The sequence below is a fragment of the Pseudomonas sp. JC1203 genome (genome assembly GCF_056175065.1).
Genome location: NZ_JBWCAM010000010.1, coordinates 1 through 56,439, shown reverse-complemented (window position 1 = coordinate 56,439; position 56,439 = coordinate 1). Strand labels below are relative to the sequence as shown.

The 56,439-nt window shown below is 64.0% G+C and carries 50 protein-coding genes, 2 tRNA genes and 1 pseudogene (1 of these 53 only partly in view); 31 read left to right on the top strand and 22 right to left on the bottom strand.

What is annotated here, in order from left to right:
- The 6 genes and pseudogenes from hflK to AC0SZ7_RS16320 all read left to right on the top strand — a co-directional run.
- Positions 1-467, top strand: the final stretch of a protein-coding gene (gene hflK, locus AC0SZ7_RS16345; RefSeq protein WP_475505348.1) for an FtsH protease activity modulator HflK. Its footprint begins 709 nt before the window's first position; only the last 467 of its 1,176 coding nucleotides appear in the window; its start codon lies off the left edge, out of view; it ends in the stop codon at positions 465-467.
- Complete coding sequence (hflC, locus tag AC0SZ7_RS16340; protein ID WP_475505347.1) at positions 467-1,336, top strand: protease modulator HflC; 870 nt, start codon at positions 467-469, stop codon at positions 1,334-1,336. Before hflK ends, hflC begins: the two co-directional genes overlap by 1 nt.
- Before the next feature lie 302 nt (positions 1,337-1,638).
- Positions 1,639-2,826, top strand: a complete 1,188-nt coding sequence (locus AC0SZ7_RS16335; RefSeq protein WP_416422160.1) for an ATP phosphoribosyltransferase regulatory subunit — start codon at positions 1,639-1,641, stop codon at positions 2,824-2,826.
- A gap of 54 nt (positions 2,827-2,880) precedes the next feature.
- Positions 2,881-4,173 carry an adenylosuccinate synthase gene (locus AC0SZ7_RS16330; protein ID WP_455924679.1) on the top strand — a complete coding sequence of 431 codons (1,293 nt, stop codon included), beginning with the start codon at positions 2,881-2,883 and terminating at the stop codon, positions 4,171-4,173.
- 475 nt (positions 4,174-4,648) lie between these two features.
- A pseudogene (locus tag AC0SZ7_RS16325) lies at positions 4,649-5,341 on the top strand (methyl-accepting chemotaxis protein); the annotation flags it as partial.
- A gap of 21 nt (positions 5,342-5,362) precedes the next feature.
- Positions 5,363-6,247, top strand: a complete 885-nt coding sequence (locus AC0SZ7_RS16320) for a methyl-accepting chemotaxis protein (protein WP_475505483.1) — start codon at positions 5,363-5,365, stop codon at positions 6,245-6,247.
- Positions 6,248-6,376: 129 nt separating this feature from the next.
- Here AC0SZ7_RS16320 and AC0SZ7_RS16315 read toward each other — a convergent pair.
- Positions 6,377-6,463, bottom strand: a tRNA-Leu gene (locus AC0SZ7_RS16315).
- A gap of 185 nt (positions 6,464-6,648) precedes the next feature.
- A tRNA-Leu gene (locus AC0SZ7_RS16310) sits at positions 6,649-6,735 on the bottom strand.
- 226 nt (positions 6,736-6,961) lie between these two features.
- On the opposite strand from AC0SZ7_RS16310, the gene rnr reads away from it, so the two are divergent.
- The 8 genes from rnr (at position 6,962) to AC0SZ7_RS16270 (ending at position 16,732) form a co-directional block, all read left to right on the top strand.
- The gene (rnr, locus tag AC0SZ7_RS16305; RefSeq protein WP_475505346.1) at positions 6,962-9,601 is read left to right on the top strand and encodes a ribonuclease R; all 2,640 of its coding nucleotides are present in this window, start codon (positions 6,962-6,964) and stop codon (positions 9,599-9,601) included.
- Positions 9,598-10,356 carry a 23S rRNA (guanosine(2251)-2'-O)-methyltransferase RlmB gene (rlmB, locus tag AC0SZ7_RS16300; protein ID WP_475505345.1) on the top strand — a complete coding sequence of 253 codons (759 nt, stop codon included), beginning with the start codon at positions 9,598-9,600 and terminating at the stop codon, positions 10,354-10,356. Before rnr ends, rlmB begins: the two co-directional genes overlap by 4 nt.
- A gap of 261 nt (positions 10,357-10,617) precedes the next feature.
- Positions 10,618-11,043 carry a 30S ribosomal protein S6 gene (gene rpsF, locus AC0SZ7_RS16295; RefSeq protein WP_027979704.1) on the top strand — a complete coding sequence of 142 codons (426 nt, stop codon included), beginning with the start codon at positions 10,618-10,620 and terminating at the stop codon, positions 11,041-11,043.
- Positions 11,044-11,071: 28 nt separating this feature from the next.
- The gene (rpsR, locus tag AC0SZ7_RS16290) at positions 11,072-11,302 is read left to right on the top strand and encodes a 30S ribosomal protein S18 (protein ID WP_008368574.1); all 231 of its coding nucleotides are present in this window, start codon (positions 11,072-11,074) and stop codon (positions 11,300-11,302) included.
- A 36-nt stretch (positions 11,303-11,338) separates the two neighbouring features.
- Positions 11,339-12,238, top strand: coding sequence for a hypothetical protein (locus tag AC0SZ7_RS16285; protein ID WP_475505344.1), 900 nt, complete (start codon positions 11,339-11,341; stop codon positions 12,236-12,238).
- Between the two features lie 18 nt (positions 12,239-12,256).
- Positions 12,257-12,703, top strand: a complete 447-nt coding sequence (gene rplI / locus AC0SZ7_RS16280) for a 50S ribosomal protein L9 (protein ID WP_008368578.1) — start codon at positions 12,257-12,259, stop codon at positions 12,701-12,703.
- A gap of 109 nt (positions 12,704-12,812) precedes the next feature.
- Positions 12,813-14,210 (top strand): replicative DNA helicase, encoded by a 1,398-nt coding sequence (gene dnaB, locus AC0SZ7_RS16275; RefSeq protein WP_475505343.1) that lies wholly within the window; start codon positions 12,813-12,815, stop codon positions 14,208-14,210.
- 218 nt (positions 14,211-14,428) lie between these two features.
- A complete protein-coding gene (locus AC0SZ7_RS16270) occupies positions 14,429-16,732 on the top strand; it encodes a YgiQ family radical SAM protein (protein ID WP_475505342.1) in 2,304 nt (767 codons plus the stop codon).
- An 87-nt stretch (positions 16,733-16,819) separates the two neighbouring features.
- On the opposite strand, the gene AC0SZ7_RS16265 is transcribed toward AC0SZ7_RS16270, so the two are convergent.
- Complete coding sequence (locus AC0SZ7_RS16265; RefSeq protein ID WP_475505341.1) at positions 16,820-20,296, bottom strand: hypothetical protein; 3,477 nt, start codon at positions 20,294-20,296, stop codon at positions 16,820-16,822.
- A 123-nt stretch (positions 20,297-20,419) separates the two neighbouring features.
- Between AC0SZ7_RS16265 and AC0SZ7_RS16260 the strand changes: the two genes are divergently transcribed.
- From AC0SZ7_RS16260 to AC0SZ7_RS16245, 4 genes are all read left to right on the top strand, one after another.
- Positions 20,420-20,866, top strand: coding sequence for a hypothetical protein (locus AC0SZ7_RS16260; protein WP_475505340.1), 447 nt, complete (start codon positions 20,420-20,422; stop codon positions 20,864-20,866).
- A 424-nt stretch (positions 20,867-21,290) separates the two neighbouring features.
- Positions 21,291-24,569, top strand: coding sequence for a transglutaminase family protein (locus AC0SZ7_RS16255; protein ID WP_475505339.1), 3,279 nt, complete (start codon positions 21,291-21,293; stop codon positions 24,567-24,569).
- A 65-nt stretch (positions 24,570-24,634) separates the two neighbouring features.
- On the top strand, positions 24,635-27,118 hold the full coding sequence (locus AC0SZ7_RS16250) for a circularly permuted type 2 ATP-grasp protein (RefSeq protein ID WP_475505338.1): 2,484 nt from the start codon (positions 24,635-24,637) through the stop codon (positions 27,116-27,118).
- Positions 27,115-28,017 carry a transglutaminase family protein gene (locus tag AC0SZ7_RS16245; RefSeq protein ID WP_475505337.1) on the top strand — a complete coding sequence of 301 codons (903 nt, stop codon included), beginning with the start codon at positions 27,115-27,117 and terminating at the stop codon, positions 28,015-28,017. The genes AC0SZ7_RS16250 and AC0SZ7_RS16245 overlap by 4 nt, the downstream gene beginning before the upstream one ends.
- Here AC0SZ7_RS16245 and AC0SZ7_RS16240 read toward each other — a convergent pair whose 3' ends face one another.
- Both AC0SZ7_RS16240 and AC0SZ7_RS16235 read right to left on the bottom strand, forming a co-directional pair.
- Positions 28,018-28,605: an LOG family protein gene (locus tag AC0SZ7_RS16240; protein WP_475505336.1), complete on the bottom strand. Its 588-nt coding sequence runs from the start codon at positions 28,603-28,605 to the stop codon at positions 28,018-28,020.
- A gap of 66 nt (positions 28,606-28,671) precedes the next feature.
- Positions 28,672-28,827, bottom strand: coding sequence for a hypothetical protein (locus AC0SZ7_RS16235; RefSeq protein WP_475505335.1), 156 nt, complete (start codon positions 28,825-28,827; stop codon positions 28,672-28,674).
- A gap of 39 nt (positions 28,828-28,866) precedes the next feature.
- On the opposite strand from AC0SZ7_RS16235, the gene azu reads away from it, so the two are divergent.
- Positions 28,867-29,316 (top strand): azurin, encoded by a 450-nt coding sequence (gene azu / locus AC0SZ7_RS16230; RefSeq protein WP_475505334.1) that lies wholly within the window; start codon positions 28,867-28,869, stop codon positions 29,314-29,316.
- A gap of 132 nt (positions 29,317-29,448) precedes the next feature.
- Here the strand turns inward: azu and pncB are convergent, their stop codons facing one another.
- Entirely contained in the window at positions 29,449-30,648 is a 1,200-nt protein-coding gene (gene pncB / locus AC0SZ7_RS16225; RefSeq protein ID WP_475505333.1) for a nicotinate phosphoribosyltransferase, read from the bottom strand.
- A 502-nt stretch (positions 30,649-31,150) separates the two neighbouring features.
- On the opposite strand from pncB, the gene AC0SZ7_RS16220 reads away from it, so the two are divergent.
- The 6 genes from AC0SZ7_RS16220 (at position 31,151) to AC0SZ7_RS16195 (ending at position 37,764) form a co-directional block, all read left to right on the top strand.
- The gene (locus AC0SZ7_RS16220; RefSeq protein WP_475505332.1) at positions 31,151-32,290 is read left to right on the top strand and encodes an ABC transporter substrate-binding protein; all 1,140 of its coding nucleotides are present in this window, start codon (positions 31,151-31,153) and stop codon (positions 32,288-32,290) included.
- Between the two features lie 164 nt (positions 32,291-32,454).
- Complete coding sequence (locus AC0SZ7_RS16215) at positions 32,455-33,369, top strand: ABC transporter permease subunit (protein WP_475505482.1); 915 nt, start codon at positions 32,455-32,457, stop codon at positions 33,367-33,369.
- 3 nt (positions 33,370-33,372) lie between these two features.
- Positions 33,373-34,656, top strand: a complete 1,284-nt coding sequence (gene livM / locus AC0SZ7_RS16210; protein WP_475505331.1) for a high-affinity branched-chain amino acid ABC transporter permease LivM — start codon at positions 33,373-33,375, stop codon at positions 34,654-34,656.
- Positions 34,653-35,525, top strand: a complete 873-nt coding sequence (locus tag AC0SZ7_RS16205; protein WP_475505330.1) for an ABC transporter ATP-binding protein — start codon at positions 34,653-34,655, stop codon at positions 35,523-35,525. The genes livM and AC0SZ7_RS16205 overlap by 4 nt, the downstream gene beginning before the upstream one ends.
- Positions 35,522-36,238 (top strand): ABC transporter ATP-binding protein, encoded by a 717-nt coding sequence (locus tag AC0SZ7_RS16200; protein WP_475505329.1) that lies wholly within the window; start codon positions 35,522-35,524, stop codon positions 36,236-36,238. Before AC0SZ7_RS16205 ends, AC0SZ7_RS16200 begins: the two co-directional genes overlap by 4 nt.
- A 758-nt stretch (positions 36,239-36,996) precedes the next feature.
- Positions 36,997-37,764, top strand: coding sequence for an SDR family oxidoreductase (locus tag AC0SZ7_RS16195; protein ID WP_475505328.1), 768 nt, complete (start codon positions 36,997-36,999; stop codon positions 37,762-37,764).
- Positions 37,765-37,847: 83 nt separating this feature from the next.
- Here AC0SZ7_RS16195 and AC0SZ7_RS16190 read toward each other — a convergent pair whose 3' ends face one another.
- The 7 genes from AC0SZ7_RS16190 to AC0SZ7_RS16160 form a co-directional block, all read right to left on the bottom strand.
- Positions 37,848-38,933, bottom strand: a complete 1,086-nt coding sequence (locus tag AC0SZ7_RS16190; protein WP_475505327.1) for an AGE family epimerase/isomerase — start codon at positions 38,931-38,933, stop codon at positions 37,848-37,850.
- A gap of 151 nt (positions 38,934-39,084) precedes the next feature.
- Positions 39,085-39,657, bottom strand: coding sequence for a HupE/UreJ family protein (locus AC0SZ7_RS16185; protein WP_475505326.1), 573 nt, complete (start codon positions 39,655-39,657; stop codon positions 39,085-39,087).
- Between the two features lie 26 nt (positions 39,658-39,683).
- The gene (gene ureG / locus AC0SZ7_RS16180) at positions 39,684-40,298 is read right to left on the bottom strand and encodes an urease accessory protein UreG (protein ID WP_416422182.1); all 615 of its coding nucleotides are present in this window, start codon (positions 40,296-40,298) and stop codon (positions 39,684-39,686) included.
- 12 nt (positions 40,299-40,310) lie between these two features.
- Positions 40,311-40,985 carry an urease accessory protein UreF gene (locus AC0SZ7_RS16175; protein ID WP_475505325.1) on the bottom strand — a complete coding sequence of 225 codons (675 nt, stop codon included), beginning with the start codon at positions 40,983-40,985 and terminating at the stop codon, positions 40,311-40,313.
- On the bottom strand, positions 40,982-41,482 hold the full coding sequence (gene ureE / locus AC0SZ7_RS16170; protein WP_475505324.1) for an urease accessory protein UreE: 501 nt from the start codon (positions 41,480-41,482) through the stop codon (positions 40,982-40,984). The genes AC0SZ7_RS16175 and ureE overlap by 4 nt, the downstream gene beginning before the upstream one ends.
- 148 nt (positions 41,483-41,630) lie before the next feature.
- Positions 41,631-42,266, bottom strand: coding sequence for a TetR family transcriptional regulator (locus AC0SZ7_RS16165; protein WP_475505323.1), 636 nt, complete (start codon positions 42,264-42,266; stop codon positions 41,631-41,633).
- Positions 42,267-42,366: 100 nt separating this feature from the next.
- Positions 42,367-42,915, bottom strand: coding sequence for a phage infection protein (locus tag AC0SZ7_RS16160; RefSeq protein WP_475505322.1), 549 nt, complete (start codon positions 42,913-42,915; stop codon positions 42,367-42,369).
- Positions 42,916-43,247: 332 nt separating this feature from the next.
- On the opposite strand from AC0SZ7_RS16160, the gene AC0SZ7_RS16155 reads away from it, so the two are divergent.
- Entirely contained in the window at positions 43,248-45,323 is a 2,076-nt protein-coding gene (locus AC0SZ7_RS16155) for an AsmA family protein (RefSeq protein ID WP_475505321.1), read from the top strand.
- 51 nt (positions 45,324-45,374) lie between these two features.
- Here AC0SZ7_RS16155 and AC0SZ7_RS16150 read toward each other — a convergent pair whose 3' ends face one another.
- The gene (locus AC0SZ7_RS16150; protein ID WP_475505320.1) at positions 45,375-45,902 is read right to left on the bottom strand and encodes a ferritin-like domain-containing protein; all 528 of its coding nucleotides are present in this window, start codon (positions 45,900-45,902) and stop codon (positions 45,375-45,377) included.
- Between the two features lie 129 nt (positions 45,903-46,031).
- A complete protein-coding gene (gene osmE / locus AC0SZ7_RS16145) occupies positions 46,032-46,379 on the bottom strand; it encodes an osmotically-inducible lipoprotein OsmE (RefSeq protein WP_475505319.1) in 348 nt (115 codons plus the stop codon).
- 117 nt (positions 46,380-46,496) lie between these two features.
- On the opposite strand from osmE, the gene AC0SZ7_RS16140 reads away from it, so the two are divergent.
- Positions 46,497-47,387 carry an esterase/lipase family protein gene (locus tag AC0SZ7_RS16140; RefSeq protein WP_475505318.1) on the top strand — a complete coding sequence of 297 codons (891 nt, stop codon included), beginning with the start codon at positions 46,497-46,499 and terminating at the stop codon, positions 47,385-47,387.
- Here the strand turns inward: AC0SZ7_RS16140 and AC0SZ7_RS16135 are convergent.
- On the bottom strand, positions 47,384-48,271 hold the full coding sequence (locus AC0SZ7_RS16135) for a DMT family transporter (RefSeq protein WP_475505317.1): 888 nt from the start codon (positions 48,269-48,271) through the stop codon (positions 47,384-47,386). The two genes, AC0SZ7_RS16140 and AC0SZ7_RS16135, sit on opposite strands and share 4 nt — an antisense overlap.
- A gap of 179 nt (positions 48,272-48,450) precedes the next feature.
- Here AC0SZ7_RS16135 and AC0SZ7_RS16130 point away from each other — a divergent pair, with 179 nt between their 5' ends.
- The gene (locus AC0SZ7_RS16130; protein WP_475505316.1) at positions 48,451-48,753 is read left to right on the top strand and encodes a PsiF family protein; all 303 of its coding nucleotides are present in this window, start codon (positions 48,451-48,453) and stop codon (positions 48,751-48,753) included.
- Between the two features lie 159 nt (positions 48,754-48,912).
- Positions 48,913-49,923, top strand: a complete 1,011-nt coding sequence (locus tag AC0SZ7_RS16125; RefSeq protein ID WP_475505315.1) for an AI-2E family transporter — start codon at positions 48,913-48,915, stop codon at positions 49,921-49,923.
- A 90-nt stretch (positions 49,924-50,013) separates the two neighbouring features.
- Here AC0SZ7_RS16125 and AC0SZ7_RS16120 read toward each other — a convergent pair whose 3' ends face one another.
- Positions 50,014-51,279, bottom strand: a complete 1,266-nt coding sequence (locus tag AC0SZ7_RS16120) for an Hsp70 family protein (protein ID WP_475505314.1) — start codon at positions 51,277-51,279, stop codon at positions 50,014-50,016.
- 263 nt (positions 51,280-51,542) lie between these two features.
- On the opposite strand from AC0SZ7_RS16120, the gene cbpA reads away from it, so the two are divergent.
- Both cbpA and AC0SZ7_RS16110 read left to right on the top strand, forming a co-directional pair.
- A complete protein-coding gene (gene cbpA / locus AC0SZ7_RS16115; RefSeq protein ID WP_475505313.1) occupies positions 51,543-52,508 on the top strand; it encodes a curved DNA-binding protein in 966 nt (321 codons plus the stop codon).
- Positions 52,509-52,510: 2 nt separating this feature from the next.
- A complete protein-coding gene (locus AC0SZ7_RS16110; RefSeq protein WP_475505312.1) occupies positions 52,511-52,816 on the top strand; it encodes a chaperone modulator CbpM in 306 nt (101 codons plus the stop codon).
- Between the two features lie 95 nt (positions 52,817-52,911).
- On the opposite strand, the gene ureC is transcribed toward AC0SZ7_RS16110, so the two are convergent.
- From ureC to ureA, 5 genes are read right to left on the bottom strand one after another with little or no spacing between them, the layout of a single operon-like run.
- The gene (ureC, locus tag AC0SZ7_RS16105; protein WP_475505311.1) at positions 52,912-54,612 is read right to left on the bottom strand and encodes an urease subunit alpha; all 1,701 of its coding nucleotides are present in this window, start codon (positions 54,610-54,612) and stop codon (positions 52,912-52,914) included.
- A 41-nt stretch (positions 54,613-54,653) separates the two neighbouring features.
- Complete coding sequence (locus AC0SZ7_RS16100) at positions 54,654-54,959, bottom strand: urease subunit beta (protein ID WP_475505310.1); 306 nt, start codon at positions 54,957-54,959, stop codon at positions 54,654-54,656.
- 11 nt (positions 54,960-54,970) lie between these two features.
- Positions 54,971-55,492: a GNAT family N-acetyltransferase gene (locus AC0SZ7_RS16095; RefSeq protein ID WP_475505309.1), complete on the bottom strand. Its 522-nt coding sequence runs from the start codon at positions 55,490-55,492 to the stop codon at positions 54,971-54,973.
- Positions 55,493-55,498: 6 nt separating this feature from the next.
- The gene (locus AC0SZ7_RS16090; protein WP_475505308.1) at positions 55,499-56,032 is read right to left on the bottom strand and encodes an N-acetyltransferase family protein; all 534 of its coding nucleotides are present in this window, start codon (positions 56,030-56,032) and stop codon (positions 55,499-55,501) included.
- 8 nt (positions 56,033-56,040) lie between these two features.
- Positions 56,041-56,343 (bottom strand): urease subunit gamma, encoded by a 303-nt coding sequence (gene ureA / locus AC0SZ7_RS16085; RefSeq protein WP_475505307.1) that lies wholly within the window; start codon positions 56,341-56,343, stop codon positions 56,041-56,043.
- Positions 56,344-56,439 lie beyond the last annotated feature (96 nt).

Sequence of the window (56,439 nt, the reverse complement as noted above, 5' to 3'; positions counted from 1 at the left end):
CCTTCGACGACGTGATCCGTGCCCGTGAAGATGAGCAGCGTTCGCGCAACCAGGCCGAGACCTACGCCAACGGCGTGGTGCCCGAGGCCCGTGGCCAGGCGCAGCGCATCATCGAGGACGCCAACGGCTACCGCGATGAAGTGGTGTCGCGCGCCAAGGGTGAGGCCGACCGCTTCACCAAGCTGGTGACCGAGTACCGCAAGGCACCGGAAGTCACCCGTCAGCGCCTGTACCTGGAAACCATGCAGGACGTCTACAGCAACACCAGCAAGGTGCTGGTGAGCAGCGAGAAAGGGGGTAACAACCTGATCTACCTGCCGCTGGACAAGATGGTCAATGCCAGCCATGGCCCAGCGCCAGTGGCGTCGGGCAGCGTGATGCCGTCGGTGACCGACGCGGCAGGTGCGCGTGCGGCGGCCGATCTGCAACAGCAACAACGTGAACTGCGTTCCAGGGAGAGTCGCTGATGGGCAATAAATCACTGATCGCCCTGATCGTTGGCGTGGTACTGGCCATCGTGGCGTGGAACAGCTTCTACATCGTGTCCCAGACCGAGCGTGCGGTGCTGCTGCGCTTCGGCCGCGTGGTACAGGCCGATGTAGCCCCCGGCCTGCACGTGAAAGTGCCGTACGTGAACCAGGTGCGCAAGTTCGACGCACGCCTGATGACCCTCGACGCCCCTACCCAGCGGTTCCTGACCCTGGAGAAGAAGGCGGTGATGGTCGACGCGTACGCCAAGTGGCGCGTGAAGGACGCCGAGCGCTTCTACACCGCTACCTCGGGTCTCAAGCAGATCGCCGACGACCGCCTGTCCCGCCGCCTGGAATCGGGCCTGCGTGACCAGTTCGGCAAGCGCACCCTGCACGAAGTGGTGTCGGGCCAGCGTGACGAGTTGATGGCCGGCATTACCGAGTCGCTGAACAAGATGGCCAACGACGAGTTGGGCATCGAAGTCATCGACGTGCGGGTGAAGGCCATCGACCTGCCGAAGGAAGTGAACAAGAGCGTCTTCGACCGCATGAGCACCGAGCGCGAGCGTGAAGCCCGCGAGCACCGCGCGAAGGGTAACGAGCTGGCTGAAGGCATCCGCGCCGACGCCGACCGTCAACGCCGCGTGTTGCTGGCCGAAGCCTATCGCGAGTCCGAGGAAGCGCGCGGTGACGGCGATGCCCAGGCGGCCGCCATCTACGCCAAGGCCTACGGTCAGGACCAGGAGTTCTACTCCTTCTACCGCAGCCTGCAGGCCTACCGCCAGAGCTTCTCGAACAAGAGCGATGTGCTGGTGCTGGACCCAAGCAGCGACTTCTTCCGTTACATGGAGAAGTACAAGCCTTGACCCAGGCCTGCTAGGAAAAGGGCACCCGCCGGGCAGTCAAATCGCCCGGCGGGGTGACCAAATCCGAAAACGTGTTATGATGCGGCAGCCGGGAAATTCCCGGCTTTTTTGCGTCTGCAAGATCGATTGGCCCTTCGTGCCAGTCTTTTGCAAAGTGTTTCAGACTGTTTTCCAACGTAATCGAGGGCAATGGCTCAAGCAGGCAGGGCGGTATAGAAACCGCTGCACGTTGCCTCGCCGTTGCCTGCTTCACTCAAGGCTCGCAAGAACGCGTGCCGCCCGGATCATAGGGGAAAGGCGTAATGGCAACGGTAGACCGCTGGCTGCTGCCAGATGGCATCGAAGAAGTACTGCCGCCGGAAGCGGCGCGCATCGAAGTAGCGCGTCGCCAGGTGTTGGATCTGTTCCAGAGCTGGGGCTACGAGTTCGTCGTCACCCCGCATATCGAGTACCTGGAGTCGCTGCTGACCGGCGCGGGCCAGGACCTGGATCTGCGCACCTTCAAGGTTGTCGACCCGCAATCCGGGCGTCAGATGGGCTTCCGTGCCGACATCACCCCGCAGGTTGCGCGCATCGACGCCCACACCCTGCGCCGTGAAGGCCCGAGCCGCCTGTGCTACGCCGGCAGCGTGCTGCACGCCCAGCCGCGGGCCCTGTCGTCGTCGCGCAGCCCCATCCAGCTGGGTGCCGAGCTGTACGGCGATGCAAGCCCGAGCAGCGATGTCGAAGTAATCAGCCTGATGCTGGCTATGCTTCAACTGGCGGACGTGCCGGATGTGCACATGGACCTCGGTCACGTGGGCATCTACCGTGGCCTGGCGCGCGCCGCCGGCCTGTCGGGCAGCGTCGAGCAACAGCTGTTCGATGCCCTGCAGCGCAAGGCCATCGACGAAGTCATCGCCCTGACCGAAGGGCTGCCGGCGGACCTGGCGGCCATGCTGCGCGCCCTGGTCGAGCTGTGCGGCGGTTCGGAAGTGTTCGCCGAGGCGCGCGTGCGCCTGGCCAACGCCCCGGCCCCGGTGATCGCGGCCCTGGATGACCTGCAAGCCATCGCCGAGCGCCTGGCTGCGCGTTTCCCCGAGCTGCCCCTGTATTTCGACCTGGGCGAGCTGCGCGGCTACCACTACCACACCGGTGTGGTATTCGCGGTGTTCGTCCCGGGTGTCGGCCAGTCGATCGCCCAGGGCGGTCGCTATGACGATATCGGCGCCGACTTCGGTCGTGCGCGTCCGGCAACGGGGTTCTCCACCGACCTCAAGACCCTGGTTACCCTGGGTCGCGCCGAAGTGGAACTGCCCAGCGGTGGCATCTGGATGCCAGACAGCACCGATGCGGCACTCTGGCAGCAGGTCTGCCAGCTGCGTCGTGAAGGCCAGCGTGTGGTCCAGGCGCTGCCTGGGCAGGCGTTGAGCGCGGCCGTCGAGGCCGATTGCGACCGCCAATTGATTCAGCAGAACGGGCTGTGGCAAGTACTGCCGCTGGCTTCTTGAGTTTTCCTGCCGGCCAACGCCGGCACCAAGTTTGCGCGAATGAGGACAAGTGTCATGGGTAAGAATGTCGTAGTCCTGGGCACCCAGTGGGGTGATGAGGGCAAAGGCAAGATCGTTGATCTGCTGACCGAACATGCAGCCGCCGTAGTGCGCTACCAAGGTGGCCACAACGCTGGCCACACCCTGGTGATCGACGGTGAGAAAACCGTCCTGCACCTGATTCCGTCGGGCGTGCTGCGCGAAGGCGTGCAGTGCCTGATCGGCAACGGCGTGGTGGTAGCACCCGACGCCCTGCTGCGTGAAATCGTCAAGCTGGAAGAGAAGGGCGTACCGGTGCGCGAGCGCCTGCGCATCAGCCCATCCTGCCCGCTGATCCTGTCCTACCACGTGGCCCTGGACCAGGCTCGCGAGAAGGCCCGTGGCGAGCTGAAGATCGGTACTACCGGTCGCGGCATCGGCCCGGCCTACGAAGACAAGGTTGCACGCCGCGGCCTGCGCATCGGTGACCTGTTCCACCGCGAGCGTTTCGCCGCCAAGCTGGGCGAGTTGCTGGACTACCACAACTTCGTCCTGGTGAATTACTACAAAGAGCCGGCCATCGACTTCCAGAAGACCCTGGACGAGTGCATGGAATACGCCGAGCTGCTGAAGCCGATGATGCTCGACGTCACCGCCGAACTGCACGCCCTGCGCCGCGCCGGCAAGGACATCATGTTCGAAGGTGCCCAGGGTTCGCTGCTGGACATCGACCACGGTACCTACCCGTACGTCACCAGCTCCAACACCACGGCTGGCGGCATCGCTACCGGTTCGGGCGTTGGTCCGATGTACCTGGACTACATCCTGGGCATCACCAAGGCCTACACCACTCGCGTTGGCTCGGGCCCGTTCCCTACCGAACTGTTCGATGACGTGGGTGCCTTCCTGGCCAAGCGCGGCCACGAGTTCGGCGCCACCACCGGCCGTGCCCGTCGTTGCGGCTGGTTCGACGCCGTCATCCTGCGCCGTGCCATCGACGTCAACAGCATCTCGGGCATCTGCCTGACCAAGCTGGACGTGCTGGACGGCCTGGAAACCATCAACATCTGCGTGGGCTACAAGAACGCCGACGGCGCCGTCATCGACGCCCCGACCGACGCCGACAGCTACATCGGCCTGGAGCCGGTGTACGAGCAGATGCCAGGCTGGAGCGAATCGACCCTGGGCGCCAAGTCCCTGGAAGAGCTGCCTGAAGCTGCCCGTGCGTACATCAAGCGCATCGAAGAGCTGGTCGGCGCGCCGATCGACATCGTTTCCACCGGCCCGGACCGCAACGAGACCATCGTGCTGCGTCACCCGTTCGCCTAAGAAGCGTTGAGGTAATACACAAAGGGCCCTTATGGGGCCCTTTGTCGTTTCTGCCTGCTGTGCGGCATGGCGATTGCTGTGATGATTTCCTGTCGGTGCCATCATTTTGATAGCTACCCGAAAACAAGAGGAATCACCCGTGTCGGCCGTACTTTCTCTTTTGCGCAGTCGTTTGCTGCGGCCCGTGTTCATCACCCTGGGCGTTGCCCTTTTGGTGCAGGTGCTGGTAGCCGTTGCGCTGACCCGGAGCACCGTGGGCGCGCTGGAAACCGATTTGGGCCTGCGCCTGCAGGCCGATACCCATCAACTTACCGACCAGCTCGACCAGGCAGGCAAGGAAGTCAGCGCAGGCCTGGACGGCCTCTCGGCCAGCACCCGCCAGCGCCTGAGCGCCGGCCTGTCCTCGCGGCTTGAAGAAGAGCAGGGGCAGATCCGCACTACCCTGGAGCAGGACCTCAAGGACTCGGCTAACGCCATGGCCCAACTGCTGGCCTCGGTAGCGCCGCGGGCCATCTGGGACAATGACGTGCCCACCCTGTCGGAGTTCGCCCGCCAGGCCCAGCGCAACCCCAACGTGCTGTTCGTGATTTACGACGATGCCCAGGGCGAGCACCTGACCCGCTACCTGAACCGCGAAAACCCTATCAACCAGGCCCTTTTGGCCAAGGGCGCCGGTGAGCGGCCGCTGGACAAGGTGCTGGATGCCGCGAAGAACGACCCGTTGGTGTATTACGTGGAAGCGTCCATCAACCCCAATGGTGTGGAAATCGGCAAGGTGCGCATGGGTGTTTCCACCGCCAATGTCGAGGCCGAGTTGGGTGCGCTGGACAAGCGTTTCGCCGCCCTGATCGCCAGCGGCGACCAATTGGTGGGTGACAGCCTGCTGGGCGCCTCGGCAGACAGCTCCAAGGCGCTGAGGGCGCGCCTGGAGGCGGCGCAGGGCAGTGCCGCGGCCATGCAGGGCAACGCTGCCCATAGCGTGCAGGAAGCGGCGGCCACCCTGCGCTGGCGCATCGGCATGGCCTTGGCGCTGGTGGGCCTGGGCCTGTTGCTGCTAGTGGCGGTGGTGCTCGGCCGACGGGTGGTCAGCAAGTTGCGCCTGCTGATTGCCGCGCTCAATGACCTGGCCGCGGGGGAGGGCGACCTGACCCGTCGCGTGCAGCTCAACAGCAATGACGAAATTGGCGACATGGCGGCCGCGGTGAACCGCTTCGTCGACAAGCTGCAACCCATCGTTCGCGAAGCCGGCGACGTGGCCCAGCGTACCGGGCAGGAGATCGACGTGATGGCGCGCCGCAACGCTGGCGCCGATGCCGCCGCCCAGCTGCAAAGCGATGAAGTGGCCGCCAGCCTGCATGCCCTCTCGGCCATGGCTGACGAGGCGCAGGCTGAAAGCCGTGCCATGCAGTCGGCGCTGCAGCAGGTAGCGGAGATTCGCAGCGCCACCGATGCCAATACCCAGGCCTCGGCACAAGTGGGTGGCCTGATCGAAGCGCTGGCCGGGCAGGTGCAGAGCGGCTCCCGGGTGATCGAACGGCTGGCCGATCAGAGCCAGCAGATCGAAGTGGTGCTCAGCGTGATCCAGAGCATTGCCGAGCAAACCAACCTGCTGGCGTTGAATGCGGCCATCGAGGCGGCGCGGGCGGGCGAGACCGGCCGCGGTTTTGCCGTGGTGGCCGATGAGGTGCGGGCGCTGGCCAGCAAGACGCAAAGCTCTACCGGGGATATTCAGGCACACATTGCCGCGCTGCAGTCGGGTGCGCGTGAAGCGGTGGCGGCCATCAGCCAGGCCGGGCGCCAGGCCAGCGAAGGGTTGCTGGTGCTGCGTGACAGCGCGCGGTTGCAGCAAAGCGTGCAGGCGTCGGTGGAACAGGTGCATACCGCTATCGACCTGGCCACGCGTGCGGCAGGGCAGCAGGCCGATGGGGCGCAGGCGGTGAAGGGCAGGGTGGAGAATATTCACGCCCAGGCCCAGCGCGCGGCGAAGGTGGTGGCCGACACCACGGCCAGCAGCAAAGTGCTGGATGGCTTGGCTGCGCAGTTGCGTGCCAGCATCGGCCAATTCAAGGCCTGACACCAATCCCCCGTAGCAGCGGCCGCAGGCCGCGTCCGGGGGATTGGTTTTTTGGAGGGCAGAAACGCAAAAACCCGCTTTCGCGGGTTTTTGAGATGATTCAAAGATCGTTGATCTGTGAATCTGAATTGGTGCCCAGAAGAAGACTCGAACTTCCACGACCGTAAGGTCACCAGCACCTGAAGCTGGCGTGTCTACCAATTTCACCATCTGGGCAGCTACTTCGACGTTGTCCGTCGTTGTGGTGCGCACTATACGGAGGGTTCCAATACCTGTAAACCCCCAGGAACACTTTTTTTCAAAAATTTCTCAAAGAATCTTTTCAGACCCCAGAAACGCAAAAACCCGCTTTCGCGGGTTCTTGTGAGTGGCTCAAGATGTTGTAATCTCAAGCCAGAAATTGGTGCCCAGAAGAAGACTCGAACTTCCACGACCGTAAGGTCACCAGCACCTGAAGCTGGCGTGTCTACCAATTTCACCATCTGGGCATCATCTTCAGCGCAGTTGCGTTGTCGATGGCGCGCACTATACGGGCAGTCTTTTGATCTGTAAACCCCTGTTGTGAAAAAAGTTTAGGTTTTTTCCAGGTTTCTTCCACACGGTGCTTTTTTTACTGGAAGATGCGGCAATGCGGGGCTGTCAAACCGTGAAATTTCCCGTTTCAATACGCGTATGCCAAACTAACCCTTATATAGACAAGGTGAAATTTCTCTAATGGCCGATTGGCAGTCCCTCGATCCCGAGGCCGCTCGTGAAGCGGAAAAATACGAAAACCCTATTCCCAGCCGTGAGCTGATCCTCCAGCACCTCGACGAGCGCGGCTCACCCGCCAGCCGCGAGCAGCTGGTGGAGGAGTTCGGTCTGACCACCGAGGACCAGCTCGAGGCCCTGCGCCGCCGCCTGCGCGCCATGGAGCGCGATGCGCAACTGATCTACACCCGCCGCGGCACCTATGCCCCTGTGGATAAACTGGACCTGATCGCCGGTCGCATCAGCGGCCACCGCGACGGTTTCGGTTTCCTGATCCCCGATGACGGCTCCGACGACCTGTTCATGAGCCCGGCGCAAATGCGCCTTGTGTTCGATGGCGACCGCGCCCTGGCCCGTGTTTCCGGCCTGGACCGTCGCGGCCGTCGCGAAGGCGTCATCGTCGAAGTGGTGTCCCGTGGTCACGAGACCATCGTGGGGCGCTACTTCGAAGAAGGCGGCATCGGCTTCGTGACCCCGGACAACCCCAAGGTCAATCAGGAAGTGCTGATTACCCCGGGCCGCAACGCCGGCGCCAAGATTGGCCAGTTCGTCGAGGTGAAAATCACCCACTGGCCAACCCCGCGCTTCCAGCCCCAGGGCGATGTGATCGAAGTGGTCGGCAACTACATGGCGCCGGGCATGGAAATCGACGTCGCGCTGCGCACCTACGACATCCCGCACGTGTGGCCACAGGCCGTGCTGAAGGAAGCGGCAAAGCTGAAGCCGGAAGTCGAGGAAAAGGACAAGCAGAACCGCGTTGACCTGCGCCACCTGCCGTTCGTCACCATCGACGGCGAAGACGCCCGCGACTTCGACGACGCCGTTTATTGCGAAGCCAAGAGCAAGCTGCGCCTGTTCAACGGTGGCTGGAAGCTGTACGTGGCCATCGCCGACGTGTCCAGCTACGTCAAGCTGGGCTCGGCCCTGGACGAAGAAGCCCAGGTGCGCGGCAACTCGGTGTACTTCCCAGAGCGCGTGATCCCGATGCTGCCCGAGGAACTGTCCAACGGCCTGTGCTCGCTGAACCCGCACGTCGACCGCCTGGCCATGGTCTGCGAGATGACCATCTCCAAGACTGGCGAGATGACCGACTATCAGTTCTACGAAGCGGTTATCCACTCCCATGCGCGCCTGACCTACAACAAGGTCAGCACCATGCTCGAGCACTCGCGCACCAGCGAGGCCAAGGCCCTGCGCGGCGAGTACGGCGATGTGCTGCCGCACCTCAAGCAGCTGTACGCCATGTACAAGGTGTTGCTGGGTGCCCGCCATGCCCGTGGCGCCATCGACTTCGAGACCCAGGAAACCCGCATCGTCTTCGGTTCCGAGCGCAAGATCGCCGAAATCAAGCCGACCGTGCGCAACGACGCCCACAAGCTGATCGAAGAGTGCATGCTGGCCGCCAACGTGGCCACCGCCGAGTTCCTGCAGAAGCATGAAATTCCGGCCCTGTACCGCGTTCACGACGGTCCGCCGCCAGAGCGTCTGGAAAAGCTGCGCGCCTTCCTCGGCGAACTGGGCCTGTCGATCAACAAAGGCAAGGATGGTCCGTCGCCGAAGGACTACCGCGCGCTGCTGGAAAAAATCCAGGACCGCCCGGACTTCCACGTGATCCAGACCGTGATGCTGCGCTCCCTGAGCCAGGCGGTGTACAGCGCCGAGAACAACGGCCACTTCGGCCTGAATTACGAGGCGTACACCCACTTCACCTCGCCAATCCGTCGCTACCCGGACCTGCTCACCCACCGCGCCATCCGCAGTGTGATCCGCTCGAAGATGGACACCCCGCACGTCAAGCGTGCCGGTGCCATGACCATTCCGAAAGCGCGCATCTACCCGTACGACGAGCCGGCCCTGGAGCAGTTGGGCGAGCAGTGCTCGATGAGCGAGCGCCGTGCCGACGAGGCCACCCGCGACGTGGTGAACTGGCTCAAGTGCGAGTTCATGAAAGACCGCGTGGGCGAGACCTTCCCGGGCGTGATCACCGCCGTGACCGGCTTCGGCCTGTTCGTGGAGCTGACCGACATCTTCGTCGAAGGCTTGGTGCACGTCACCGCGCTGCCGGGCGACTATTACCACTTCGACCCTGTGCACCACCGCCTGGCGGGCGAGCGCACGGGCCGCAGCTTCCGCCTGGGCGACACGGTGGAAGTGCAGGTGATGCGCGTCGACCTCGACGAGCGCAAGATCGACTTCGGCATGTCGGAAAAAACCACCAATGCACCGGTGGGTCGCAAGAATCGCCAGGCCGAGAAGCCTGAAGCGAAGAAGGCGCCCGAGCGCAAGTCGGCTGACAAGAAGCCGGCCGCCAAATCCTACGACAAGCCCGCTTACGAAAAACCGGCCCCGGCAGCGCCGCTGTCGAAGCCGTCGAAGCGCCCGGCCAAGTCGTCGGAGTCGGCTGGCGCCTACCGTGCGTCGGATGCTGCGGCCAACAACGCCGATGTGCGCAAAAGCCGTGAAATGAAAAAAGCGCTGCTGGCCGAGGCCAAGGGCGGCGCGGGCAAGCCTGCGCGTTCGGACAAGTCCGGCGCCAGCAAGCCCACCACGCACCGCAAGGGCCCGTCGAAGACGGGTGCCCGTAAACCGAAGGCGAAACCATGAGTCAGTTGGAAAAAATCTACGGCGTGCACGCCGTGGAAGCCCTGTTGCGTCACCACCCCAAGCGGGTCAAGCAGATCTGGTTGGCGGAAAGCCGCAACGACCCGCGCGTGCAGCCGCTGATTGCCCTGGCCGCGGAAAACCGTGTGTCGGTGGGCCAGGCCGAGCGCCGCGAGATGGACGCCTGGGTTGAAGGCGTGCACCAGGGCGTGGTGGCTGAAGTCAGCCCAAGCCAGGTGTGGGGCGAGGCCATGCTCGACGAGCTGCTGGACCGTACCGAAGGCGCGCCGCTGCTGTTGGTGCTGGACGGCGTGACCGACCCGCACAACCTCGGCGCCTGCCTGCGCACCGCCGACGCCGCTGGCGTGCTGGCCGTGATCGTGCCGAAGGACAAGTCGGCCACCCTGACCCCTGCAGTGCGTAAAGTCGCCTGCGGTGCGGCCGAAGTGATCCCGCTGGTGGCCGTCACCAACCTGGCGCGCACTCTGGAAAAACTCCAGCAGCGCGGCCTGTGGGTAGTGGGCACTGCCGGCGAAGCCGAGCAGGAGTTGTACCAGCACGACATGACCGGCCCCACCATCCTGGTGATGGGCGCCGAAGGCAAGGGCATGCGCCGCCTCACCCGCGAGCATTGCGACTACCTGGTGAAACTGCCGATGCACGGCAGCGTCAGCAGCCTGAACGTGTCGGTGGCAACGGGCGTGTGCCTGTTCGAAGCCGTCCGTCAGCGCAACACGAAGGCTGCTTCGAAAAAATGATGTAACCCCATGTGGGAGCTGGCTTGCCAGCGAGCTTTTGAGGCCCTGAAAAGCTCGCTGGCAAGCCAGCTCCCACAGCTGTTCAAATATTCGCCAATTCCCTTGCTTGTCCCCACTCCCTTCTCTACAATTGCGCCCCTTGCCTCGACGGCAGGTGCGGGCAGTTCATCGCCATCACCTTTTCCGCGAGCAAGACATACAGTGTCATTCACTCCTTGTCTGACCGCCCTGGCGGCAGGCTACAACCCGTAAGGAGCATTCATGCGTCATTACGAAATCATCTTTCTGGTCCACCCTGACCAGAGCGAGCAAGTCGGCGGCATGGTTGAGCGTTACACCAAGCTGATCGAAGAAGACGGCGGCAAAATCCACCGTCTGGAAGATTGGGGCCGTCGTCAACTGGCCTACGCAATCAACAATGTTCACAAGGCTCACTACGTGATGCTGAACGTTGAGTGCACTGGCAAGGCCCTGGCCGAGCTGGAAGACAACTTCCGTTACAACGATGCCGTGATCCGTAACCTGGTCATCCGTCGCGACGAAGCCGTAACTGGTCAGTCCGAGATGCTCAAGGCCGAAGAAAACCGCAGCGAGCGCCGTGAGCGTCGTGACCGTCCTGAGCATGCTGACAGCGCCGATGGCGATGACAGCGACAACAGCGACGCCAGCGATAACGCTGACGAGTAATCCACGGACCTTTTGAGGAGCCAATTACATGGCACGTTTCTTCCGTCGTCGTAAATTCTGCCGCTTCACCGCTGAAGACGTGAAAGAGATCGATTACAAAGATCTCAACACTCTGAAAGCCTACGTATCCGAAACCGGCAAAATCGTTCCAAGCCGTATCACCGGTACCAAAGCTCGTTATCAGCGTCAGCTGGCCGTCGCTATCAAGCGCGCCCGCTTCCTGGCCCTGCTGGCCTACACCGACAGCCACGGCCGCTGAGACCGGGTCGTCGACAAGTAGCAAGGGATTGAATGCATGCGCGCCATAGCTGATTTCATCATGCGCGGACGCATGCAGGCCACCCTGGTGGTGGCCATATCGGCAGTCATGCCGCTGTTGTTCTGGTTGGGTGCTGCCGCGGGAAGCCTGGTGCTTCTGCGGCGCGGATTTCAGGATGCCAAAAGTGTCCTCGCCCTCGGCCTGCTGCCCGCTCTGGCGTGGTGGCTACTGGGAAGCGACCACGACCCCCGCGCACTTCTGGTGCTGCTGGGCTCGGCGACCCTCGCGCAGGTTCTGCGCTCGAGTGAGTCCTGGATCCGTGTGCTGCTGGTCAGCATAGCCCTGGGGTTGGTGTATGCAGTGGTGCTGGGCGCGGTTTTCCGCCCTCACATCGAAGGCATGGCGCAGGAACTGTCAAAGGTCCTGCCCATGGCCCTCGGTGATCTCTACCAGCAATTGTCGGTAGAAGAGCGAGCGCGCCTGAGCGCACTGCTGCCACCGGTCCTGACCGGCCTGATAGCGGCCATGTTGCAGATTGTCAGCGTGCTGTGCCTGATGTTGGGCCGGTACTGGCAAGCGTTGTTGTACAACCCGGGTGGGTTCGGTCGCGAATTTCGCGCCGTGCGTATCCCGCGGGGGCCGGCATTATTGCTGCTGGCGTGCATGCTGGTGGGGCCGAATTTCGGCACTCAACTGGCCATGCTCACGCCGCTGTGCAGTGTGCCGCTGCTGTTCGCAGGCCTGGCCCTGATCCACGCCCTGGTCGCTGCAAAGCGCCTGGCGCGGTTCTGGCTGGTGGGGTTGTACGTGACGCTGCTGGTGTTCATGCAGCTGATCTATCCGTTGCTCGTGGTGTTGGCCATTGTCGACAGCCTGATTGATTTTCGCGGACGTCTGGCGTCGAAAGACGCTGGCAATGCGAACGGTGAAGGTTAAAAGTTAGAGGATTTCCACATGCAACTGATCCTTCTGGAAAAAGTCGCCAACCTGGGCAACCTGGGCGACAAAGTAAACGTTAAGGCTGGTTACGGCCGTAACTACCTGCTGCCTTACGGTAAAGCTACCGCTGCGACCGCTGCCAACCTGGCTGCGTTCGAAGAGCGTCGTGCTGAGCTGGAAAAACTGGCTGCAGACAAGAAAGCTTCGGCTGAAACTCGCGCTGCCCAACTGGCTGAGCTGGAAGTGACCATCACTGCCACCGCCGGTGACGAAGGCAAGCTGTTCGGTTCGATCGGCACCCACGACATCGCTGACGCACTGACCGCCTCGGGCGTTGAAGTTGCCAAGGCTGAAGTTCGTCTGCCGAACGGCACCATCCGTAACGTTGGCGAATACGACGTTGCCGTGCACCTGCACAGCGACGTAGAAGCTACCGTACGCGTTGTTGTTGTAGCTGCTTAAGTAACACCGATCGGCTGGCACCCTCGGGTGGCAGCCGGTAACATTGGGCACGATCCTGTCTTACAGGTCGTGCCCTTTGTCTTTCTGTATCCCCTGATTTCAAGTGGCCATGAACGAGATATCCGCACCCGAGCAATACGATCTGCAAACCGCTGCCCTCAAGGTGCCGCCGCATTCCATCGAGGCCGAACAGGCTGTGCTCGGTGGCCTGATGCTGGACAACAACGCCTGGGAACGCGTGCTCGATCAAGTTTCGGATGGCGACTTCTACCGTCATGACCACCGCCTGATCTTCCGTGCCATCGCCAAGCTGGCTGACCAGAACACACCGTTCGACGTGGTCACCCTGCACGAGCAACTGGACAAGGAAGGGCAGAGCACCCAGGTCGGTGGCCTGGGTTACCTGGGCGAGCTGGCGAAGAACACGCCGTCGGTCGCCAACATCAAGGCCTATGCCCAGATCGTCCGCGAGCGCGCCACCCTGCGCCAGCTGATCAGCATCAGCACCGATATCGCCGACAGCGCTTTCAACCCCCAGGGCCGCAACGCTGCCGAGATTCTCGACGAGGCCGAACGGCAGATCTTCCAGATCGCCGAGGCGCGGCCGAAAACCGGCGGCCCGGTCAGCGTCAACGACCTGCTGACCAAGGCCATCGACCGCATCGACACGCTGTTCAACACCGACGAGGCCATTACCGGCCTGTCCACCGGCTACACCGACCTTGACGAGAAGACCAGCGGCCTGCAGCCGGCCGACCTGATCATCGTCGCCGGCCGTCCGTCGATGGGCAAGACCACCTTCGCCATGAACCTGGTGGAGAACGCGGTGCTGCGCAGCGAGAAGGTCGTGCTGGTCTACTCGCTGGAGATGCCAGGTGATTCGCTGGTGATGCGTATGCTCTCCTCGCTGGGCCGCATCGACCAGACCAAGGTGCGTTCCGGCCGCCTGGACGACGACGATTGGCCACGCCTGACGTCGGCGGTGAACCTGCTCAACGACCGCAAGCTGTTCATCGACGATACCGCCGGCATCAGCCCGTCGGAAATGCGTGCGCGTACGCGCCGCCTGGTCCGTGAGCATGGCGACATCGGCCTGATCATGATCGACTACCTGCAGCTGATGCAGATTCCGGGTTCCAGCGGCGACAACCGTACCAACGAGATTTCGGAGATTTCCCGCTCGTTGAAGGCCCTGGCGAAAGAATTCAACTGCCCGGTGGTGGCGCTGTCGCAGCTCAACCGCTCCCTGGAACAACGCCCCAACAAGCGCCCGGTGAACTCCGACTTGCGGGAATCGGGAGCCATCGAGCAGGACGCCGACGTAATCATGTTCGTGTACCGCGACGAGGTGTACCACCCCGAAACCGAGCACAAGGGCATTGCCGAGATCATCATCGGCAAGCAGCGTAACGGCCCCATCGGCTTCATCCGCCTGGCCTTCATCGGCAAATACACGCGCTTCGAGAACCTGGCGCCAGGCAGTTACAACTTCGACGACGACGAATAACCCCGGTCTTGTGGGAGCTGGCTTGCCAGCGAGCTTTTATGGCCCCAACAGCTCGCTGGCAAGCCAGCTCCCACAGGATGTAGCAGCCGCCTTCGGCAGCTGCTACGGGGGTTTTTATCGAGCGGGCTGAATTCCGACAGTGGTCGTCGGAATTGGTCAAAATTTGTGCTATATTCCGCGCCCGCGTTTTTTCAACATGTAGCCACACGGTCATCGACATGCAAGCAGCCAAGCCGTTATTCGACTATCCAAAGTACTGGGCCGAGTGTTTCGGGCCAGCGCCATTCCTGCCCATGAGCAGGGAGGAGATGGATCAGCTTGGCTGGGATTCCTGCGACATCATCATTGTCACCGGTGATGCCTATGTCGACCACCCGTCGTTCGGCATGGCCATCATCGGCCGCCTGCTGGAAGCCCAGGGCTTCCGCGTGGGCATCATTGCCCAGCCGGACTGGACGTCGAAAGACGACTTCATGAAACTGGGCGAGCCGAACCTGTTCTTCGGCGTCGCGGCCGGCAACATGGACTCCATGATCAACCGCTACACCGCGGACAAGAAAATCCGTTCGGACGACGCCTACACCCCTGGCGGCATGGCGGGCAAGCGCCCCGACCGCGCCAGCCTGGTGTACAGCCAGCGCTGCAAGGAAGCCTACAAGCACGTGCCGATCGTGCTGGGAGGCATCGAGGCCTCGCTGCGCCGCATCGCCCACTATGACTACTGGCAGGACCGCGTCCGCCATTCGATCCTGATCGACGCCTGCGCCGACATCCTGCTGTACGGCAACGCCGAACGCGCGATCGTCGAAGTGGCCCAGCGCCTGTCGTACGGCCAGAAGATCGAAGACATCACCGACATCCGTGGCACCGCCTTCGTACGCCGTGACACGCCGCAGGGCTGGTACGAGGTGGACTCCACCCGTATCGACCGTCCGGGCAAGATCGACAAGATCATCAACCCGTACGTGAATACCCAGGACACCCAGGCCTGCGCCATCGAGCAGGAAAAGGGCGAGGTCGAAGACCCGAACGAAGCCAAGGTCGTGCAGATCCTGGCCAGCCCGCGCATGACCCGCGACAAGACCGTCATCCGCCTGCCGTCGTACGAGAAAGTGCGCGGCGACGCCGTGCTCTACGCCCACGCCAACCGCGTGCTGCACCTGGAAACCAACCCGGGCAACGCCCGCGCGCTGGTGCAGAAGCATGGCGAAGTGGACGTGTGGTTCAACCCACCGCCCATTCCCATGACCACCGAGGAAATGGACTACGTGTTCGGCATGCCGTACGCACGTATTCCGCACCCGGCGTACGGCAAGGAGAAAATCCCGGCCTACGACATGATTCGCTTCTCGGTGAACATCATGCGTGGCTGCTTCGGTGGCTGCACCTTCTGCTCCATCACCGAGCACGAAGGCCGCATCATCCAGAACCGCTCGGAAGAGTCGATCATTCGTGAAATCGAAGAGATCCGCGACAAGGTGCCCGGCTTCACCGGCGTCATCTCCGACCTGGGTGGCCCTACCGCGAACATGTACCGCATCGCCTGCAAGACGCCGGAGATCGAATCCGCGTGCCGCAAGCCGTCGTGCGTGTTCCCGGGCATCTGCCCGAACCTGAACACCGACCACTCCTCGCTGATCCAGCTGTACCGCAGCGCCCGTGCCTTGCCGGGGGTGAAGAAGATCCTCATCGCCTCGGGCCTGCGCTACGACCTGGCGGTGGAATCGCCGGAGTACGTGAAAGAGCTGGTGACCCACCACGTGGGCGGCTACCTGAAGATTGCGCCGGAGCACACCGAAGAAGGCCCGCTGAACCAGATGATGAAGCCGGGTATCGGCTCGTACGACAAGTTCAAGCGCATGTTCGAGAAGTACTCCAAGGAAGCCGGGAAAGAGCAGTACCTGATTCCGTACTTCATCGCCGCGCACCCGGGTACCACCGACGAAGACATGATGAACCTGGCCCTGTGGCTGAAAGGCAACGGTTTCCGCGCCGACCAGGTGCAGGCGTTCTACCCCTCGCCAATGGCGTCGGCGACCGCCATGTACCACTCGGGCAAGAACCCGCTGCGCAAGGTCACCTACAAGAGCGACCCGGTCACCATCGTCAAGAGCGAAGAGCAGCGCCGCTTGCACAAGGCCTTCCTGCGCTACCACGATCCGAAGGGTTGGCCGATGCTGCGTGAAGCGCTGGAACGCATGGGCCGCGCCGACTTGATCGGCCCGGGCAAGCACCAGCTGATCCCGCTGCACCAGCCGGCCACCGATACCTACCAGAGTGCCCGTCGCAAGAACTCGACCCCGGCCGGTAGCCACAAGGTGGCCAAGGAAACCCGCATCCTTACCCAGCACACCGGCCTGCCGCCGCGTGGCAGCGACGGCTCCAAGCCGTGGGACAAGCGCGAACAGGCCAAGGCCGCCGCCGAAGCCCGCGCCAAGGAAGCCGCCAAGGCCCGCCACGACGCAGCCAAGGGCGGCAAGGGCAAGAAAAAGCCTTCGCGCCAGCCCGTCCTGCCGCGCTGATGTGAAGCAGGGTGTAGCCGAGGCGCCTCGGTTACACCCGTAGCAGCGGCCGCCAGGCCGCGTCATTCGCGCCGCCTCCTTGCCTGATCAATTCCGGCGGCCGGCCGGCAAGCCCTCATGCAGCACAAATTTGCCTGGCCCCAGCTCCCTGCCAAAGGCTGTCAGCCCTACCGTGCATGACTGGCAGGTAGGCAGCACGGTATATACCTCCATTGTGTCCACCAGTTCGGCGGTGATGCCATCATCCTTGATGCGTACCATTATCCCGCGCTCGGTGTCGAGCAAGCGTGGGTTGCCTGGAGGGCTGATGCTCAGGGGCGCCAGGTCGGGCAGGAAGAGCATGTTGCCGCTGCCTTGCCCCCGAATAGGTTGGCTGTTGATGTAACGGATACCGTCCGGCGCCTGCGCGATGTCAGCTTCGACTTTCCAGCCCGCCTTGCGCAGCTCTTGGGCGCCTTTGCTTGCGGGGTGTGTGACCAGTTCGCTCAGTGGCAGGTAGCTTGCGGGGTTACGGTAGCCCGATAGCCCAAAATAGACGGCCGGCGGCCGGGTTTTGTCCTTGAAGGTCAAATGGGCGTAGGCCAGATTCCTGGGCGCGAGGGTGCTTGCCTTGAGCAAGGCGTGATCCAGGAGATTGTCGGCATCGAAGGTATTGCTGCATAACAGCCTGTTCAGCGTGTCGGCGATTCGCTGCCTGGCTTCCACCGGTGTGTTCTGGTCGAGCGGCCGCCATGGCAGGCCGGCGTTACGCGCTTTGATCACCACCTGGTTCTGGGTGTATTTGCAGAACAGCACCGCTTCCTCCTTCGTCGTTCCAAGGTCGAACGGGCCGCCAAGGAGGCGGCTGACGTCATGGTGCTTGCCGGCGGCGATTTCCTCGTTGATCAACTTCAGGTCCGCGACCAGCGTCTGCTTCGGCACCTTGTGCAAGTAGGCGTTGGCATCCCAGCTGCCGAGGTAGATCAGGGCCAGGTATTCGTCTTCGCTGGGAATGCGCGGTGGCAGGTCCCTGAGGTTTACCCGCATGCGTTGCAGTGTGAGCGTTGCCTTGCCTGGCGCGTAGTCGCTGCGGTAATAGGCATTGTCATCCAGCCGGGTCACCAGCACCGTTGCTTCGCTGTTCCTGCGCCGCGCAACGACGGCTCCCAGGGTGCGTGAGTCATCGAAGCCTGGGTAGATCCCGCCGTCGACACGAATCTGTTTGAACAGGTCGTTGCCGCCCAGCACGTTTGCCTCGACAGTCTGCCTGTACTGTTTGGCCGGAGAAGAGCTGTTGGTGGCTGTCACCAGCTTGCCGTTGCTGAGTTTCCAGGCGCGCTGGTTGTGAAAAAGCTGATCGGTGGCGGGGTCCAGGGTGATCGTCAGGTCGGTGAACCAGGGCACTACCTGTCGGCCGGCTTCATGGCTAGCAGGGGCTTTGCCGGAAAATTGCTCGGTCACGGCGCGCCTGGGGTTACACCCCTGGATAACCAGCCCGCGGCGGGTCCGGCAAGTGGGCAAGTGCAAGGTTGCCAGCCGGTCATGGCGGGGCGCTTGGGGATCGCGGCGCAGCACCACACGGCCATCAGGCAGGGTCAGCTTGCGATAGTAGGCGTCGTCGACTTGCAGGTAGACGTCATCGCCCTGGTATATCCAGCGTTTGCTCAGGTCCGGTGTGTCATCGGCGAAGTGCCAGCCACCAGTGACGGCTTGCCCGTGGATGTCGGCATCGCCTTGCCATTTCAGGTCCCCGGCGTCATTGCGGCGTGGCAATTTCGGGCCGAACGCCCGGCGGCCCGCTGGCTCGAGCAGGAAATGCGCAGCAAGGTGGTCGGGCGCTCGGCGCTTGCTGGTCACCAGCACGTGGCGGTCATGGCCGATATTGCGCAATTGCTCGCCCGGGGCCCGGCCAGCGCGGCCCTCGCGGTGCCAGACGCTGGCGCTGGCGGCATCCAGGGTCAGCAAGCCGCGCTCAAACACTTGAGTCTTGCCCAGGCTGGCCCGTCCGCGCTTGACCAGCAATCGCAGCCCCTCCACCCCCGCGCCGGTCAAATATCTGGCCAGGCGCGCGGCATCCGGCAGCAGCGTAACCTGTTCCAACGCGCTACTGCCCACGATCCTGGCTGCAGCGGCGAGCCGCTGCAGGCCGGTCCGGGCGCCGGTCCGGGCGACAGCGCTGCCCACTTTCGTCAGCCGAGCTACCCGTGCCGCCGGGACCAGCACGGTGAACGCATCAAAGAGCACGCCCAGCGCGGCCAGGAGAATGTTGACCGCGGATTTGCCCTGGATGGCCTTGTCCAGCTCTTCGCTGGAACCCCAGAATGGAATGATTGCCTTTAGCTGGGCGAGCAGTGGGTCGGGCCGCTCCAGCACGGTCTGCCCCTTGGCCTGGGCGTGCAGGACCTTGTCGGGCTGGTAAAGGAAATCGTGGGCTACCCAGTAGGCCAGGTGCTGGATACGCAGCGGCGGCGCAACGGACTCCATCGCTTTGGACATGTCGATTGGCTGCAGTACCAACTCCATGTGCACACCTGCGCGGGGCAGGCTACCCGAGTAGAACGCGGTAAAATCCAGGGGCAGCTGCTGCGCCCTCCGATACTTCATGGCGTGTTCGGGGATGCGCTGGCGGTTCACCTCGGGGTAATTGCCAATGTCATTGCGGTAGCTGGGGTCGTAGCTGTCGACAATCAGCCCATCGGGGGTGAAGGCGAACCCTGGCAACCTGGCAATATGCTGGACCGCCGGGATGATCTGGTAGTGCCAGACGTGTGTCTTCCAGGTGACCTGCGCTATGAATCCCTCCCGCCCAATGACGGCGTCGCTGGGCTGGGTATAGCTGTAGCGTTCCCAGCGGCCATGGGGCAGGTGGCCCACCGAAAACAAACGAACGGTGCCTTGCTCGAACGCCACGCGGTCGGCTGATGGCAACTGCGCAATCAGCATGCGCACAAGTAGGGCGTAGCCACCCTTGAAGCGCTTGATCCACACCCCATGGGCTGTGTCGAACAAGGCCAGCACATCGGGGCTGCGCCCGTAGTCTCCAGGCAGCCATGGCTGTTGAAGGTGGCCGCCATGATCAATCACCAGGGCTGGCGTCCAGGCGGGGTCCCGGCCCAGATAGCCCATGGCCGCCAGCTCCCTGGCTGCCACCCGGCGACCTTTGCCGTTGTACTGGAAGTCGGTGTAGGGAGGCACCCGGATGGCTTCCAGTTCGGCGTCGGCCATTTCCAGGCGCTGGGGCATCGGCGCCGCCAGCGCTGCCAAGGCATCGACCAGGCTGTCTTCTTCCTGATTGAAAGCCCTGATCGCCGCCTGGAGCTGTTCCTGGCTCAGGCTGTCGGCGCTCGGGACCGAGCCCTTCGCCACAACCCATGACAGCAAGGGGAGCAGCAGGGTACCGGCCAGCAAGGTACTGCTGGCTTCGCCCATGGCCTTGGCGACCTGGTCCGGGTAGTCCAGCAACTGTGCAAAGGTCATGCGCTGGGCGTCGCCAGGCCTGATCAGCTCGGCCAAACCGACGGCTTGCTTGAATTTCACCCAGTAAACGCTGTTGCGATACCCCAGTTCCGGCGGCACGTCCAGCACGCTGAAGTCTGCTGGCAGGTAGCGCCTGAGCAGGAATGCCCCCAGCGCCGCACTTTGCTCATGGGCGACTGCCCCTGACCGCAGCAGGTGGGTTTCCAGCGCCTGATGGAGGCTGGCGTAGCTGTGCCCAACCCACTTGGGCTCATCAAGGTCGAAGCCGGCGAGATGTTGCCGCAGGTGTTTGCACAGCACCAGGGCAATCAGCTTGGCCCGCGCCAGGGGGCTGTCTTGCTCACCGGGGAGGGCGCCATACCAGTTCAGCGCCTTGAGCGTGGCACGGCCAAGGTCCTGGGCGGGGGCTATCGCCAGTATCCGTGCCAGCACGGTCATGGGGAACTGGCGCACCTCTTCAGTGGAGGGCATTGTCGTCAGGGCCCCCAGCCACTCATCGAGCAAACCGGTGCTACGCCCCAGTACCTGTGCCCTGATGACCTCTTTCACGGTGTCGTGATCCACCGTGTCCAGGTAGCGATGCGGGGCCACGGAGTCGCGGAAAGCCTTGCGCAGCAGGATCTCCTGGGCGAGCTGCACGGCGCGCAGTTGTTCATCGCCGTTGGGTTGGCCAGCTAGATCGAAGTGCTTCAGCAGCGGCCTGATATCAACCTGCAGGTGGCCCTCCAGCACTGCTTTCATCACGCTCAGATGGGCCAGGGCGGGAGAAGCCCAATCACTGAAAAGATCCAGGGTGTTGCCCTGTGCCTCGGACAGGACCGGCAGAGGCGGCAAAGAGGGCGCGGCCATTGGGCGGCTCCTTGGGTGAAAGAATGAGCCGTTATTACAAAGGGCCGCTCCTGGCCCGGGGTGGTGAATAGTTAGCCGCCACCAGCTTCGGCATTACGCACGCCACATTTGTGTGCGACGCTCCCAAGCCAAATGAGGCATGGCACGATCTTGGTGCTGTGCTTGAATGAGCAGGCGCTCTAGTGCTTGGCTTTGCCACGTGGCATAAGTCTTGCGCGGTGCGCTTACCGTCCAGGCTCGCAGGAGGCACGCCGTGTCGATCCATGTCGCATTGCACCATGTCACGCATTACCGCTACGACCGTGCGGTTGAACTTGGCCCGCAGATCGTCCGCCTTCGCCCCGCGCCCCATAGCCGCACGCGCGTGCTGTCGTATGCGCTGAAGGTTTTGCCCGAACAGCACTTCATCAACTGGCAGCAGGACCCCCAGGGCAATTACCTGGCGCGCCTGGTGTTCCCGGAGAAAACCGACGAGTTTCGCGTCGAGGTGGATCTGGTCGCCGAAATGGCGGTGTTCAACCCTTTCGACTTCTTCCTTGAGCCCTACGCCGAAAATATCCCTTTCGCCTACGCCAAGGACGAAAAGCACGAGCTGGCGCCGTACCTGGAAAAACTGCCGCTGTCGCCGCGGTTCGAGGCCTACCTTGCGGGCATCGACCGCACGCCGATTCCTGCGGTGGACTTCCTCGTGGGCCTCAACCAGCGCTTGAGCCAGGACATCGGCTACCTGATCCGCATGGAGCCAGGCGTGCAGACGCCGGAAGAAACCCTGGAAAACGCCTCGGGCTCCTGCCGTGACTCAGCCTGGTTGCTGGTGCAGCTGCTGCGCCACCTCGGCCTGGCCGCGCGCTTCGTGTCCGGCTACCTGATTCAACTGGCGGCGGATGTGAAGGCGCTGGACGGCCCGTCCGGCACCGAGGTGGATTTCACCGACTTGCACGCCTGGTGCGAAGTGTACCTGCCGGGTGCCGGCTGGATAGGCCTGGACGCTACCTCCGGGCTGTTTGCCGGTGAAGGGCATATCCCATTGGCCTGTAGTCCCGATCCGTCCTCTGCGGCGCCCATCAGCGGCCTGGTGGAGCCTTGCGAATGCGAGTTCAGCCACGAGATGGCGGTGGAGCGAATCTGGGAGGCGCCGCGCGTTACCCGCCCTTACAGCGAACAGCAGTGGCAGGAGATTCAGGCACTGGGCCGGCAGATCGACGCCGACCTGGTAGAGGGCGACGTGCGCCTGACCATGGGCGGCGAGCCGACCTTCGTCTCCATCGACGACCCCGATGGCGCCGAGTGGAACACCGCGGCGCTGGGCGACGCCAAGCGCAAGCTCTCGGCCGAGCTGTACCAGCGCCTGCGCGCCCGCTATGCGCCCAAGGGCCTGGTGCACTTTGGCCAGGGCAAGTGGTACCCCGGTGAACAGCTGCCGCGCTGGTCGCTGAACGCTTACTGGCGGGTGGACGGCGAGCCCATCTGGCACAACGACGCGCTGGTTGCCGACGAGACCCGCGATTATGGCGCCACCGGCGAACTGGCCGGGCGCTTCCTGGCCAGCGTTGCCGAGCGCCTGAAACTGCCGCCACGTTTCGTCTTCCCGGCCTACGAGGACAATTTTTACTACCTGTGGCGTGAAGGCGCGTTGCCGGTGAACGTCAGCGCCGAGGACTCGCGGCTGGGCGAGGAAATGGAGCGCAAGCGCCTGCGCAAGGTGTTCAGCCAGGGCCTGGACAAGGTCATCGGCCAGGTGCTGCCGCTGGCGCGCACCGCCGACGGCGACCAATGGCAGAGCGGCCGCTGGTACCTGCGTGACAGCCACTGCCGCCTGGTGCCGGGCGATTCGCCCCTGGGCTACCGCTTGCCGCTGGCTTCGCAGCCGTGGGTGAGCGCTGCCGAATACCCCTTCGTGCACCCGCGCGACCCCAGCCAGGAGCTGGGCCTGCTGCCCACCCCGGCGCAGCTGCAAGTGGCCAGCCCGGCCCAGGTGGAAAGCCAGGAGCGCGTGCCCAAGCTGGATGAGTCGGCCAGTTGGCTGACCCGCACAGCCCTTTGCGCCGAGGCCCGCGACGGCCGCTTGTACCTGTTCATGCCGCCGCTGGCCAAGGTCGAGGAATACCTGGAACTGGTGGCAGTGATCGAGGCCACCGCCGAAGAGCTCAAGTGCCCGGTACTGCTGGAAGGCTACGAGCCGCCTTACGACCCGCGCCTGGCCAACTTCCGCATCACCCCCGACCCGGGCGTGATCGAGGTCAACGTGCAGCCTTCGGCCAGCTGGGACGAGTTGGTGGAATGCACCGAATTCCTCTACGAACAGGCACGGGAAACCCGCCTCAGCACCGAAAAGTTCATGATCGACGGGCGCCACACCGGCACCGGCGGCGGCAACCACTTCGTGCTGGGCGGCGCCACGCCGGCCGACTCGCCGTTCCTGCGCCGCCCCGACCTGCTGCGCAGCCTGATCAGCTACTGGCATAACCACCCGTCGCTGTCCTACCTGTTCAGCGGCCTGTTCATCGGCCCCACCTCGCAGGCGCCGCGGGTGGACGAGGCGCGCAACGACTCGCTGTACGAACTGGAGATCGCCTTCCAGCAAATGCCCGCGCCCGGCGAGCAATGCCCGCCGTGGCTGGTGGACCGGCTGCTGCGCAACCTGCTGATCGACGTGACGGGCAACACTCACCGCGCCGAATTCTGCATCGACAAGCTGTATTCGCCCGACGGCGCCACCGGCCGGCTTGGCCTGCTGGAACTGCGCGGCTTCGAAATGCCGCCCCATGCGCGCATGAGCCTGGTGCAGCAACTGCTGCTGCGCGCGCTGGTGGCGCGCTTCTGGCGTGAGCCCTACGCGCCGCCGAAGCTGGCGCGCTGGGGCACCGAGTTGCACGACCGCTTCATGCTCGCGCATTTCATCGAGCAGGACTTCGCCGACGTCATCGCCGACCTCAACGGCGCTGGCTACGGGCTGCGCGCCGAATGGTTCGCGGCGCACCTGGAGTTCCGCTTCCCGAAAATCGGCGACTACGCCGTGGCGGGCATCGAACTGGAGCTGCGCCAGGCCCTGGAGCCGTGGCATGTGCTGGGTGAGGAGGGCGGCGCCGGTGGCACCGTACGCTACGTGGACTCGTCGCTGGAGCGCCTGCAGGTCAAGCTAAATGGCCTGTCGCCACAGCGCTACGTGCTCACCTGCAACGGCCGCACCGTGCCGCTGCAGCCCACCGGCAAGGTCGGCGAGTACGTGGCCGGCGTGCGTTTCCGCGCCTGGCAGCCGTTCAACTGCCTGCAGCCGACCATCCCGGTGCATGCGCCGCTGACCTTCGACATTCACGACACCTGGATGCAGCGCTCGCTGGGCGGCTGCCAGTACCACGTGGCGCACCCCGGCGGGCGCAATTACGAGACCCTGCCGGTAAACGCCAACGAAGCCGAAAGCCGGCGCCTGTCGCGTTTCTTCCGCCTGGGCCATAGCCCTGGCGCGCAGCCTGCGCCTACACTCACGATCAATGACGAGCTGCCGATGACATTGGACATGCGTCGCACCTGAAAGGGCGGCCGGGCAACCGGCCTGCCGCTTTATTCTGATGTCTTACTGCCTGCGCCGAGCGTTCCATGCCAGACCTGCTTGACCGATACCCGCTGACGGCGGGAAGTTTTGACGAGATGCTAGCGGCCGACGGTTCGGTGCGCCCGCACTGGCGCAAGCTGTTCGACCAATTGCAGCGCAGCAGCCCGGCGCAACTGGCCCAGCGCCAGGCGTTGCTGACCCGGCAGATCCAGGAAAACGGCGTGACCTACAACGTCTACGCCGACCCCAAGGGCGCCGACCGCCCGTGGGAGCTGGACCTGCTGCCCCATGTGATTCCCGCCGCCGAGTGGCAGCACCTGCGCGCCGGCATCGCCCAGCGCGCACGGCTGTTGAACGCGGTGCTGGCCGACATCTACGGCCCCCAGGAGCTGATCCGCAAGGGCCTGCTGCCGGCCGAACTGGTCTACGGCCACAACAATTTTCTCTGGCCCTGCCAGGGCCTGAAGCTGCCCGGGGACATGTTCCTGCACCTGTGCGCCGTGGACCTGGCGCGCACCCCCGACGGCCGCTGGTGGGTCACCGCCGACCGCACCCAGGCGCCGTCGGGCGCAGGTTACGCCCTGGAAAACCGCATGAGCGTGTCGCGGGCTTTCCCCGAGCTGTACCGCGACCTCAAGGTGGAACACCTGGCTGGTTACTTCCGCACCCTGCAGGACACCCTGCGGCGCCTGGCCCCGGGCGGCAACGAAACCCCGTTGATCGTGCTGCTGACCCCCGGGCGCTTCAACGAGAGCTATTTCGAACACCTGTACCTGGCGCGCCAGCTGGGCTACCCGCTGGTGGAAGGCAGCGACCTGACCGTGCGCGACGCCACCGTATACCTCAAGACCCTCAACGGCCTGCGCCGGGTGCACGCGATCATGCGGCGCCTGGACGACGACTTCTGCGACCCGCTGGAGCTGCGCACCGACTCGGCCCTGGGCGTGCCCGGCCTGCTGGAAGCGGTGCGCCAGGGCCGCGTGCTGGTGGCTAACGGCCTGGGCAGCGGCGTGCTGGAATCGCCAGGGCTGCTGGGCTTCTTGCCGACCATCAACGAACACCTGTTCGGCGAAAAACTGATCCTGCCTTCCATTGCCACCTGGTGGTGCGGCGAGCCGCCGGTAATGGCCCAGGCGCTGGAAAAACTGCCGAACCTGCTGATCAAGCCGGCGTTCCCGTCGCAAAGCTTTACCCCGGTTTTTGGCCGCGACCTCGACGCCAGGCAACGCAAGGCCATGGCTGAGCGCATCCAGGCGCGCCCCTACGCCTACGTTGCACAGGAACTGGCGCAGCTGAGCCAGGCACCGGTGTGGCAGGACAACGGCCAGTTGGCCCCGCGGGCCATTGGCATGCGCGTGTACGCGGTGGCCGGCTACGACGGCTACCGGGTGCTGCCCGGCGCCCTGACCCGCGTGGCCGCCGAGGCCGACGCCGAGGTGGTGTCGATGCAGCGCGGTGGCGCCAGCAAGGACACCTGGGTGCTGGGCGAGCGTGCGCCTATTGGCGAGCAGTGGAAGGCCCAGCGGACTATCGGCGTGCACGACGTGGTGCGCGTCGACCCCTACCTGCCGTCGCGGGTGGTGGAAAACCTGTTCTGGTTCGGCCGTTACTGCGAGCGTTGCGACGACAGCGCACGGCTGCTGCGCATCATCCTTGGCCGCTACATCGACGGCGACGACCCATTGGCGTTGGACGCTGCGGTGGAACTGGCCGAGCGCCTGTCGCTGCTGCCCGAAGAGGGCGAGCTGGAAGAGCGCCTGCTGGCCGCGCTGCTGGGCGAGGACTGGCCGTTCAGCCTGCGCGCCAACCTGCAGCGCCTGCAGTGGGCGGCCTCGCAGGTGCGCGGCAAGCTGTCCCGGGAAAACTGGCAGGCGCTGGTGGAGCTGCAACGCGAAGCCCAGAGCCTGGACGTGGAAGAGCCCGACCTGGGCGAGCTGCTGGATTTCCTCAACCGCCTGGTGATGTCGCTGGCGGCGCTGTCGGGCTTCGCCCTCGACGACATGACCCGCGACGAGGGCTGGCGCTTCCTGATGATCGGCCGGCGCATCGAGCGCCTGCAGTTCCTCAGTACCAGCCTGGCCGGCTTCCTGCGCGGCGTGGCGGTGACCGACCAGGCCGGCCTTGAGTGGCTGCTGGAGCTGGGCAACAGCAGCATCACCTACCGCTCGCGCTACCTGGCGGTGCCGCAGCTGATTCCGGTGCTGGACCTGTTGCTGCTGGACGAGCAGAACCCCCACGCGGTGATCTTCCAGCTCAAGCTGGTGAACCGCGCGCTGCGGCGCCTCAACGATGAATTCGGCGCGCCCCGCGAGCGCGGCCTGGCGATGCTGATCGAACGCCTGGCCGGCTTCGACCTTGGCAGCCTGGAGCATTCGCTGTTCGGCGCCCCCAGCGTGCAGGCCGTGCTGGATGGCCTGGCCGACCTGTTGCAGACCATTGCCGAGGCTGGCGGCCAGGTCTCCGACCGCCTGGCCCTGCGCCATTTCGCCCACGTCGATGATGTCAGCCAACGGACGGTGTCGGTATGAGCGCCCAGTACCAGATTCTCCACGACACCCATTACCACTACGACAGCCCGGTGTCCCTGGCGCAGCAGCTGGCGCACCTGTGGCCGCGGCCCTGCGCCTGGCAGATCTGCCGCGAGCAGAGCCTGGTCATCAGCCCCGACCCCAGCTGGCGCGTGGACGACTACGACGTGTTCGGCAACCCGTTGACGCGCCTCACCTTCGAACGGCCCCATGATGAGTTGAAAGTCAGTGCACGCCTGCAAGTGGAAGTGCTGGCGCGGGCCACGCCGGATTTCGCCGCCTCGCAAAGCTGGGAAAAGGTGCGCAACGCCCTGTGCTACAACAGCGCGCCCATCGCCGAGGACCTGATGAAGGCCTGCCGCTACCGCTTCGAGTCGCCCTATGTGCGCCTCAAGCAGAGCTTCGTGGCCTTCTCCGCCGATTGCTTCCCGCCCGGCCGGCCCTTGCTGGAAGGGGCGCGGGCATTGATGGAAAAGATTTTCGAGGAGTTCACCTTCGACGCCGAGGCCACCCAAGTGGCGACGCCGCTGGTGGAAGTACTGGAGCGCCGCCGTGGCGTGTGCCAGGACTTCGCCCACCTGATGCTGGCCTGCCTGCGCTCGCGCGGGTTGGCGGCGCGCTACGTCAGCGGCTACCTGCTGACCCAGCCACCGCCCGGCCAGCCGCGGCTAATCGGCGCCGACGCCTCGCATGCCTGGGTGTCGGTGTACTGCCCGCCGCTGGGCTGGGTCGACTTCGACCCCACCAACAACGTGCAGCCGGCGCTGGAGCACATCACCCTGGCGTGGGGCCGCGACTTCTCCGACGTGTCGCCGCTGCGCGGGGTGATTCTGGGCGGCGGCAGCCATGACCCGGAAGTGCAGGTCACGGTGACGCCGCTGGGCGAGCTGCCGGGCTGATCAGTCCGGCTTCTTGTCGGTCCATTTCGGCAGCACGGTGGGCTGCCAGGCGTCCAGCGCGTCGAGCAGGCCGTCGGCCGAGTCGTTCACTTGCAGCATCGCCCGGTGCTGCTCGCGGACGAAGTTTTCTTCTACCAGGTGGTCGAGGAAACCGGTGAGCTTGCTGTAGAAACCGTTCACCTCCAGCAGGCCCAGCGGCTTGCCGTGGTAGCCCAGTTGGCCCCAGGTCCACACCTCGAACAGCTCTTCCAAAGTGCCCAGGCCGCCGGGCAGGGCGATGAACGCGTCGGCCAGCTCGGCCATGCGCGCCTTGCGCGCGTGCATGCCGTCCACCACTTCCAGGCGGGTCAGGCCCTTATGGCCGATTTCCAGGTCGTTGAGGCTGTGGGGGATGATGCCGATCACCTCACCACCGGCTTCCAGCACCGCGTCGGCGACGATACCCATCAGGCCCACGGCGCCGCCACCGTATACAAGTGTCAGCTTGCGCGCGGCCAGGGCGCGCCCAAGGGTGATGGCTGCCTGGCGATACACCGGGTTGTTGCCGCTGCTGGCGCCGCAGAAAACACAGACTGAAGTCAAAGGCATGGGGGGGCTCCTGGCAGGTTGGGGCCACAGGGTAAATCCGCAGGCGTTCTGGCTCCAGTCTTTCGTTCAGTCGTCCAGATGTTCGGTGCCGGTGTTGCCGCAGGCGTAGGCGGCGAGCAGGCTGCGCAGGAAATTGTTCATGTAAACGCTCCGTGATTGATATTGTATACAATATTGGGTGCGTGTTAGGTTTGTCTCGTTGCCATTTTCGATAGGGCTCATAGAAGAAGCCTTGCTTAATAACTGTCCTGGAGATTCACCATGTTCGCGAAAGTCGTAGCCGCCTCCCTGCTTGCCCTCGCTTGCGGCCAGGTATTTGCCGCTGATTGCAAGGTAGACGTCGATTCCACCGACAGCATGACCTTCGACAAGAAGGCCATCGAAATCAGCAAGACCTGCAAGACCTTCACCGTCAACCTGGGCCACTCGGGCTCGCTGGCCAAGAACGTCATGGGCCACAACTGGGTGCTGAGCAAGACTGCCGACGCTCAGGGCGTTGCCACCGATGGCATGGCCGCCGGCATCGACAAGAACTACCTGAAAGATGGCGACGAGCGCGTCCTGGCCCACACCAAGATCATTGGCGCCGGCGAGAAGGACTCGGTGACCTTCGACGTGTCGAAGCTGCAGGCGGGGACTGACTACGCGTTCTTCTGCTCGTTCCCGGGGCACATCTCGATGATGAAAGGCGCGGTTACGCTGGTGGATTGATCACTGCTACCCGCCCCTGTGGGAGCGGGCTCTGCCCGCGAAGGCTGCACCGCGTAGTGCTGGGAAACCGCGTCGTGCTTTTCGCGGGCAGAGCCCGCTCCCACAAAGGCAGTGATTTGTGCAGGTTTCAGGTTACGGTTTTACCTTGAAAACGTGGCGCAGGTAGGCCACGAAATTCTCGTCGCGGCACTGGGTCTTCGCCGCCTCGTCCGAGATCTTCGCCACCGGCTGGCCATTGCAGTCGGTCATCTTCAGCACGATGCTCATCGGCTCCACCCCCGGAATATCGCAGGTCAGGTTGGTGCCAATGCCAAAGCTGACGTTGATGCGTCCGCGCAGCGCACGGAATATTTCCAGCGACTTTGGCAGGTTCAGCCCGTCGGAGAACACCAGGGTCTTGCTCATGGGGTCGATGCCCAGCTTCTGGTAATGGGCGATGGCTTTCTCTGCCCACAACACCGGGTCGCCCGAGTCATGGCGCAGGCCGTCGAACAGTTTGGCGAAGTACAGGTCGAAGTCGCTGAGGAAGGCGTCCATGGTGATGCAGTCGGTCAGCGCTATGCCCAGCAGGCCACGGTACTCGCGCACCCAGCAATCGAGCGCGGCGCTCTGGCTGTCGATCAGCCGTGGGCCCAATTGCTGGTGGGCCATGATCCACTCATGGGCCATGGTGCCCAGCGGCTTGATGTCCAGTTCACGGGCCAGGTGCACGTTGCTGGTGCCGACGAAGCGCCCGGGGAAATCATGCTTGAGCACCGTTACCACTTCTTCCTGCACCTTGTAGGAAAAGCGCCGGCGGGTGCCGAAATCGGCTACCTGCAATTCCGCCAGTTCGTCCGCTGACGCGTGGGCGGTCAACCAATCGAACTTGCGGTACAACTGCTCGCGCGCCTGGCCCAGGGTGACTTCGCGGTAACGCACGCGGTTGCGCACTTCGCTGACGATGGCCAGCAGCGGCACTTCGAACAGAATCACGTGCAGCCACGGCCCGCGCAGCTTGATGCTGAGCTGGTCGTTTTCAATGCTGGTCTGGATATAGCGCAGGTTGAAGCGGAACAGCCCCAGGAACCGCAGGAAGTCCGGCTTCATGAAGTTGATGCGCTCCAGGAAGCCCAGCTGGTCGCTGCTAAGGCTCAGTTCGCAGAGCCGCTCGATCTGGTAGCGAATTTCGGCCAGGTACGGGCGCAGGTCTTCACCGTTGCGGCAGCGGAACTCCCACTCCACCTCGACGTTGGGGTAGTTGTGCAGGACGGCCTGCATCATGGTCAGCTTGTACAAATCGGTGTCGAGCAGGTTCTGCACGATGCGATCAGCGAATACGCTCTCGCTCATTGAGGGCTCCAACTGGGCCTGGCGGCATGACGGAATCGATAGTGGCGCACAGTAAAGGCTCATTTTGCCAGTCTTTTGTGCTGGCCGCAGAATGCTTGAGCCTGGCCGGAAAGCCTCTGGCATCGCTATTTCGCCGCCACTATAAGTAGTTTCCTAACTAACTCTGTGTTTTTGCCGGCACAAGCTAGCCTGTAATGGTGCGTGGCGTAGCAATTGCGCACCGCTGATGTGCACTTCGGTTACGCACGCTGTTACAGGTGGGTTGCACGCCTTGGTGCTAGCAGGTTGCAATGATGGCACTTTGGGGTTGCGCCTGTTTTGTAAGCGGGTGCTACCAGGCCCGATCCAGACGGTTGCACGAGCCGCAGGGACGCGGGCGCAGGGCCTGCGCGCGCAAAACGACCTTCGGGTTTCGGTCTTGGAAAAAGGGATGGCACGGCGCTTGCTCAGAGCAATTGCTGAAGTTGTAGTGCCAACCAAAAAAACTCAGGAGCACCACCTCATGTCGCAGACGTTTTACAGGAAAGGTTTTCTGGCTCTCGCAGTGGCTACTGCGTTGGGTGTTTCTTCGTTTGTACAGGCAGCCGACATCAAGATCGGCGTGGCAGGCCCTATGACCGGTGCCAACGCATCGTTCGGCGAGCAATACATGAAAGGTGCCCAGGCAGCGGCTGACGAAATCAACGCCCATGGCGGCGTGAACGGCGGCAAGATCATCCTGGTTGCGGGCGACGACGCCTGCGAGCCTAAACAGGCCGTGGCGGTGGCCAACAAACTGGCTGACCAGGACAAGGTCGCCGGCGTGGTCGGGCACTTCTGCTCGTCCTCCACCATTCCAGCTTCCGAGGTTTACGGGGACGCCGGCATCATCGCCATCACCCCTGGTTCCACCAACCCGCAGGTCACCGAGCGCGGCCTGACCGCCATGTTCCGCATGTGCGGCCGTGACGACCAGCAAGGCATCGTCGCCGGCGACTACATTGTCGACGTGCTGAAAGGCAAGAAAGTCGCGGTCATCAACGACAAGGACACCTACGGCAAGGGCCTCGCCGACGCCACGGCCGCGCAGTTGACCAAGCGTGGCGTCAAGCCAGTGCTGGAAGAAGGCCTGACCCGCGGCGAGAAAGACTTCAGCGCCCTGGTGACCAAGATCCGTGGCACCGGTGCCGACGTCGTGTACTTCGGCGGCCTGCACCCCGAGGCCGGCCCGCTGGTACGCCAGCTGCGTGAAGCCGGCCTGAAAGACGTGAAGTTCATGTCCGATGACGGCGTGGTCACCGACGAACTGGTAACCACCGCCGGTGGCGCCCAGTACGTTGACGGCGTGTACATGACCTTCGGCGCCGACCCGCGCCTGTTGCCTGACAGCAAGGCGGTGGTGGATCAGTTCCGCAAATCCGGCTACGAGCCTGAAGGCTACACCCTGTACGCCTATGCCTCGATCCAGGCCCTGGCCGCAGGCTTCAACGGCGCCAAGTCCGACAAGGGCGAAGACGCTGCCAAATGGCTGAAAGCCAACCCTGTCCACACCGTGATGGGCACCAAGACCTGGGACAGCAAGGGCGACCTGAAAGTCTCCGACTACGTGGTGTACCAGTGGGACAAGGACGGCAAATACCACCAGCTCGAAAAGCAGAAGTGACATGACCCAGGCCTGACGGGCGGCTGCCGCCCGCCAGGTCAAACCGGCGCCCGGCTGTTTGTGGCCGGGCCCGTCAGTTCTCTTACCACCGCTCGCGTCACGAGTGGGCAGGCCCGGCTTGCCCGCGCGAACCCGTGCGGCCCAGAAGTTCGTGAGCGTGCATGATGGATGGTATTTTCCTGCAACAAATGATCAACGGCCTGACCCTCGGGTCGGTCTATGGGCTGATCGCCATCGGCTACACCATGGTCTACGGCATCATCGGCATGATCAACTTCGCCCACGGCGACGTGTACATGATCTCCGCCTACCTGGCAGCCATCGGCCTGGCAGTCTTGTCGTTCTTTGGCGTCGAGTCCTTCCCTTTCCTGATTCTCGGCACGCTGGCGTTCACCATCGTCGTCACCGGGGTCTACGGTTTTGTCATCGAGCGGGTGGCCTACAAGCCCCTGCGCAACTCCACGCGCCTGGCGCCACTGATCAGCGCCATCGGTATTTCGCTGATCCTGCAGAACTACGCGCAGATCGCCCAGGGCCCCAACCAGCAGGGCGTGCCCACGCTGCTCAGCGGCGGCTGGCGCTTCGACATCGGCAGCGGTTTCGTGCAGATCACCTACACCAAGCTGTTCATCCTGGTGGCGGCGTTCGCCGGCATGGCCGTGCTGACCTACATCATCAAGTACACCAAGCTGGGCCGCATGTGCCGGGCCACCCAGCAAGACCGCAAGATGGCCTCCATCCTGGGCATCAACACCGACCGGGTAATCTCCTACGTATTCATCATCGGCGCGGCCATGGCGGCGCTGGCGGGTGTGCTGATTACCGTGAACTACGGCACTTTCGACTTCTACGCCGGCTTCATCATCGGCATCAAGGCCTTCACCGCTGCGGTGCTGGGCGGCATCGGCTCGCTGCCGGGAGCCATGCTGGGTGGGTTGATCCTGGGGGTTGCCGAGTCGCAGTTCTCGGGCCTGATCAACTCTGACTACAAAGACGTGTTCAGCTTCGCCCTGCTGGTGCTGATCCTGATCTTCCGACCCCAGGGCCTGCTGGGTCGACCACTCGTGGCGAAGGTGTAATTTATGTCTGGTGCCCCAATCAAACCCATCGATATCAAGCAAAGCGTGATCGACGCGGTCATCGCCGGCCTGCTGGCGCTGATCGTCTTCGGCCCCATTGTCGGCGTGGTGCTGCAAGGCTACGAATTCAACCTGGAGCCCAAGCGCGTTGCCTGGCTGGTAGCGGCCGTCGTGCTCGGCCGGTTCCTGATCAGCCTGTTCCTGCAGACGCCGCGCGGCGTTCGCATGTCCCAGGGCATGGAGCGTGGCGGCTCGGGCGTGCATGTGCTGCCGCCCGGGCACAAGTCGGCGCTGCGTTGGGTGATCCCGCTGGTGATCGTGCTGGCGCTGGTGTTCCCGGTGTTCGCCAACAAGTATGTGCTGACCATTGTCATCCTCGGCCTGATCTACGTGCTGCTGGGCCTTGGCCTGAACATCGTGGTGGGCCTGGCGGGCCTGCTCGACCTGGGCTACGTGGCGTTCTATGCCATCGGCGCCTACGGCCTGGCGCTGGGCTACCAGTACCTGGGCCTGGGCTTCTGGTCGGCCCTGCCGCTGGCGGCGCTGGCTGCGGCGCTGGCCGGGTGCATATTGGGCTTCCCGGTGTTGCGCATGCATGGCGACTACCTGGCCATCGTTACCCTGGGTTTCGGTGAAATCATTCGCCTGGTGCTGAACAACTGGCTGTCGTTCACCGGCGGCCCCAATGGTGTGCCGGTGCCATCGCCGACCTTCCTGGGCCTGGAATTCGGGCGCAAGGCGAAGGAGGGCGGGGTGCCGATCCATGAGTTCCTGCACATCGACTACAACCCCAACCTGAAATTCGTGTTCATTTACGCGGTGCTGTTCCTGGTGGTGATTGGCGTGCTGTACATCAAGCACCGACTCACCCGCATGCCCGTGGGCCGCGCCTGGGAAGCCCTGCGCGAAGACGAGATCGCCTGCCGGGCCATGGGCCTGAACCACGTGCTGGTCAAGCTTTCGGCCTTCACCCTCGGCGCCTCGACGGCGGGCCTGGCCGGGGTGTTTTTCGCCAGCTACCAGGGCTTCGTCAACCCAACCTCGTTCACCTTCTTCGAGTCGGCGCTGATTCTGGCCATCGTGGTGCTGGGCGGCATGGGCTCGACGGTGGGGGTGGTGATCGCCGCCTTCGTGCTGACCGTGGCGCCGGAGTTGTTGCGCTCGTTCGCCGAATACCGCGTGCTGTTGTTCGGCGTGCTGATGGTGCTGATGATGATCTGGAGACCGCGCGGCCTGATTCGCATCAGCCGTACCGGTGTGGTCCCGCGTAAAGGAGTGGCGCCATGAGTGAATACGTACTCACGGTTGAAAACCTGATGATGCACTTCGGTGGCATCAAGGCTCTCAGCGATGTCAGCCTCAAGGTCAAACGCAATTCGATCTTCGCCCTGATCGGCCCCAACGGCGCCGGCAAGACCACCGTGTTCAACTGCCTGACCGGCTTCTACAAGGCCACCGGCGGGCGCATCGAACTGGAAACGCGTGGCATCAAGACCAACGTCATCAAGCTGTTGGGCGAGCCCTTCCAGCCTACCGACTTCGTCTCGCCGCGCAGCTTCGGCAGTCGCATGTACTACAAGATGTTTGGCGGCACCCACCTGGTCAACCGTGCGGGCCTGGCCCGTACGTTCCAGAACATTCGCCTGTTCCGGGAAATGTCGGTGGTGGAAAACCTGCTGGTGGCCCAGCACATGTGGGTGAACCGCAACATGGTGGCCGGCATCCTCAACACCAAGGGCTACCGCAAGGCCGAGGAGGACGCGTTGAACACGGCGTTCTATTGGCTGGAAGTGGTGGACCTGGTGGACTGCGCCAACCGCCTGGCGGGCGAGCTTTCCTACGGCCAGCAGCGCCGCCTGGAAATAGCCCGGGCCATGTGCACGCGGCCACAGGTGATTTGCCTGGACGAACCGGCCGCCGGCCTCAACCCGCAGGAAACCGAAGCGCTGAGCGGCATGATCCGCCTGCTGCGCGACGAGCATGACATGACCATCGTGCTGATCGAGCACGACATGGGCATGGTCATGGGCATCTCCGACCATATCGTGGTGCTGGACCACGGCAACGTGATTGCCGAAGGTGGCCCCGAGCAAATCCGCCATGACCCGAAAGTGATCGCTGCCTACCTGGGCGCGGATGAAGAGGAGCTGGTATGAGTAACCCGATCCTCGAACTGAAAGAACTGGACGTGTTCTACGGGCCGATCCAGGCCCTGAAAAAGGTCTCGATGCACATCAACGAGGGCGAGACCGTCAGCCTGATCGGCTCCAACGGCGCCGGCAAGTCGACCCTGCTGATGTCTATCTTCGGCCAGCCGCGCGCTGCCAACGGCCAGATCATCTACCGTGGCACCGACATCACCAAGAAGTCCTCGCACTACATCGCCTCCAACGGCATCGCCCAGTCGCCGGAAGGCCGGCGGGTGTTCCCGGACATGTCGGTGGAAGAGAACCTGTTGATGGGCACCATCCCCATCGGCGACAAGTTCGCCAGCGAAGACATGCAGCGCATGTTCGAACTGTTCCCGCGGCTCAAGGAGCGCCGCAACCAGCGCGCCATGACCATGTCGGGCGGCGAGCAGCAGATGCTCGCCATCGCCCGCGCCCTGATGAGCCGCCCCAAGCTGTTGCTGCTGGACGAGCCATCGCTGGGCCTGGCGCCCATCGTGGTGAAGCAGATCTTCAGCACCCTGCGCGAGCTGGCGAAGTCGGGGATGACCATCTTCCTTGTGGAGCAGAACGCCAACCATGCGTTGAAGCTGTCGGACAGGGCGTATGTGATGGTCAACGGTGAGATTCGGCTGACGGGCACGGGGGCGGAGCTGCTGAGTAACGATGAGGTGCGTAACGCCTACCTCGGCGGCCACTGACCTTTTTTTGTGGGAGCTGGCTTGCCAGCGAGCTTTTCGGGGGCTCAACAACTCGCTGGCAAGCCAGCTCCCACAGAAGCGAAATCATTGATCCAGGTTTTGAAAAAAGGGTTTTCCACAGAATTGTGGAAAACCCTTTTTGCTTCCTCGCCCACTGCGACATAAAACCACTCCAATTCATTGTTTTGTCATGTAAAGCAGTTGTCCCCGGTTATTGTGGAGCTGGCTGTGGGTAACTTGGGTGTACATTGCTCAAGGCCCTTAACGGCGTGGCCTGCAGGTATGTGGTTGTTTTTTGATCAGCAGTTTTCAAGCGTGCTGCCGGGGTGTTTGTCAAGCCCTTATCCACCGGCCAATACCGCTCATCCGGCGTCGAAAAGCCTGTGGATAACTCTGTGGGCAAGCCTTGGAAAGACTGCCCAAAGCAGCGCAGTTACTGGCCTGGCGCCATCCCCCATGTTTTCGCTCACGCGTGGCAGGTGGCGGGGCTACCTGACTGCGCGGTCAAGGTCAAGCCGAAAAGCCGTTACACCTGGGTACAAGCCCCGCCATTCAAGGCTTTGTGCACAGCACAGTTGCCCACGGATACTGTGCAAGGCCCTGTGGATAAGGTGCGCAAAAGTCGCGGCGGGCCAGCTGGGACAAGGGTTTGCGGGCGGCGATCATTTTTTGATCAGGTGCGCCTTTTACTTGCCGTCGCGCAGCCGCGCGGGCATGCTTTGAAACTGACTTTACCCACAGCCTTCCAGGAGCATGCAATGACTTCCACCGTGTTTATCACTGGCGCCACTTCCGGGTTTGGCGAAGCTTGTGCCCGCCGTTTTGCCGAGGCCGGCTGGTCGCTGGTGCTGACCGGTCGCCGTGAGGAGCGTCTGAGCGCCCTGGCCGAAGAGCTTTCCAAGCAGACCAAGGTGCACACCCTGGTGCTCGACGTGCGTGACCGCAAGGCCATGGAAGCTGCCATCGCTGGCCTGCCGCCGGAGTTCGACAAGCTCACCGGCCTGATCAACAATGCCGGCCTGGCCCTGGGCGTGGACCCGGCACCCAAGTGCGACCTGGACGACTGGGACACCATGGTCGACACCAACGTCAAGGGCCTGATGTACAGCACCCGCCTGCTGCTGCCGCGCCTGATCGCCCAGGGCCGCGGTGCCAGCATCGTCAACCTGGGTTCGGTGGCGGGCAACTACCCCTACCCTGGCAGCCACGTGTATGGCGCCACCAAGGCGTTCGTCAAACAGTTCTCGCTGAACCTGCGCTGCGACCTGCAGGGCACTGGCGTGCGCGTGACCAACCTGGAGCCGGGCCTGTGCGAAAGCGAGTTCTCGCTGGTGCGCTTCAACGGTGACCAGGCGCGCTATGACGCTACCTACGCAGGCGCCGAGCCGATCCAGCCGCAGGACATCGCCGACACCATCTTCTGGATCCTGAACACCCCGGCGCACGTCAACATCAACAGCCTGGAGCTGATGCCAGTGACCCAGAGCTGGGCGGGCTTCGCCATCGAGCGCCCGCACAAGGCGTAAGGCGTTTTTGTGGGAGCCGGCTTGCCGGCGAGCTTTTGATGGCGCTGAAAAGCTCGCTGGCAAGCCAGCTCCCACACATGTGGTTAAGCCTGGGCCAGGCTCTCGTAGCAGGTAGCCAGGTGGTACGGGGTGGTGGACGGCATATCCGGCCGGCTCACCGCCCCGCTGGCATCGCGGCACTCATGCCAGCCACCGGCATGCAGGAAGCGCGCTTGCAGCGCCTGCAGCTGCCCGGCCACATCGCCGCCGGGGCGCAGGGTCAGTGCCCGCAGGTATTCAGCCTGGGCCCAGATGCGCTGGGTGGCGTCACGCACGCCGCCGTCCACGTCCAGCATCGACAATACGCCGCCATCCTTCACGCCCATGCGCTCGGACGGCGCGAACGCCTTGCCCAGCGAACCGTGCAGGTCACTGCCACGCAGCAGCTCGGACGATTCCAGCAGGTAGAACCATTCGAACTGATGGCCCGGTTCCCACCAGTTATCCACAGCGCCGCAGGGCTTTTCCATCAGGAACCCTGAAGCGGTGTCCACGAAGCGTGCCTGCATGGCCGCGCACAGGGCCAGCAGCGCCTCGCTCACCGCTTCGTCATCACGCACCGCCAAGGTCGCCAGGAAGGCTTCGGCCAGGTGCATCAACGGGTTCTGCAGCGGCCCGCTGCCCAGTGGCGCCCAGTCTTCGGCCAATGCGGCCTCGTACAGGCCGTCGTCGCTGGCAAACCGCGTGGCCACGACGTTGAGCGCGGCGTTGAGCACCGACTCGGCCAGCGGGTCGCGGGACTGCCGCCAGTAGTGGGCGCAGGCGAAGATGATGAACGCGTGGGTGTACAGGTCTTTGGTGCGGTCCAGCGGCCGCGCCTGGGCGTCGATGCTGTAGAACCAGCCACCGTGCTCGGCGTCGTGGAAGTGCTTCTGCAGCGAGCGGAACAGCGCTGCTGCGTGCTCGCGCGCGCCCGGTTGCTCGATCAGCCCGGAGAACAGGTACAGCTGCCGTGCGCAGGCCATGGCCCGGTAGCGTTGCACCGGCATGGGCGTGTGGTTGGGCGCCAGCGCTTCGTAGGGCAGTGCCAGGTCGGCGTTCCAGCCGGGGCCTTGCCACAGGGGCACGATGGTCTTCAGGAAGTGCTCATGCACGGCGGTGAAGGCGGCTTGCGGGGAGTGATCGAGCATGAAAGGTGTCGTCAAAGCGGCTGTTTGAGCGACATGGTAACAGGGATGACGCGCCCCGTTGCTGCAACTGTTTTTGTGGGAGCTGGCTTGCCAGCGAGTTGTTCGGCCTCAACAGCTCGCTGGCAAGCCAGCTCCCACAGGGGGTAATCGATCAACCAGCCAGCAGCCACGCGCCGGTCAGGGCGGACAGCGCGCCGGCGATGCGCACCAGCGGGCTGGCAGCTTGCGGCAGCAGGCGTACCACGGCGTAGCCCACCGCGTGCAGCGCGGCGGTAGCGGCAACGAAACCGGCAGCGTAGGCCCATGGGCTGGACATCTCCGGCAGCTCCAGGCCGTGCGCCACGCCGTGGAACAGGGCGAACAGCGCGGTGGCGCCAACGGCCAGGGCTACCGGTGGGCGGATGGCCAGGCCCACGGCCAGGCCCAGGGCCAGCACCGAGGCGGCAATGCCGCTTTCCAGGCCCGGCAACTGCAGGCCTTCAAAGCCCAGCACGCCGCCCAGCAGCATGGTGCCGACGAAGGTGGCGGGCAGCGCCCAGCGCGCCTTGCCGGTCTGTTGCGCGGCCCACAGGCCTACGGCCAGCATGGCCAGCAGGTGGTCGATGCCGGTCAGTGGGTGCAGCACGCCGGCGACGATGCCGTGTTCGCCGTGGCCGGGGTGGGCGAAGGCCAGGGCCGGGGTGAGCAGCAGGGCGGCGGCGCCGAAGAGTTTTTTCAGGGTCATGGGTGGGCTTCCTTGTAGTGGTGTTATCAGGCGGCAGTCAGCAGGCCCTGGCGTTCGATGAAGGCGATGATCTCTTCAAGGCCCTGGCCGGTCTTCTGGTTGCTGAACACGAACGGCTTGCCGTTGCGCATGCGCTTGGTGTCGCCGTCCATCATCTCCAGCGAGGCGCCCACCAGCGGCGCCAGGTCGATCTTGTTGATCACCAGCAGGTCCGACTTGCAAATGCCCGGGCCGCCCTTGCGGGGCAGCTTGTCGCCGGCCGACACGTCGATCACATAGATGGTCAGGTCCGACAGCTCGGGGCTGAAGGTGGCGGAGAGGTTGTCGCCGCCCGATTCCACCAGAATCAGGTCCAGGCCCGGGAAGCGGCGGTTTAGCTGGTCCACGGCCTCCAGGTTGATGGAGGCATCCTCGCGGATGGCGGTGTGCGGGCAGCCACCGGTTTCCACGCCAATGATGCGTTCGGGCGCCAGGGCCTCGTTGCGCACCAGGAAGTCGGCGTCTTCGCGGGTGTAGATGTCGTTGGTGACCACGGCCAGGTTGTAGCGCTCGCGCAGGGCCAGGCACAGGGCCAGGGTGAGGGCGGTCTTGCCGGAACCGACCGGGCCGCCGATGCCGACACGCAGGGGCTGGGTATTCATTATTGTCATCTCCTAGGAACGGAACAGGCGGCTGTACTGGCGCTCATGGGCCATGCTCGCCAGGGACAGGCCAAACGCGGCGCTGCCGTAGTGGTGGGGGTCGAGTTCGCTGGCGTGCTGCTGGGCCTGTTGCAGCAGCGGCAGCAGCTCAGTGGTCAGGCGCTGGGCGGCTTGCTGGCCCAGCGGCAGGGTTTTCATCAGCACCGCCAATTGGTTTTCCAGCCAGCTCCACAGCCAGGCGGCCAGGGCGTCGGCGGGGCTGATGTGCCAGGCGCGCGCGGCCAGTGCCCAGCCCAGGGCCAGGTGCGGCTCGGGCGTGGCGGCAAGGAAGTCGCGGGCGGGGGTGTCCAGCTCGGGCAGGCCATCGAGCAGTTGCTTGAGCGAGTAGCCCATCTGCCGGCTTTCCTGCGCCAGCTCTCGGGTTTCGCGGCTGGCGCGGTGCTCGTCGCTGAGCTGGCGAAGGGCCGGCCAGTCTTCGGCAGCCGCCGCGGTGCAGTGGGCCAGCAGCAACGGCGCCTCGAAGCGCGCCAGGTTGAGCAGCAACTGGTCGCTTATCCACCGCCGCGCATCGTTGGCTTGCTTGACTGTGCCGTGTTCCACGGCCATTTCCAGGCCTTGGGAATAGCTGTAGCCGCCAATCGGCAATTGCGGGCTGGCCAGGCGCAGCAGGGCCCAGGCCGGGTTCACGTGCGCACGCCGAACTGGTGGAGCTTGGGCGCGTAGTTGAAGTCTTCCTCGCCGTGGCGCGAGTGGTGGTGGCCGCCGCCGTAGGCGCCGTGTTCCGGCTGGAAGGGCGCTTCGATGACCTCGGTGGTGGCGCCCAGCTGGTCGAGCATGGCTTTCAGCACATAGTCGTCCAGCAGGCGCAGCCAGCCATCGCCCACTTGCAGGGCCACGTGGCGGTTACCCAGGTGGTAGGCGGCGCGGGTCAGTTCGAAGGCACTGCTGCAGGTGACGTGCAACAGGGTTTCGGGGCGGGCCACGACTTTCACCACGCGGCCATCCTGGGCTTCGAGGAATTCGCCGTCGTGCAGCGGCGGTTGGCCGCGCTCCAGAAACAGCCCGACGTCTTCGCCGTCGGCACTAAAACAGCGCAGGCGGCTTTTGCTGCGCGCTTCGAAATTCAGGTGTAATTCGGCCGACCAGTCAGGTTTTGGCTCGGTTCTGCGGTGGATCACCAGCATTTTCAGGCATCCGGCTGAGTGCGATAGTCTGCTGACAGCAAGCATCTTGCCAACATGCGAGCACTGCGAATGCCGGCCTTGCGCCAGAACTTGGGGCAGCAAAATGTCACATATTGGTGCGCTTCAGCCGGTATGGCACCAAGCTGGGTCAGCCGTCAATGCTGCTCAGGCCCTGCCAGTGTTTGGCGCCCATGAAAATGAAGCGCAGCTGCTGGGTGATCTTGGCCTGGGGCGACAACTGCCGGGGTAGGGCCTCGGCGGGCGGGTCGATGAGCTCGGGCAAGGTGGCGAACACGGTCTTCACCACCAGGTCTGCCATCACCGCCAGGGCGGCGCTGTCCAGGTGCTGCCACTTGGGCATCAGCGCAAGGTCTGCGGCAAGGTCGGAACTGATGCCGTCGCGCAGGCAGGTCAGGGCCTGGCGCACCGGGCGCGAGTCGCCGTATTGCTCGCGGGCCAGAAACACGAATTGCGGGCGGTGGGCGGCCACGCTGTCGAGGAAGATGCGCACCGAGGCGTCGGTGAGGCCCTTGAGCTCGAACTCGTTGCGGCGCACGCGGCGGATGGTTTCGCGGAAGGTTTCGCCCACTTCATTGACCAGGGCCAGGCCCAGTTGGTCCATGTCATCGAAATGGCGGTAGAAGCCGGTGGGCACGATACCCGCGGCCTTGGCCACTTCACGCAGGCTGATGCTGCCGAACCCACGGCCGGCATCGATCAATTGCCTGGCGGCATCGAGGAGGGCGTGGCGGGTCTGCTGTTTCTGTTCGGCGCGGGGGAGCATGGTGCGAAAATTCTGTGAAGGGCAGCGCAGCACTCTAGCAAATCGGCGGAAAAATCAAAGCCCGGTGCAGGGACCGGGCTTTTTCCAGGGCAGCCAAGGCTTAGCTCACGCGGTTCAGAGTGCGGTCCGAGCCGTCCTGGGCAACGCGGTTCAGAGTGCGGTCCGAGCCGTCCTGGGCAACGCGATTCAGGGTGCGGTCCGAGCCGTCCTGGGCAACGCGGTTCAGGGTGCGGTCCGAGCCGTCCTGGGCAACGCGGTTCAGGGTGCGGTCGGAACCGTCCTGGGCAACACGGATCAGGGTGCGGTCCGAGCCATCTTGAGCAACACGGTTCAGGGTGCGGTCCGAGCCATCTTGAGCAACACGGTTCAGGGTGCGATCGGAACCGTCTTGGGCAACGCGGTTCAGGGTGCGATCGGAACCATCCTGGGCAACGCGGTTCAGGGTGCGATCGGAACCGTCTTGAGCAACACGGTTCAGGGTGCGGTCGGAACCATCTTGGGCAACACGGTTCAGGGTGCGGTCAGAACCGTCCTGGGCCACGATTACGGCAGCGCTGTGCTGCACGGCGGGTTGTTGAACGTTGCTGGCGGCGAATACGTTGGCGGCCAGTACAGAGAGGGTCAGGGTCAGCAGCAATTGGCGTTTCATGATTTGGCGCTCCTTTGGAGGGCTGAAAAGTGGGTACGAAGCCAATGCTACTCTTGAGAATTAGATATAAAAGTTCATAAGGACAATGGTAACAATCAACGGAATTGATTGTTTGCCTTGGGGCCGTCTAATCAAGGCCTTACGCGGGTTTTGCGTGCACCGCCACGGGGATTTTCCGGCGCGGCTGCGCTTTCATGGAACGCCCATCGATGAAAGTGATCGGCGGATTTCATCAATCGGGTTAAACCCCCGGGCGGTTTGCCAGTCCTAAGGTAAATGCTGCAACCAGGCAGGCCGCCGTTTCCGGCCTGCTGTCACTTGGAGATTCGTGCATGACGCGCCCCCGCAAGATCCTGGCCTGGACAGTCGGCACCCTGGTGCTGCTGATCGTCGTACTGGTGGTGGTCATCGCCACCTTTGACTGGAACCGGGTGAAGCCGACGCTCAACGCGAAGGTGTCCGAAGCCCTGCACCGCCCGTTCGCCATCAACGGCAACCTGGCCGTGCATTGGGGCCGCGAGCCTGACGAGGGTGGCTGGCGCGCGTGGGTGCCGTGGCCGCACCTCGAGGCCGAGGACCTGACCCTGGGTAACCCCGAGTGGTCGAAAGAGCCGCAGATGGTCGGCCTCAAGCGCGTGCAGTTCCGCCTGTCGCCGCTGCCGCTGCTGGCCGAGCGCATTGTCATTCCGCGCATTGACCTGACCCAGCCGGAGGCCAACCTGCAACGCCTGGCGGACGGGCGTGCCAACTGGAGCTTCGACTTCGGGCCGAAAGACCCCAACGCCGAACCATCGAAGTGGGTGATGGACATTGGCGCCATCGGGTTCGACAAAGGCCACGTGGTGTACGACGACGTGACCCTGAAGGCCCACGCCGACGTGCTGATCGACCCGCTGGGCAAGCCCATTCCGTTCAGCGACATCGTCGGCAGCGGCGCGGCGAAGAAGGTCAGCGACCAGGGTGCCACCGCCCAGGACTACGCGTTCGGCTTCAAGGTCACCGGCCGCTACAAAGACCAGCCGGTGAACGGCACCGGCAAGATCGGCGGCCTGCTGGCGCTGCAGGACGCGGCCAAGCCGTTCCCGGTGCAGGCTGACGTGCGCATTGCCGACACCCACGTGGCCGTGGCCGGCACCCTGACCGACCCGCGCAACCTCGGCGCCCTGGACCTGCGCCTGAAGCTTGAAGGTGCCAGCCTGAGCAAGTTGTACCCGCTGACCGGGGTGACGCTGCCCGACTCGCCACCTTATTCCACCGACGGCCATTTGCAGGCCAAGCTGCATGAGCCTACTGGCGCCACCTTCGATTACCAGGGTTTCAACGGCAAGATCGGCAACAGCGACATTCACGGCGACCTGAGCTTCGTCGCCAGCCAGCCGCGGCCCAAGCTGACCGGCAAGCTGGTGTCCAACCAGCTGCTGTTCACCGACCTGGCGCCGCTGATCGGCGCCGATTCCAACGCCAAGCAGGCCGCGCGCGGCAGCGAAAGCAAGCAACCAGCGGGCAAGGTGCTGCCGGTGGAAGAGTTCCGCACGGAGCGCTGGCGCACCATGGACGCCGATGTGGAATTCACTGGCCGGAAAATCGTGCAAAGCAAGGAGCTGCCGTTCACCGACCTCTACACCCACGTGGTGCTCGATGACGGCCAGCTGAACCTGCAACCCCTGCGCTTTGGCGTGGCCGGTGGCAAGCTCGACGCGCAGATCGGCCTCAACGGCCGCACCACCCCGCTGCAGGGCCGCGCCAAGTTGACCGCGCGCGGCTTCCAGCTCAAGCAGCTGTTCCCTACCTTTGAACCAATGAAGACCAGCTTCGGCCAGCTCAATGGTGATGCCGACATCGCCGGCACCGGCAACTCGGTGGCGGCCTTGCTCGGCAGCGCCAACGGCGACCTCAAGCTGCTGATCAACGATGGCGCCGTCAGCCGCAGCCTGATGGAAATTGCCGGGCTGAACGTGGGCAACTACGTGATGGGCAAGATCTTTGGCGACAAGGAAGTGAAGATCAACTGCGCCGCCGCCGACCTGGGCATCAAGGATGGCCTGGCAGCGCCGCGGCTGTTCGTGTTCGACACCGAGAACGCGATTATCTATATCGATGGCACGGTGAACTTCAAGACCGAGCAGCTTGACCTGAAGATCACCCCGGAATCCAAGGGCTTCCGCCTGCTGTCGCTGCGCTCGCCGCTGTACGTGCGCGGGCCGTTCGCCAAGCCCAGCGCTGGCGTGCAAGCGGTACCGTTGCTGCTGCGTGGCGCAGGCATGATTGCCCTGGGCGTGGTGGCGGCCCCGGCGGCGGGGTTGTTGGCGTTGGTGGCACCCAGCGGTGGCGAGCCGAACCAGTGCACGCCGTTGCTGGAGCAGATGAAGGCGGGTAAAGCGCCGAAAACAGTACCCAGTACCCGTTGACCATTAAAAAACGCGGCCATTGGCCGCGTTTTCGGTTATGCAGAGTGCTGTTTACAGCCCATCCAGAATATCCGCCATGTCATCGGCGTGTTCTTCTTCCTGCGCCAGGATCTCTTCGAACAGGCGGCGCGAGGTAGGGTCCTTGTCGCCGATGTACTGAATGATCTCGCGGTAGCTGTCGATGGCGATACGCTCGGCCACCAGGTCCTCGTACACCATCTCCTTGAGGTTGCTGCCCGGCTTGTATTCGGCGTGGGAGCGGCTGCTGAGGCTGTCGGGGTTGAAGTCCGGCTCGCCACCCAGCTGCACGATGCGCTCGGCCAGCTTGTCGGCGTGCTCGGCTTCCTGGCCGGCGTGCTCCAGGAATTCCTCGGCGGCCACATGGGCTTTCACGCCCTTGGCCATGTAGTAGTGGCGTTTGTAGCGCAGCACGCACACCAGCTCCGTGGCCAGCGAATCGTTGAGCAGGCGCAACACTTCCTGGCGGTCGGCGTCGTAGCCTTCGGTCACCGCGCCTTGGTCAACGTTCTTGCGAGCGGTTTCACGCAGGGTGTTCTTGTCGGTCAGTGCAATAGTCATGACAATCTCCAGGCTATACGGTTGTGGCCGTCTGGCTCTATCGCGCCCATCAGTGGCTGACGGGCGCCCGGCTTGATCGGTTCAGAGGTGTGAGTGCGCGGCGCACCGGAAAGTTTTATCCGTGCGACATCAGGGCATGGCCTTGAGGTTGGCCTTGCGCTGGTCGCAGGTCATGAAACCCTTGCTGTCCACGTGGCCGGTGCCGTCGAAGCTCACGTAGTAGGCCTGCTGCTTGCCGTCAGTGTTGAGCACGTAGTTGTTGCAGGTGCCGGCGGCAGTCTTGCCGTTGCCATCCACCACACTGGACGGGGTACCGCCGATGGCGATGACCTGCTGCATGGTCATGCCGGTGTCCACCTGCTTGACCAGCGGCTCGTTGCGGTAGGTGACGAAGTCCACGGGGTTTTCGACCTTATGGTTGGCGCAGCCCGCCAGTGAAGCCATTACGCACACTGCAGCCAGGGTTTGCTTGTACATAGGTGTCGCTCCTTCGAATGAGCCAATAGTGGCCCCGTAGTATTGGGGCAACGGCGCTGCGCAGGAGTTCGATGTCAGTGCGCTAGTATGTTGGCTTGCCCCTCAAGGATGCCCCCCATGGCCAAGCCCGGCGCCACGCGCTACCCCATTATTCTGGTGCCCGGCATGCTCGGTTTCGTCCGGCTGCTGCTGTACCCCTACTGGTTCGGCATCGTCCGGGCGCTGCGGCGCGGCGGCGCGCAGGTGTTTCCGGTGCAGGTGTCGCCGATCAACAGCACCGAGGTACGTGGCGAGCAGCTGTTGCTGATCATCCAGCGCATACGCCACGAGACAGGCGCCGCCAGGGTCAACCTCATCGGCCACAGCCAGGGCGCGCTGACCGCCCGCTATGCCGCGGCCAAGCGCCCGGAGTGGGTAGCCTCGGTGACCTCGGTGGCCGGGCCCAACCATGGCTCCGAGTTGGCCGACTACCTGGAGCGCCGCTACCCGCACCACTCGGTGGGCGGGCGCCTGCTGCATTTTTTGCTGCACGTGCTGGGGCTGCTGATGGGGGCGCTGGAGACCGGCTGGCGCGGGCCTATCCTGCCCATCGATGTGCACGCCTCGCACAACTCGCTGACCTGCGCCGGCGTGGCGCGCTTCAATCAGGCTTATCCCCAGGGTATCCCGGCCACCTGGGGTGGGCAGGGCGAGCCGCTGGTAAACGGGGTGCGGTATTACTCATGGTCGGGTGTGCTGCAGAACCCGCTGGCCGATGGCGGCGGCAACCGCCTGGATGGCTCGCACCGCAGCTGCAAGCTGTTTGCCCGCACCTTCGTGCGCGAGGCGGGGCAGTGCGACGGCATGGTGGGGCGCTTCAGCTCGCACCTGGGCCAGGTGATCGGCGACGACTACCCCATGGACCACCTGGACATCGTCAACCAGTCGCTGGGCCTGGTAGGCAAGGGCGCAGAGCCGGTGCGGCTGTTCACTGAACATGCCGCCCGGTTGGCGCAGGCAGGGCTTTAGGCAAGGGCGCGGGCGCAGCCCAGCGGCGTGGTCCAGCGCTCGGCCAGAATGACCCCGCCCAGGGTCAGCAGGCCGCCCACCAGGTGGTACAGCGCCAGTTGCTCATGCAGTACGGCGGCGGCGATCAGCGCGGTGATCAGCGGCAGCAGGTTGAAGAACAGCGTGGTGCGGCTGGGGCCCAGGCGGCTGACCGCCTGCATCCACGCCAGCGGCGCAACCATGGAGGCCAGTAGGCAGGCATACAGCACCAGGCCGATGTTGCCCATGCCCAGGCCCACCTTGGGCGACAGCACGTACAGCGGCAGCAGCACGATGATGGCCACCAGCACCTGCAAATACAGCAGTTGCAGGGCCGGCAGGCGCAGCTGCCATTTCTTCAGCAGCGTGCTGTACACCGCGTAGGCCAGGGTGGCCAGCAGCATCATCGCGTCGCCACGGTTCAGGCCGTGGGCCAGCAGATTGCCCAGTTGCCCGGCCGAAACCACCACCAGCACCCCGCCCAGCGACAGCACCGCACCGAACAGCGCGCCGGCGGTGAGGCGCTGGCCCAGGGCGACGATAGCCAGGGCCAGGGACATCAGCGGCATCAGCGAGAGGATGATGCCCATGTTGGTGGCGCTGGTCAGCGCCGCGGCGAAATACGCCAGGCTCTGGTACACCGCCATGCCCAGCAGGCCCAGCACGAAGACCTTGCCCAGGTGCGGGCGGATCGCGGCGCGGTTGGCCCACACCTTGGGCAGCAGGAAGGGGGTGAACAGCAGGCCGGCCAGCAGCCAGCGGTAGAAGCCGATCTCGGCGGGGAAGATGGCACCTACGGCCATCTTGTTGATTACGGTGTTGCCGGCCCAGATCAGAATGGCCAGCAACGGAAACGCGTATTGCATGGGGAACGCCTGTCAGTCGATAAGGCGCGATTATCCCCGCTTCGCGCCACCGGCACCTACCGCCAAGCGGTCAACCGACCCTGCGAATCCGACAATCTGCGCCGCAGGGGCTGTTGCAAAGTTTGTCTACACTTCAGGCGAGGCCGCGCGGCCCAGCGCGGCGCCAAGGAGAAAACTCCATGAAGATGCTGCACGTGCCCCTGCTGGTGCTCGGCCTGCTGCTGTGTTCACAAGGCTTCGCCGCCACCGCGCAACAGAACAAGATGACCACCTGCAACGCCGACGCCACCACCAAGGGCCTCAAGGGCGATGAGCGCAAGACGTACATGAGCACCTGCCTCAAGGCCGCGCCGGCGGCTTCCACGACCAAGACCCTGACCCCGCAGCAGCAGAAAATGACCACCTGCAACGCCACCGCCAAGACCCAGAACCTGAGCGGCGACGCGCGCAAGACCTTCATGAGCAGTTGCCTGAAAAAATAGTCTCGCGCACGACGACCCTTGGGGGAGCTGGCTGGCCAGCGAGCTTTTCGGGCCTCAACAGCTCGCGGGCAAGCCAGCTCCCACAGGACGCCACTGGCCCTGCCAGGCGAACGCTGGCAGACTGCCGGGTCCTTCCATGTCGTACGTGTTCGAGGCTGTATGCCAACGTTTTCCCAGCGTCACGTGTTATGGGCCAGCTTGATCATCATGTTTGGTGGTCTGCTGCTGGTGATGCCTTTGCGCCTGCTGCCCAGCCTGCTGGCAGGCTTGCTGGTGTACGAGTTGGTCAACATGCTCACGCCCAAGCTTGAGCACCTGATATCCGGGCCGCGCGCGCGCTGGGTGGCCGTGGCCCTGCTGGGCACGGTGATCGTCAGCCTGTTGGCGGTGATCTTCGCCCTGGCCATCAGTTTCCTGATGCACGAGGCGGAAAACCCCGGGGCCTTCCTCGACAAGTTCATGGACGTGCTGAACCGCGCCCGTGGGCAGCTGCCGCCGTCCATCGATGCCTACCTGCCGGCCAACGTCGGCGAATTCCGCTCGGCCATCAGCGACTGGGTCAGCAAGCACCTGGCTGAATTGCAACTGGTGGGCAAGGACGCCGTGCGCACCTTCGTCACCCTGCTGATCGGCATGGTGCTGGGCGCCATCGTGGCCTTGAACCGCATTCCGCCCGATGCCGACAACAAACCGCTGGCCGGTGCCCTGCTGGTGCGCCTGACCCTGCTGGTGCAGGCGTTCCGCAACATCGTCTTCGCGCAGATCAAGATCGCCGCCCTGAATACCGTGTTTACCTCGGTGTTCCTGTTGGTCATCCTGCCGTTGTGCGGCATCAAGCTGCCGCTGCACAAGACCATGGTGGTGCTGACCTTCATCCTTGGCCTGCTGCCGGTGATCGGCAACCTGATTTCCAACGCGCTGATCACCACCATCGCCCTGTCGGTGTCGATCTGGGTAGCGGCGGCAGCCCTGGGCTGGCTGATCCTGATTCACAAGCTGGAATATTTCCTCAACGCGCGAATCGTCGGTAGCCAGATCCGGGCCAAGTCGTGGGAGTTGCTGCTGGCGATGCTGATCTTCGAGGCGGCGTTCGGCTTGCCGGGCGTGGTGGCGGGGCCGATCTACTATGCGTATCTGAAAAGCGAACTGCGCCGCGCCGAGTTGGTGTAACGCTGGACCTGTGGGAGCTGGCTTGCCAGCGAGCTTTCAGGGGCCTCAAGAGCTCGCTGGCAAGCCAGCTCCCACGGCCCCCTCAGAGGCTTAGCCGTAACGCTTGCGCGCCTCGATGGCCAAACCGCTGCCGATGCTGCCGAAGATGTTGCCTTCCACATGGCGGGCGTTGGGCAGCATGGCCGCCACGCTGTTGCGCAGCGCCGGAATGCCGCTGGAACCACCGGTGAAGAACACCGTATCGACCTGGGCAACGCCCACGCCGGCGTCGTTCAGCAGCGCCGTCACGCTGCCCCGCACACGCTCCAGCAGGGTGTCGATGGACGACTCGAACAGCGCGCGGGTCATGTCCACGCTCAGGCCGCGCTCAATGCGGTCCAGCGGTACCAGGCGGTTTTCGGCCTGGGTCAGCTGGATCTTGGTCTCTTCCACTTCCATGGCCAGCCAGTGGCCGGCGCGCTGGTCGATCAGCTTGAACAGGCGGTCGATGCCGGCGGTGTCCTCGATGTCGTAGCGCATGCTGCCCAGCGCCAGCTGGGATTTCTGCGAGTACACCGAGTTGATGGTGTGCCAGGTGGCCAGGTTCATGTGGTGGCTGGTGGGCATGAACGCGCCGCTTTTCATGCGGCTGCCGTAGCCGAACAGCGGCATCACGCCTTGCAGGCTCAATTGCTTGTCGAAGTCGGTACCGCCGATGTGCACGCCGCCGGTGGCCAGGATGTCACTGTGGCGGTCGTCGATGTTGTGGCGCTCGGGGGCCAGGCGAATCAGCGAGAAGTCCGAGGTACCACCGCCGATGTCGACGATCAGCACCAGCTCTTCGCGCTGGATGGTGGACTCGTAGTCGAATGCCGCGGCAATGGGCTCGAACTGGAACGACACGTCCTTGAAGCCGATTTTCTTCGCCACTTCTTCCAGCGTGTCCTGGGCTTCCTGGTCGGCGGCCTTGTCGTCGTCGACGAAGTGCACCGGGCGGCCCAGCACCACCTCGTCGAAGGCGCGGCCGGCGTTGGCTTCGGCGCGCTTTTTCAGCTCGCCGATGAACATGCCCAGCAGGTCCTTGAACGGCAGGGCGGTGCCCAGCACGCTGGTGTCGTGCTTGATCAGCTTGGAGCCCAGCAGGCTCTTGAGCGAGCGCATCAGGCGGCCTTCGTAGCCTTCCAGGTACTCGTGCAGTGCCAGGCGGCCGTACACCGGGCGGCGCTCTTCGATGTTGAAGAACACCACCGACGGCAGGGTGATCTTGCCGTCTTCCAGCGCAATCAGGGTTTCGACGTCCGGTCGGTGCCAGCCGACGGTGGAGTTGGAGGTGCCGAAGTCGATGCCGCAGGCGCGGGCCGGGGTTTGATTGGTCATGTCGTTGCCGGATTCTGTGCAAAAAACGGCCGCGCAGTGTATGCCAGTGGTAGCGATAATCAAGGCCATGGGGCGTTTAATTGCCGCACGGTCACACCTTGAAAGCGCGCCCCGGGCCCCCAATCTTGCAGTCATTCCCCACGACTGCGCCTTTGCCGCTTCAGCAAAGGGTACCGGCAGTCGATAAACTTACACCCCATCGCCAGGTCTCTACACTATGTGGACTGACCGCGCGATCCCGATAAACGGATGGTGATCCTTCGATGGACTTCAAAGACTACTACAAGATATTGGGCGTGGAGCCGACAGCGGACGAGAAGGAGATCAAGACCGCCTACCGCAAGCTGGCACGCAAATATCACCCCGACGTCAGCAAGGAAAAGAACGCCGAGGAGAAATTCAAGGAGGCTTCCGAGGCCTACGAAGCGCTGAGCAACGCCGACAAGCGTGCCGAATACGACGAGATTCGCAAGTACGGCCAGCATGGCCGTCCGTTCCAGGGCCCGCCAGGCTGGCAGGGCCGTGGTGGCGGCGGCTTCGAGGAAAGCGCCGGCGATTTTTCCGATTTCTTCAGCTCCATCTTCGGCTCGGCCGGGCGTGGCGGCAATGGCAACGGCAACCCCTTTGGCCGCGGCCAGCAACGCAGCGCCGGGCGGCGAGGACAAGACGTGGAAATGGAACTTGCAGTGTTCCTCGAGGAAACCCTGGCCAACGAGTCGAAGCAGATCAGCTTCCAGGTGCCGCAGTACAACGCTGCCGGCCAGCAGACCGGGCACACCACCAAGACCCTCAACGTGAAGATCCCGGCCGGTGTCACCGACGGCGAGCGCATCCGCCTCAAGGGCCAGGGCGCGCCCGGCGTGGGCGGTGGTGCGAACGGCGACCTGTACCTGATTGTGCGGTTCGCCCCGCACCCGATGTTCGACGTGGAAGACCATGACCTGATCATCACCGTGCCGCTGGCGCCGTGGGAAGCGGCGCTGGGCACCAAGGTGGCGGTGCCGACCCTCACCGGGCGCATCAACCTCACCATCCGCCCCGACAGCCAGAGCGGCCAGCGCCTGCGCGTGAAGGGCAATGGCCTGCAGCGCAAGCAGGGCGAGCGCGGTGACCTGTACGCACAACTGAAAGTGGTGATGCCCCCGCACGCCGACGAAGCCACGCAAGCGCTGTGGAAAACCCTGTCGGAGAAGGCGGCATTCGACCCCCGAGCCAACTGGAGTCGTTAATCATGGAAACGTCCCGCTACGTTCAACTGGACATGCAAGCGTTCTGTCAGGCCACCGATATGTCGGCGGCCTATGTGATTGAAATCGTCGAGCACGGCATAGTGGAACCTACGGGACGGTCCCCGGAGGAATGGTTGTTTGACGACTTTTCCCCATTGATCGCGCGGCGCGCAGCCAAGCTGCACCACGACCTGGACCTGGAGTGGGAAGGCGTGGCGCTGGCGCTGGAGTTGCTGGAAGAAGTCCGCGACCTGCGCGCCGAAAACGCCCGGCTGCGCCAGCGCCTGGGGCGGTACGTCCAAGGCTGATGCTGGCAGAGCGGATAACTGTGGGAGCTGGCTTGCCAGCGAGCCTTTGAGGCCCTGGAAACTCGCTGGTAAACCAGCTCCCACAGGGTTTGCGTTTAGAACAGGAAATACCGCTGCGCCATCGGCAATGTCTCCGCCGGTTCACACCACAGCAGCACGCCATCGGCCTTCACCTGGTAGGTCTGCGGGTCGACGTCGATCGCCGGCAGGTAGCCGTTGTGAATCAGGTCGGTCTTCTTCACCGTGCGGCAACCCTTCACCACGCCAATCTGTTTCTTCAACCCCAGCTGCTCCGGCACGCCGGCGTCCAGCGCTGCCTGGCTGATGAAGGTGATGCTGGTGGCATGGCGCGAACCGCCGTAGCTGGCGAACATCGGCCGGTAGTGTACGGGCTGCGGGGTAGGGATCGAGGCATTGGCGTCGCCCATCAGGCTGGCCGCGATGGCGCCGCCCTTGAGGATCAGCGTCGGCTTGACGCCGAAGAACGCCGGGCGCCACAGCACCAGGTCAGCCCATTTGCCAATCTCGATGGAGCCCACCTCATGGCTGATGCCGTGGGTGATGGCCGGGTTGATGGTGTACTTGGCGATGTAGCGCTTGGCGCGGAAGTTGTCGTTGCCCGGCGCGTCCTCGGCCAGCGGGCCGCGCTGCTTTTTCATCTTGTCGGCGGTCTGCCAGGTGCGCGTCACCACCTCGCCCACGCGGCCCATGGCCTGGCTGTCGGAGCTGATCATGGAGAACGCGCCCAAGTCGTGCAGGATGTCCTCGGCGGCGATGGTCTCGCGGCGGATGCGGCTTTCGGCGAAGGCCACGTCCTCGGCGATGCTGGGGTCCAGGTGGTGGCACACCATCAGCATGTCCAGGTGTTCGTCGATGGTGTTGCGGGTGAACGGCCGGGTCGGGTTGGTGGAGCTGGGCAGCACGTTGGGGAAACCGCAGGCCTTGATGATGTCGGGGGCATGGCCGCCGCCGGCGCCTTCGGTGTGGTAGGTGTGGATGGTGCGGCCCTTGAAGGCGCCCAGAGTGGTTTCCACGAAGCCCGACTCGTTGAGGGTGTCGGTGTGGATGGCCACCTGCACGTCGTACTGGTCGGCCACGCTCAGGCAGTTGTCGATGGCCGCAGGCGTGGTGCCCCAGTCTTCGTGCAGCTTGAGGCCGATGGCGCCGGCCTTCACCTGCTCGATCAACGGCTCGGGCAGGCTGGCGTTGCCCTTGCCGGTGAAGCCGATGTTCATTGGGAATGAATCGGCCGCCTGCAGCATGCGCGCCATGTGCCACGGGCCCGAGGTGCAGGTGGTGGCGTTGGTGCCGGTGGCAGGGCCGGTGCCGCCGCCGATCATGGTGGTGACGCCGCTCATCAGCGCTTCTTCGATCTGCTGCGGGCAGATGAAGTGAATGTGGGTGTCGATGCCGCCGGCGGTGAGGATCATGCCCTCGCCGGCGATCACTTCGGTGCTGGCGCCGATGGCGATGGTAACGTCCGGCTGGATATCCGGGTTGCCGGCCTTGCCGATGGCGGCGATGCGACCGTCCTTCAGGCCCACGTCGGCCTTGACGATGCCCCAGTGGTCGATGATCAGCGCGTTGGTGATCAGCGTGTCGACTACTTCGGCGGCCAGCAGTTGGCCCTGGCCCATGCCGTCGCGGATCACCTTGCCGCCACCGAATTTCACTTCCTCGCCGTAGGTGGTGAAGTCCTTTTCAACTTCTATCCACAGGTCGGTGTCGGCCAGGCGCACCTTGTCGCCGACGGTGGGGCCGAACATGTCGGCGTAGGCTTGTCTCGAGATTTTCATTGTCTGCCTTTGAATTCCAATTTCCTGACCCCGCGGGGGCCTTACAGGTCGCCCATGACGCGGCCGGCGAAGCCGAACACGCGGCGCTGGCCGGCCAGGTCCACCAGCTCCACCTCGCGGCTCTGGCCCGGCTCGAAACGCACGGCGGTGCCGGCCGGGATGTTCAGGCGCATGCCGCGGCTGGCGGCCCGGTCGAAGGTGAGGGCGTCGTTGGTTTCGAAGAAGTGGTAGTGCGAGCCCACCTGGATGGGCCGGTCGCCGCTGTTGGCCACCGTCAGGCTGAGGGTGCGGCGGCCGACGTTGAGCTCGATGTCGCCGGGTTGGATCTGGTATTGGCCGGGGATCATTCAGGCTTCCTTCAGAGAGTCTTGTAGAAAAACGCCGTGGCGGTGTATTCGCCGTCCGGGCGGCAGGCGAAGCCGGGGATCTGCCCGGCGCGCTTGTAGCCCTGCGCCAGGTAGAAGGCCTCGGCGGGCGAGCCGGCCTCGGTGTCCAGGTGCAGCAGGCCGCGCTTGTACTGGCGGGCGGCCACTTCCACCGCTTCCATCAGTTGCTGGCCCATGCCGCGCCGCTGGGCGTCGGAGCGCACCATCAGCTTTTGCACCTCGGCGCGGTTCAGGCCGTTTACCCGCTTGCAGAACACCAATTGCGCGCTGGCCAGGACCTGTTCGTCCTTGACCACCGTCCACAGCACCAGGTCGTTGATGGCGATGCGGTTCTTCACTTCATCCAGATAACTGTTGGCTTCGTGCGCATCCAGGTCGGCGAGGAAGCCGATGGAGGCCCCCTGCTTGACCGAGTCCAGCAGCAACTCGACCAGGCCCTGGCGGTAGTGGGCGAAGCTTTCAACGGTGACGCGGCGCAATTGGGCGGCATTCATGGCGGCTTACTCCACGGGAGTCGGGGAAGGTTCGGCGCCCGGGTTCAGGATCAGTTGCATGAAGGTCAGGTCCAGCCAGCGGCCGAACTTGCTGCCCACTTGTGGCATCTGCCCCGTGATCGTGAAACCCAGGCGCTCGTGCAGACGGATGGAGGCCGCGTTGCCACTTTCGATGGCGGCCACCATCACGTGTTTGTCACAGCCGCGCGCGCGTTCGATCAAGGCCTTCATCAACGTGGGCCCCAGGCCCTTGCCTTGTTGATCGTTGCGCACGTAGACCGAGTGTTCGACGGTCTGGCGGAAACCCTGGAAGGGACGCCAGTCACCAAATGAAGCGTAGCCCAGCACGGCATCGTTGGCGTCGACCGCCACCAGAATGGGGTAGTGCTGGGACTGGCGCGCGCTGTACCAGGCCTGGCGGTTGCCCAGGTCTACCGGCTGCTCGTTCCAGATGGCCGTGGTGTTGGCCACGGCGTCGTTGTAGATGTCGCGGATGCCGGGCAGGTCGGCGTGTACAGCGTCGCGAACGCGGTAAGTCATGGCAGGCCTCAGGCGATGGGTTGGTGGACGGTGACCAGCTTGGTGCCGTCGGGGAAGGTGGCTTCCACCTGGATCTCGGGGATCATTTCCGGGATGCCTTCCATCACCTGGTCGCGGGTCAGCAGGGTGGTGCCGAAGTGCATCAACTGGGCCACGGTCTGGCCGTCGCGGGCGCCTTCCAGCAGCGCTGCCGAGATGTAGGCCATGGTTTCCGGGTAGTTGAGCTTCACGCCACGTGCCAGGCGGCGCTCGGCCACGAGGCCGGCGGTGAAGATCAGCATCTTGTCTTTTTCGCGGGGTGTCAGGTCCATGGTGTGTCCATTCGTGGGCAGTAACAAAACAGGATTCGAACACGCATTTCATTTGTGGGAGCTGGCTTGCCAGCGCGCGTGTTGGGGCCCAAAACA

Coding starts and splice junctions, on each gene's coding strand:
- AC0SZ7_RS16135 (WP_475505317.1), bottom strand. CDS start 48,271: ATGCAATACGCGTTTCCGTTGCTGGCCATTCTGATCTGGGCCGGCAAC.
- AC0SZ7_RS16095 (WP_475505309.1), bottom strand. CDS start 55,492: ATGAATGCCGCCCAATTGCGCCGCGTCACCGTTGAAAGCTTCGCCCAC.
- AC0SZ7_RS16185 (WP_475505326.1), bottom strand. CDS start 39,657: ATGACCCTGAAAAAACTCTTCGGCGCCGCCGCCCTGCTGCTCACCCCG.
- AC0SZ7_RS16190 (WP_475505327.1), bottom strand. CDS start 38,933: ATGCTCGATCACTCCCCGCAAGCCGCCTTCACCGCCGTGCATGAGCAC.
- AC0SZ7_RS16160 (WP_475505322.1), bottom strand. CDS start 42,915: ATGAAACGCCAATTGCTGCTGACCCTGACCCTCTCTGTACTGGCCGCC.
- AC0SZ7_RS16125 (WP_475505315.1), top strand. CDS start 48,913: ATGCCAACGTTTTCCCAGCGTCACGTGTTATGGGCCAGCTTGATCATC.
- rpsR (WP_008368574.1), top strand. CDS start 11,072: ATGGCACGTTTCTTCCGTCGTCGTAAATTCTGCCGCTTCACCGCTGAA.
- osmE (WP_475505319.1), bottom strand. CDS start 46,379: ATGTACAAGCAAACCCTGGCTGCAGTGTGCGTAATGGCTTCACTGGCG.
- AC0SZ7_RS16220 (WP_475505332.1), top strand. CDS start 31,151: ATGTCGCAGACGTTTTACAGGAAAGGTTTTCTGGCTCTCGCAGTGGCT.
- AC0SZ7_RS16215 (WP_475505482.1), top strand. CDS start 32,455: ATGGATGGTATTTTCCTGCAACAAATGATCAACGGCCTGACCCTCGGG.
- hflC (WP_475505347.1), top strand. CDS start 467: ATGGGCAATAAATCACTGATCGCCCTGATCGTTGGCGTGGTACTGGCC.
- AC0SZ7_RS16205 (WP_475505330.1), top strand. CDS start 34,653: ATGAGTGAATACGTACTCACGGTTGAAAACCTGATGATGCACTTCGGT.
- pncB (WP_475505333.1), bottom strand. CDS start 30,648: ATGAGCGAGAGCGTATTCGCTGATCGCATCGTGCAGAACCTGCTCGAC.
- ureE (WP_475505324.1), bottom strand. CDS start 41,482: ATGCTGGTGATCCACCGCAGAACCGAGCCAAAACCTGACTGGTCGGCC.
- AC0SZ7_RS16165 (WP_475505323.1), bottom strand. CDS start 42,266: ATGCTCCCCCGCGCCGAACAGAAACAGCAGACCCGCCACGCCCTCCTC.
- azu (WP_475505334.1), top strand. CDS start 28,867: ATGTTCGCGAAAGTCGTAGCCGCCTCCCTGCTTGCCCTCGCTTGCGGC.
- rnr (WP_475505346.1), top strand. CDS start 6,962: ATGGCCGATTGGCAGTCCCTCGATCCCGAGGCCGCTCGTGAAGCGGAA.
- AC0SZ7_RS16130 (WP_475505316.1), top strand. CDS start 48,451: ATGAAGATGCTGCACGTGCCCCTGCTGGTGCTCGGCCTGCTGCTGTGT.
- AC0SZ7_RS16235 (WP_475505335.1), bottom strand. CDS start 28,827: ATGAGCCCTATCGAAAATGGCAACGAGACAAACCTAACACGCACCCAA.
- rlmB (WP_475505345.1), top strand. CDS start 9,598: ATGAGTCAGTTGGAAAAAATCTACGGCGTGCACGCCGTGGAAGCCCTG.
- AC0SZ7_RS16240 (WP_475505336.1), bottom strand. CDS start 28,605: ATGCCTTTGACTTCAGTCTGTGTTTTCTGCGGCGCCAGCAGCGGCAAC.
- AC0SZ7_RS16100 (WP_475505310.1), bottom strand. CDS start 54,959: ATGATCCCCGGCCAATACCAGATCCAACCCGGCGACATCGAGCTCAAC.
- rplI (WP_008368578.1), top strand. CDS start 12,257: ATGCAACTGATCCTTCTGGAAAAAGTCGCCAACCTGGGCAACCTGGGC.
- AC0SZ7_RS16250 (WP_475505338.1), top strand. CDS start 24,635: ATGCCAGACCTGCTTGACCGATACCCGCTGACGGCGGGAAGTTTTGAC.
- AC0SZ7_RS16155 (WP_475505321.1), top strand. CDS start 43,248: ATGACGCGCCCCCGCAAGATCCTGGCCTGGACAGTCGGCACCCTGGTG.
- AC0SZ7_RS16285 (WP_475505344.1), top strand. CDS start 11,339: ATGCGCGCCATAGCTGATTTCATCATGCGCGGACGCATGCAGGCCACC.
- AC0SZ7_RS16320 (WP_475505483.1), top strand. CDS start 5,363: ATGGCGGCCGCGGTGAACCGCTTCGTCGACAAGCTGCAACCCATCGTT.
- AC0SZ7_RS16140 (WP_475505318.1), top strand. CDS start 46,497: ATGGCCAAGCCCGGCGCCACGCGCTACCCCATTATTCTGGTGCCCGGC.
- rpsF (WP_027979704.1), top strand. CDS start 10,618: ATGCGTCATTACGAAATCATCTTTCTGGTCCACCCTGACCAGAGCGAG.
- AC0SZ7_RS16195 (WP_475505328.1), top strand. CDS start 36,997: ATGACTTCCACCGTGTTTATCACTGGCGCCACTTCCGGGTTTGGCGAA.
- livM (WP_475505331.1), top strand. CDS start 33,373: ATGTCTGGTGCCCCAATCAAACCCATCGATATCAAGCAAAGCGTGATC.
- AC0SZ7_RS16090 (WP_475505308.1), bottom strand. CDS start 56,032: ATGACTTACCGCGTTCGCGACGCTGTACACGCCGACCTGCCCGGCATC.
- AC0SZ7_RS16150 (WP_475505320.1), bottom strand. CDS start 45,902: ATGACTATTGCACTGACCGACAAGAACACCCTGCGTGAAACCGCTCGC.
- AC0SZ7_RS16270 (WP_475505342.1), top strand. CDS start 14,429: ATGCAAGCAGCCAAGCCGTTATTCGACTATCCAAAGTACTGGGCCGAG.
- ureC (WP_475505311.1), bottom strand. CDS start 54,612: ATGAAAATCTCGAGACAAGCCTACGCCGACATGTTCGGCCCCACCGTC.
- AC0SZ7_RS16245 (WP_475505337.1), top strand. CDS start 27,115: ATGAGCGCCCAGTACCAGATTCTCCACGACACCCATTACCACTACGAC.
- AC0SZ7_RS16200 (WP_475505329.1), top strand. CDS start 35,522: ATGAGTAACCCGATCCTCGAACTGAAAGAACTGGACGTGTTCTACGGG.
- dnaB (WP_475505343.1), top strand. CDS start 12,813: ATGAACGAGATATCCGCACCCGAGCAATACGATCTGCAAACCGCTGCC.
- cbpA (WP_475505313.1), top strand. CDS start 51,543: ATGGACTTCAAAGACTACTACAAGATATTGGGCGTGGAGCCGACAGCG.
- ureG (WP_416422182.1), bottom strand. CDS start 40,298: ATGAATACCCAGCCCCTGCGTGTCGGCATCGGCGGCCCGGTCGGTTCC.
- AC0SZ7_RS16120 (WP_475505314.1), bottom strand. CDS start 51,279: ATGACCAATCAAACCCCGGCCCGCGCCTGCGGCATCGACTTCGGCACC.
- ureA (WP_475505307.1), bottom strand. CDS start 56,343: ATGGACCTGACACCCCGCGAAAAAGACAAGATGCTGATCTTCACCGCC.
- AC0SZ7_RS16330 (WP_455924679.1), top strand. CDS start 2,881: ATGGGTAAGAATGTCGTAGTCCTGGGCACCCAGTGGGGTGATGAGGGC.
- AC0SZ7_RS16110 (WP_475505312.1), top strand. CDS start 52,511: ATGGAAACGTCCCGCTACGTTCAACTGGACATGCAAGCGTTCTGTCAG.
- AC0SZ7_RS16335 (WP_416422160.1), top strand. CDS start 1,639: ATGGCAACGGTAGACCGCTGGCTGCTGCCAGATGGCATCGAAGAAGTA.